Origin of the sequence: Pseudomonas sp. FP453 (assembly GCF_030687495.1) — a bacterium.
Lineage (GTDB): Bacteria > Pseudomonadota > Gammaproteobacteria > Pseudomonadales > Pseudomonadaceae > Aquipseudomonas.
The window spans coordinates 634,246-691,916 of record NZ_CP117435.1 but is presented as its reverse complement, the minus strand read 5'-3'; the positions used below and the strand labels follow the sequence as shown (position 1 = coordinate 691,916).

Sequence of the window (57,671 nt, the reverse complement as noted above, 5' to 3'; positions counted from 1 at the left end):
TGGAGATCTGCCAGGGGCAAGCCGAAGTTGTCGGTCAGGTTGACGCCCGCCATCAAGCGGTCGTGCGCACCTTCCAGTGCGCCTGGGGGAATCGACTCCAGCTGATTGCTGCCCAGTTCCAGCGCGCGCAACGCACCGGCCTGCAAAGCGCCCTGCGGCCACTCGGTCAACTCGTTGTTGCTCAGGTTCAGGGTGTGCAACTGGCTGAATTGGTCAACGCGGAAGTTGTCCAGGTCGCAGTAGCTCAAGTCCAGCCACTGCAATCGCTCAAGGTGCACCAATGTGGCGTACAGCAGTTCCGGATCGTTGACCCCCACGGCCGACAACTCCAGGCGGCGCAGTTCGGCCATGGCGACCACGGCATCCGGAAAAGTGTGCAGCGGGTTGCTGCTCAACACCAGGGTATTGAGCCGGGGAAACGCCCTGAGGAAAGCATTGGAACCCTGCCCCGAGAGTTGCACGCCGTTCAGGTTCAAGCTGTCGATATGGTCCAGCGTGAGCGCCAGGTCCGGCAAGTCGCCGAGGATCATGCCGTGGAAACTCAGCGCTCGGTTTGCCAGCACACCCGACACGCCGTCGAGCCAGCGGGCCAGGATATCCTCAGCGGCCAACTGACGGGTGTTGGAGGTCACCAGCATGTCGTGGCCCAGGTTGAAGCGGCGGGTGAATATCCAGTCATTCAAGCGCCGTGTCAGCGCCCCATGGGCCTGTTCCCAGGTCCCGATGCGTTCCCGCACTTGCAGGTCACTCAGCCCTTCGCCGCGCAGGCGTTCAAGCCATTGCCCAGCCCTTTCAGCGCCCAGTGCCGGGCGCAGGCGTTGCAGCTGCTGCTCCAGCGAGAGCGTGTCGTGGCCGGTATCTGTCGCCATTATCGGCAACAACTGCTGAGTCAGGCTGCTGGCACTTTCCTCGGGCGGAAATACATCATCGACGGGGCGCTGTTCGAACAGGCTCAACGTGCCGTCGGAAAGCCCCCACCGTTGCTCGATGCGCTGGCGCGCTGTCGCCAGCCGCGATTGCGCCTCGGCGGTCAAGGGTGCGCCAGACAGGTTGCTGTTGAGCAAGATGCGGTCGTGGGCCAGGACGCTGTCCGGCAGATCGGCAAGCTGCGTACTGCGCAAGTCCAGCCACTCAAGCGCAGGCAATAGCTGCGCCCCCGTCGGCCACGCAGCCAATGCGCTGCCGTGCAGGTTCAAGGCCTGGAGTTGACGCAAACCGCTGACGTCCAGGGTGGCCAAAGGGTTGTTGCTCAGGTCCAGATGCCTGAGGAACGGCCAGTCCCCCGGCGCCATTGTCAACTCGGTCAAGCCACAGCCGCTTGCATCCAGCGAATGCAGGGCGGTAAAGCCACGCATGAAGGCGCTCAATGCGGCGCTGGGTACTTGGGCGTTCGACACGCGCAAGTCGGTCACATGGGTAAAGCTATCGGCGGCGAGTCGAGGCAGTTCGCTGACCACCATGCCGGGCAAGCTCAGTGCCGGCGCCTGGCTGACGTCGTAGCGGACATGCAAGCCCTGGTACCACTGGCTGCGCAAGGCGTAGTCAATCGTCGCACGGTGGCTGCGCTCGACCGGGTCCGCACTCTGAAGCACCCAGCCTTCAAGGCCTTCGGTCAGGCCGGCGTACTCGGTACTCAGCGCTTCTATCGCGACGAACCGCTCCTGAGTGGTGGGCCAACGTGCAAAAAACTCGGACCGCAGTGCCGCATCATTGGCCGGGTTGCTGAGGGCGGGCCGACCAAGGTGCCCATAGAATTGGCCGACGCAATAATCCCTGACCATTTCATCCTGGTCCATCAGGTGCTCCGGGTGGCTTTCGATATAGGCATAGGCCGCCTTGAACCGCTCGCGCATGAACCGCGACCACTTCAAGGACAGGCCCGGCCACAGCCGCTCATGCCCCGGCTCAAACAGTTGGGGGGGAAGTTCATCGATGTCCGAGCCCTTGAAGTCCAGGGTGCGCAGCTCTGGAAGATCGAACACCCCCAACGGAAATACGTGTTGCACGCTGCCTGACAGTTTCAGGGTATGCAGCTGGCTCATTCGGCTGACATCCAGCGGCCGCAACAAGCGATGGGTTGAGTTCAGGGTCAACTGTTGCAGGCGGGTCAGCCCTTCCAGCCGGGTTTGCTCTTGCGCGCCCAGGCTTTCCACGCCCTCGATGTGCAGGCGGGTCAGCGCGAGCAAGCGCTCCATGGCGCCCAGCACATTGCCCATCGCCGTGTTGGTCCCCACCAGGCTCAATGCCTGCAGGCGGGGAAAATGATCAAGCAGCTGTTCGCTGTTCTCGAGCAGCCGACGCCCGCGCATCGTCAACGTCCGCACATGGGAAAAATCTGCGCTTAGCGGTGGCAGCGCCTCGTCGCCGTTAAGGACCAGATCGGCATGCCCGGGCAACTCCGGCAAGGGGCCGCGTTGCCAACAGCGCTTGAGCGCACTGGCCATGCGCAAGCGCGGGTCCATCGCCGGATGGCTGCGCAAAAACAGATCATCCGAAACCGTGGCCGCCCAGGTGTCCAGCGTGGTGTTCAGTAGATTCCACTCGTTACGGCGATTCTCCAGCAGGGTAAAAATCTGCGTGTGGCTGCTGCCTTCGCGGACCCTGCCCAGCACAAACGCCTCGGCCTGCTCTGCGGTCATGTCCGGGTAGAGCGCCTGGGCCCGCAGGGCCAGCGAAGACACTGCGCCCTCCCCACGGCCACTGGCTGGATACCCCAGCTTGTTCGGCGCAATACGCTGCGGCGGCTTGAACCAGGATTGCCTGGCGACGGCGCCCTCGACGATCTGCGCCGACGCCACCGGATGCGCCACCGCGTGGTCAATGATCGCGCGGCGCAGGTCCTGGCTCTGCCCGACATGGGGCATGCCCAGGGCCTGGCGCGCATCATCAGGCAAGGCATGCATCAGGGATGCGTAAAAGTTATCGCCATGGCGCGGCAGGCTGTTGAGGGCCTCGCCACGCTCGTCGAACGCCTGATAGATCGGGCCTCGCTTGACCAGGAACTTGCGCTGGGGCGCGTCCAGGCGGCCGATGCCGTCCAGCAAGGCGCCTTTGACATTGCCGTCGCGCACTTCCAGGCGTACCTGGTCCGACCAGCCTGGCAGTGTGCTCAAGGTATGCAGTGCCAGGCGCTTGCTGCTGGCGGCGGTCAGGTTTTCCATGTGCAGGCCGGCATAGGCATGCCCCAGGCGGCCCTGGCGCTGATGCCAGCGAATCTGTTCCTGCATGGCCAACGGCACACGTCCGGTGCTGTGCAGGTGGTGCAGTTGCGCCACGTCGCTTTCGGCCAGCACGCTGTGCGCGGCAGGTTCGCTCAGGCCGGGGTACAGGCGTTGCAGCTTGGCGACGCTGGGGTCGGGCGCATCGGTGCCCCTGTACAGGCTGTCGAACAGCGCCGGCTGCCGGGTACGCGCGTAGTCGGCGAGTTGCTGGCGAAACTCCATGGGCCGGTTGTCACGCACCCGCGCCGCTTCGCCGCCAAGCAGGCCGACGACCTCGGTTTCATCCAGCGCGGCGAGGATCTGCGCCGGCAGTTTGCTGCTCACCACATCGGCGCGGCTGATGCGAATCGCGGGTTTCAACCTGGCCCCATGGAACAGCCGCTCCACGCCATACCGTTGCGAGTTGCCGGTCAGACCCGGCCCATCGAACACTTCCAGCACCCGGCCCACCGGCCAGCGCGGCATTGCCGTGACCAGCGGCAGGGTGAACAGGTAGCGACCGTCCACGGCCTGGCCGCTGCTGACCTGCTCGATCACCTGCGCCACATCCTGGTCGACCCTGAACAAGCGCAGGGCATCGGCCAACTCGGGCGGCGGGGGCGCGTTATCCACATGCATTTTGCGCAGGGCGTCATCACGGGTGCCGCTGATGTCGGCGATGTTCAGCAGTTGCTCATCGGTGAAGCCATCCGCCATCGAGCCCAGGCGGCGCAGCAGCGTGATGCGGTCCCACTCCAGTGGTCGCTCCAACGCCAGCCGCCAGGCGCCCGCGCCATTGTGACTGAGCAGTGGTTGATAGGCCTGGGGGTCAGTGGGGTGCTGCAGGCGCCAGCGGTTGAGGGTGCTGTCGAAGGTTTTCTCGTAGAGCCTGCCCGACTGGCGTATGTAGCTTTTACCGTTGAGCGCGTACTCACCCAAGGCGTTGGGCGCCCTGCCGGGCGGCAAGTCGACTGGGCTTTCATAGCCGGTGAAGTCCGGTTTCCACAAACTCGCCTTGCCATCGGCCAGGGCCACCGGATCGAGCTTTTCAATCAACGGCTCGGGCTTGACCGCGATCACCTTGGCTAGCACTTTCCCACCCACCGCCATCACCGCGATAAAGGCCAGGTTTTCAGCCACATCCACCAGGTGCGCCTTGGCCGCGCGACGGTCGCCTTCACTCCACTCCAGGGTGCCGGCGAAGGTTTCGTAGAGCATTTGCCCGGCCATCACCGCCATCATCACTTCGCCCAACACCGGCACGAACATCGAGACCGTATTCAGCGCCAACAGGCCGATATTGAGCAGCTTGGCGAGTTTTTGCGAACGCACGCGGGCATCGACATCGGCAGTGGGCACGGCATGGCTGCGGGCATCGGCGAGGGTCTTGGCGCGATATTGCTCAAACAGGTAGCCCCACAGCTCGATGTTGTCGGCCCACACGCCATGGCCTTTGCGCGACAGGGTGATTGGGTTGAGAAACGGCTGCGGGTTGGGCCGCTTGGCCGACGGCGGTGCGGGGGGCCATTCTCGAACGGAAGTAAACGTCGCGAACGGGTTGATGCCCTTGGACAACTCGTTGAGCAGCGACACATAGGGCAGCAGTTTTTCCCCGACCGTGAGCGCCTCGACGTCTTCGGTCAGCGCGTCGAAGTACGCAGGCAGGTCGCCATAGGCCACAAACTGGCTGAAGAACCGCTGGTACGCCGTGGGGCTGCCGTCGCCCGGGTCAGGGGTATCGCGTGCGGCAAAGCGCTGCGTGAACATCGCCACCATCTCGGCCCGGTTGTAGCGTTTCAACGGATGGTACGGGTCGTGGGGGATGTAGAGGATCACGTCATCGGCATAGCGGTACTTCTCGCAAATGACGAACGCCACGCAGCCGGTCATGCGTTTTTTCATCAGGCCGAGGTCGTTGAACCACACCTGCTTATTGCCCATTTTGGGATGGAGCTCACCGTCGATCACCGAGGTGATCATCTGGTAATCCGCCGGCGTAATGTCTTTTTTCAACAACGCCGTTTCCGCGGCCGCCGCCAGGTCGGCCTTGCGCGCGGTACTGAACTTGAGCCGCAGCGCCTGTTCCGCCACGCCATCCTTGGGGTACAGGAAATCGTCGAGGTGGCGCTGGTACTGCGCGCCGATGTCCAGCGAGCGGCACAACCCAGTGAACTGCACCACCGTCAACGCGGTGCTGAGCGGCTCGGTGTCGCCGGCTGTCGTTTGCTGGAGAAAGCCCGACGACGCATGAAACGCCCCCACCTCGCACTCCCTGGCTTCGAAGTTGTGCAACGCGGCCTGCAACAGCGGCAGGCGCAGCACTTCAAAACTGCCGATGGTGGTGCCAAGCACTCCGAACTCGATGGGCTTGCGCAGGTGCAGCAATGTCTTATGCACATCCAGTTGCACGCCGAATTGCTCTTGCAACGCCTTGACCAGCAGCGGCTCGGCGAAGGCGTCGATGTCTTGCAGCGGCGCCATGGCCTTGTCGAGCACAGTCTGGGCCGTGAAGCTGGCAGTGAATTGCTGGTACAGCGCCTGGCGCTGGCTGGGTGAGGCACGCTCAAACCAATCCGGCAGCACTGCCGGTGTGCCTTTGAATTGGGCACGGCGGGACGGCGTGGCATTGATCAGCCAGGCCGGGCTGGCCTGTTCAAGGTAGTTGCGGTGGATGCTTTGGGTCGCCGCCGGCGGGCTGGCGGAAGACAGATCGGCCATGATGTTGCTCCAGTAAAAAGGAGCCTCAGCACATCATGGCCGACGAAGGGAGCCGCGCTAGATAGTTAGCGCGGAGGCTATTTCAGAAGTTTTCCCGTGGGTTGAACGCGGCCTTTTTCGCCAGTTCCTGCCACAGGGCGATGGTCTCGTCATCCGCCTGCTTGGGCATTACTGCCTTGAGCTGGATGTACAGGAAACCTCGCTCCCCAGCCTTGTTCAGCAAGCCATGGCCCTTGGCGCGCATGCGCTGGCCGTTCTGGCTGCCGGCCGGCACCTTGAGGTTGATCTTGCCGGTCAGGGTCGGCACGGCCACTTCGGCGCCCAGCGCCAGTTCCCACGGTGCCAGTGGCAAGGTGATCACCAGGTTGTCGCCTTCGACTTCGAACTTCGAATGCGGCGCAAACTTGATGATCAGGTACAGGTCGCCATTGGCCCCGCCGCCAATCCCCGGTGCGCCCTGGCCTTTGAGGCGGATGCGCTCGCCGTCGGCCACGCCGGCGGGGATCTTCACGTTCAGGCTCTTGGTGGTGTTGCTGACGTGACGGCCCGAGGCGTCGTACTGCGGCACCTGGAAGCTGATCTGCTTGGACTCGGTGGACAGCGTCTCTTCCAGGGACACGGTCAGCTGCATCTCCACGTCCTGGCCCTTGCGCCCGGCCGGACGGCGCTGGCCGCCACCAAAGGCATCGCCACGGGAGCCGAAGATCGAGCTGAAGAAGTCCGAGAAGTCGCCCTGGTCCTGGCCGCCGCCAAAGCCGCCACGGCTCTGCCAGCCCGGTGGCCCCTGGAACGGCTGGCCATGCTGGCCGTATTTGCGCAGCTCGTCGTATTCGGCGCGCTTGTCCGCGCTCTTGAGCGCCTCGTAGGCTTCGGACGCGTCCTTGAACTTGGCTTCGGCGTCTTTTTCCTTGCTCACGTCCGGGTGATATTTGCGCGCGAGCTTGCGGTACGCGGCCTTGATTTCCTTGTCGTCCGCGCTCGGCTCGACACCCAGAATCTTGTAGTAGTCTTTGAAATCCATCGGCGGTTCACCATCCTTAATCGAGATCGCACAGCCCGGGGCACAACGTGCGGTGGTTTGCACCTGTTGAGTCTTGTGGCCTGGGGGTGCGTCAAAGTGTTATCGGCGCTTGCCGTATGCAGCAGATGTGGGGGCGAATCGCCAGGTTTCAAGCAAGATTTAACAGATGGTCGGCCTACGCATCCGCCCTCGACTGGCATACACTGCGCGGCCGTTTTTCAACCGGAACCTGATTGTCATGGAAAACTCATCCCCAGCCCGTGCCTGCGGCATCGACTTCGGCACGTCCAACTCCACCGTCGGCTGGATCCGCCCCGGCGAGGAGACGCTTATTGCGCTGGAGGACGACAAGATCACCCTGCCGTCGGTGGTGTTCTTCAACTTCGAGGAACGCCGCCCGGTGTACGGCCGCCTGGCGCTGCACGAGTACCTGGAAAACTACGAAGGCCGGCTGATGCGCTCGCTCAAGAGCCTGCTGGGTTCCAAGCTGATCAAGCACGACACCAGCGTACTCGGCACGGCGATGCCGTTCACCGACCTGCTGGCGCTGTTTATCGGCCAGCTCAAGACCCGCGCCGAAGCCAACGCCGGCCGTGAGTTCGAAGAAGTGGTGCTGGGCCGCCCGGTGTTTTTCGTCGATGACGACCCGATGGCCGACCAGGAAGCCGAGAACACCCTGGTGGATGTGGCGCGCAAGATCGGCTTCAAGGACATTTCGTTCCAGTACGAGCCGATTGCGGCCGCGTTCGACTACGAGTCCACCATCCAGAAAGAAGAGCTGGTACTGATCGTCGACATCGGCGGTGGTACGTCCGACTTCTCCCTGGTGCGCCTGTCGCCGGATCGCCGTCACAACGACAACCGCCAGAGCGACATCCTCGCCACCGGCGGCGTGCACATCGGCGGTACCGACTTCGACAAGCAGCTCTCGCTGAACGGCATGATGCCGCTGTTCGGCTACGGCAGCCGCATGAAGAGCGGCGCCTACATGCCCACCAGCCACCACATGAACCTGGCGACCTGGCACACGATCAACTCGGTGTACTCGCAAAAATCCCAGCTGGCATTGGGCAGCATGCGCTACGACATCGAAGACACCGGCGGCATCGACCGCCTGTTCAAGCTGATCGAACAGCGTGCCGGGCACTGGTTGGCCATGGAAGTGGAAGAAACCAAGATCCAGCTGACCCACGAAGACAGCCGCCACGTCGCGCTGGACCGCATCGAAGCGGGCCTGAGCGTGGACCTGAGCCGTGCGCTGTTCGAGTCGTCCATCGACGCCTTGCTGGAGCGCGTGCGCGGTAGCGTGACGCAGCTGCTCAACGACGCTTCGGTGAGCGTGGCGCAGGTGGACACGGTGTTCTTTACCGGCGGTTCCAGCGGGATTCCGGCATTGCGCCACAGCATCTCGGCGATGCTGCCGAATGCGCGGCATGTGGAAGGGAATATCTTTGGCAGCATCGGCAGTGGGTTGGCGATTGAGGCCAGCAAGCGGTACGGCTACTGAGTTTCACCTGAAAGACCGTGGCGCCCCTATCGCGGGCAAGCCCGGCTCCCACATTTGACTGTGTTCACAAATCTAAATGTGGGAGCGGGCTTGCCCGCGATGACGTCAGCCCAGGCAACACAAGCCTTAAACCATCCCCCCAAGCTTCAGCTCACTCTTGAGATACGCATAATAAATCGGCCCCGCCACCACTCCCGGCAGGGCCAAACGCCGCCTCAAACACCAGCATCGCCAGCAACAACTCCCACGACTTGGCACTGATCTGCCCGCCGACGATCCGCGCGTTGAGGAAGTACTCGATCTTGTGGATCACGATCAAGTAGCCCAACGCCGCCACCGCCACCCAGATCGACAGCGACAGCGCGACGATGGTGATCAGCGTGTTGGACATCAGGTTGCCGATCACCGGCAGCAGGCCCAGCAGGAAGGTCAGCACGATCAGGGTTTTGGTCAGCGGCAGGTGAATCCCGCACAACGGCAACACCACGGCGAGGAACACGGCGGTGAAGGCGGTGTTGAGCGCGGCGATCTTGATCTGGGCGAAGACGATATTGCGAAAGGCCTGGACCAGCAGGTGCAGGCGGTCGAACAGCGCGGCGGCCAGGGGTTTGCGCTTGGTCAGGTCGGGCACGCGTTGCAGGGCGATGATCGCGCCGAGCACCATGCCGATCAGCAGGGTGACGAACATGTGGGCGGCGTCTTTGCCGACCAGCTGCAGTTCGCTCAGGTGTTTGCTCATCCAGTCGCCGATGGCCACGCGGAACTCGGCGGCGCTGGCGGGCAGGTAGGCGTCGATAAACGGCGGCAACTGGCCGCGTGCGCGGTCGACCACGCCCATGAATTTGTCGAGGGAAGCCCCGGGATTTTCCGCTTCGTGGAGCAGGAAGCTGATGGCGCCGGCAAAGATCAGGGTCAGCACGCTGACGATCAAGGTGCCCAGCAGGGCCACCGCCAGCCAGCGTGCGCGCCGGCCTTCGATCAGCCGTTGCAGTTGCGGGGTGAGCATATTGACCAGCTCGAACACCAACAGACCCGCCAGCAGGCTGGGCAGTAATTTGAGCGGAAGTACCAGCAGCAGTCCGCCGAAAATGATGATGTAGCTGGCCAGCAACAACACATGACGCTGAGAAAACGTTGGCATACAGCCTCAAAACAAACGGCGTTAAAGGATGGGCAGTCTGCCAGCCTTGAGGGAATCAAGCGAGTGGGTAGGTTGTGAATGCGATCAAGTGTGGGAGCTGGCTCCCACATTTGATCTTCATTGGCTGTGAGATCGTGATCAGCCTTTGAGGCAAGTGCTCATGAAGGTCTTGCGCGCATCGCCGGCCAGCGCCTTGGTCTTCGCCGTCGCATTGCAGTCTTTCATCTTCTGCTGCTGCGGCGTCAGGGTCTTGGCGTCATTGGCCGCCGGGGCCGACAGGCAGGTTTTCATGAACGCCTTGCGATCGTCGCCCTTGAGCGTCTTGGTAGTGGCTTCGGCATTGCAGGTGGTCATCTTGTTTTGCTGGGCAGTGGCGGCAAAGCCCTGGGAACACAGCAGCAGGCCCATCATCAACAACGGAATTCGCAGCATCTTCATGGAGTTTTCTCCCTGTTACCGTGCCGAGGGGCACAGCCTATGCAGCAGTGTAGTCAAAGCCTGTTACATCTTCACCGACTTCGGATATTCGACCGCCGGTACTGCTCAGGCGTGCAACCAGCGTGGCGCTGGAACATCGCAATAAAGGCCGAGGCGGTGCTGTAGCCGAGGTCGAACGCCACATGTTGCACGCTGTGTTCACTATCGAGGGCTTCGATGGCCGCCAGGTAGCGCAGGCGCTGGCGCCATTCACCAAAGCTCATGCCCAGCTCGCGCACAAACTGGCGCGCCAGGGTGCGTTCGCTTACGTGGACTTGCGCCGCCCAGTGGGCCAGCGGGCGATTGTCGCCGGGATCGGCCTGCATGCCTTCCAGCACACCGAGCAGGCCGGGGTGACGGGCGTAGGGCAGGAAGCACTCGTGGATCGGCGCCTGCCTGAGCTGGTCCACCAGCACCTGGGCCAGACGGATATCGGCTTCGCTCTCGGGGACACTCACGTCGCGTTGGGCGAAGTCGCTGAGGATCGCCTTGAGGATGGCGCTGATCGCCAGGGTGCACGGCTGCTGCGGCAGTTGCGCACACAGCTGCGGGGCCAGGCCCACCGAGTGGTAGACGATGGCCTCGGCGTTGTAGGAGCTGTGCTCGGTGTGCGGCGGCACCCACACCGCGTACTGCGGCGGCGACATAAAGCGGTTGCCGGCCACTTCCATGCGCATCACGCCGCTGGCGGAGTAATCCAGCGAACCCCAGCCGTGCTGGTGCGGGGTGCACTCGGTGTCGGGGGCAAAATCGGAGTAGCGGAAGTAGACCGGGCTGGGCAGGCTGGCAAAATCCGCGAGGCGTACGGTGTGTCTGGCCATATTGTCCGGATACAAAGGTCGTTTGTCTGGATCGCAGTATAGGCTTCGATCCAGACAAGGGATAATCCCGGCTCATCAACACACCTGGTTTCTTTCGATGCAATACGCGTATCCCCTGCTGGCCATCTTCATCTGGGCCGGCAACACCGTGGTCAACAAACTGGCCGTAGGCACGATCTTCCCGGCGGAGATCGGCTTTTACCGCTGGCTGCTGGCGGCGCTGCTGTTTACGCCGTTCATGCTCAAGCCGGTGCTCGCCAACTGGGCGCTGATCCGCCCGAACCTGGGCAAGATCGTCATTCTTGGCGTGCTGGGCATGGCGGTGTACCAGAGCCTGGCGTACTACGCCGCGTCGCTGACCACGGCGACCAACATGGGCATCATCCTGTCGCTGATGCCGTTGATGGCGCTGACGGCGGCGATCATCAGCCTCGGCCAGCGCCTGACCTACGGCGCCCTCACCGGTGCCGTGCTGTCATTCGCCGGCGTGGTGGTGGTGGTGTCGTCCGGCAGCCTGGGCGCGTTGCTGCAACATGGGGTCAACCTGGGCGACGCGATGATGCTGGTGGCCACCCTGGCTTATGCGGTCTACAGCACCCTGCTGAAAAAATGGCAGCTGCGCCTGCCGCCGTTGGTGTTGCTGTATTTGCAGGTGCTGGTGGCGGTGGCGGTGTTGTTTCCGCTGTTTCTGTTCTCGCAGAAAGCCGGCCTTGGCTGGGCGAATATTCCGCTGGTGATGTATGCGTGCGTGCTGGCTTCGATGCTCGCGCCGTTGGCGTGGATGCATTCGGTGAAGACCCTGGGGCCGAGCCGGACCACGCTGTTTTTCAACCTGCTGCCGTTGATTACGGCGCTGATTGCGGCGGTGGTGTTGAAGGAAGAGTTGGCGCTGTATCACCTGGTGGGTGGCTTGCTGACGTTGGGCGGAGTGATTTTGTCGGAGCGTTGGACCACGCCGGTGCGGGCAGCCTGAGCCGACGCTATCGCAGGCAAGCCAGCTCCCACAGTTGAAATGCATTCCCCTGTGGGAGCTGGCTTGCCTGCGATGAACGATAACGCGGTCTACCTGCTACACCCCTGCGGCCTTCAGCCTCTGCGCATGCTCGACAAACAACCGGATCGGCTCCGCCCCCTTCCCCACCAGCCCCATGGACTGGTTGACGATATCAAAGTGATCCAGGGGAAAGTCATCCCCAATCACCACCCCCAGGTGTGAGCTGTAACGCCCGACCATGCCATCACACTGGCCCTTCTCGCGCACAAAGCTGCGGGCGAACAGGCGACAGCTGCGGTTTGTGCCGTCGAACAGGTTGCGACCCCGGTCGGTGATGCCCGGCTGCAAGGTGCCGGACCACGAGTAGTAACGCACGCCATTGACCTCTGCGGCCCCCTGCCCGCCCCAGGTGTCGGGCAAGCCTTGGGGATACTGGCGATTGAACAGCGCCACCCCGACACTGGTCAGCGAATGGTGGGACGCCTGCAAGTCCGCCTTGAAACGCGGTCCGCGATAGCCGGTTTCCAGCACGCCCATCACCCACGCGACCAGATGGAACAGCGCACTCATGAGCCGCCCCTTCACGCCGTCGATGGGGTAATGGAGGTGGATATGGTCCGCCAGTTCCGAACCATGATTGGGTCCGGCCACCGACGTCACCGACGCCACCCACTCCGGGCGCTTGGCCGCTGCATAACGTGCGGTCAGCGAACCCTGGCTGTGGCCGATCAGGTTGACCTTGTCGGCGCCGGTCTCCTCACGAATCTGCTGGATCTGCGCCAGCAACTGCTCGCCGCGCACCTCGCTGGCATCCAGCGGCGCGACCTGCACGGCAAACACCTGCGCCCCGCCCGCGCGCAACGCCGGGACGATGCCGTACCAGTACGGGAACCACACCAAACGCACAAACCCGAGCATGCCGGGCACCAACACCAGGGGGTAACGCGTGGCTAACGACTGCGGCATGGGGCGAACGTCCTTGATCAGGAAAGGATGACGAGAGGTTAGCCGAGCCCCACGACGAGGTTGTGACATAAATCCAATAAAACTTTTTACGGAGGCCAACACTCACAACGTTGAGCGATCACGCCAGCAGAGCGTGGCGCAAAACCGGATTAGCCCCAGGAGATCGAGATGACTGAAGCTCAACTGACCGACGTTGCCACCCTGCGCAGCCGCGCCCGCAAGAACGTCGAAAACGGCGCGGTGACCGAAGGCTATGACGCCGACCGCACAGAAATCATCCGCTTGCTCAACGAGTCGCTGGCCACTGAACTGGTGTGCGTGCTGCGCTACAAGCGTCACTACTTCATGGCCAGCGGCCTCAAGGCATCCGTCGCGGCTGACGAGTTCCTGGAGCATGCCACCCAAGAGGCCGAGCACGCCGACAAACTCGCCGAGCGCATCGTGCAGCTGGGCGGCGAGCCGGAGTTCAACCCCGACCTGCTGTCGAAGAACTCCCACGCGCAGTACGTGGCCGGCAAGAACTTGAAGGAAATGGTCTACGAAGACCTGGTGGCGGAGCGGATCGCGGTGGACAGCTATCGCGAGATCATCCAGTACATCGGCGACAAAGACCCGACCACACGCCGGATCTTCGAAGACATCCTGGCCCAGGAAGAAGAACACGCCGACGACATGGCGGACATTCTGCAAGGCCTCTAAGCAACAACGCATAGCAATGTGGGAGCTGGCTTGCCCGCGATAGCGGTGTTTCAGTCGACATCTTCAGTGACTGACTCACCGCTATCGCGGGCAAGCCAGCTCCCACATTTTTGATCGTTCCCACCTGTTAGTGTTGACAGTAGATTCCCCATCGCAAAGGGGGTAATCAGTGATCCCAGCATTCGCCAACAATACCGTTGGCCGAACGAATGTGGGGTAACCGCTCATGAAGAGTATCCGGTTCGTTGCAACGGCCTTGGCCACGCTGCTGATAAGCCACGGTGCCCAGGCCCTGGATGCCAACGAAGAAATCACCCCTAGCAGCGAGGGGTTCAAATACTGGGTCTACGCGGTGACCTGGCAGCCAAGTTTCTGCAAGTTGAAACCCGAAACGACAGGCTGCGATAAACCGCCACAAAAGTTTCTCACACACGGCATATGGCCCTACAACGACAGCATGGGGCAGAAAACCAACCGTCACCCCGCCTCTTGCAACACCGCCCCCAGCTGCCAATCAACCACTGCCTGCGATATCAGCGACGACAAGCTAGAACAGATTGCCAACACCCCCGCCATCGCTCAGCTAGTCACTGTAGCCCCGCAAGGGATGTTCAGATATGAATGGAAAAAACACGGAACCTGCTCAGGCCAAACAGAAAGTGACTATTTCAATGAAATCGTCAGACTCCGCAAATCCGTGATGTACCTCGAGCCCATGTTCAATAAGTGGATCGGCAGCAGCGTGGCGTTCGCCCAGTTGAGGAACGCATTTCCCACCCATGCCTCCTTCCGTTGTTTCGTCCTGAACGGCAAGCAGTACCTGCATGAAGTCTTCTACTCAATCAATCAGGACGGCACCCCCTATAAAGGTAATCCTGCCCTTCAGATTGGTATCCCCTGCGCAAATCAGGAGACGTTCATTCCTGCTGGAGTCTAACCCTTCACCGTTTTCGGGGCTTTGCCTTCTTTCATCTGCTGCAACAACGGCGCGCACTGGTTCGGCACGTCGCCGCTCGGCGCGATCAACGCCAGCAAGCCCGCTGCCGGGCCGACGATCACCCCCAGCGCGACCATGCCCGCACCACGCAGCATCAGCGGTACCGCTTTCACGCCGGCGTTGGGCTTGATGAACGGGCCATTGACGTACAACGGTGAACGCAGGGAGAACAGGCGAAAGCCTTTCGATTCCGGGGTGATGGTCAGGTCCAGTTGCTCGGTGGCCATGTTCGCGGTGCCGTCGATGTAGATGATGGCGTTCTCGGTATCGAACACAAACAGGCGGGTCGTGGCCAGGCCGGTCTTGATGCCGAAGTCGGCGGCCGCGCAGTTGATCTTCACTTCCTTGTCGCCAAACAGGCGACCCACCACGTAGTTGCCGACGTTGAGCCCGGCGATTTCCATCAGGCCACGGCTGATGGCGCCGTCGTTGATCAGCATCTTCAGGTCACCATTGGAGCTGCCCAGCAGCGCCGCCACGGAATTACCGCGCCCGGCAATGTCGGCGTCGCCATTGAGTTCGCCGAAGCTGGTTTTCATCGGTTCGAAGGTCGGGAACAGCTGCTTGAGCTTGAAGTTGCGCGCGGTGAGTTTGGCGCGGCCTTCCATGGGCGTGATGCGGCCGTTCAGACGGATCTGCGCGTCGAGCTTGCCGCCCGCCACGCCGAAGCGCAGGGGTTCGAGGCTCAATTGGCCGTCGTTGAGCACCAGGTGGGTGTAGAGGTCGGTGAAGGGCAGTTCGGCGCTGTGCACGATGCGTTTGCCGGTGAATTCCACGTCGGCGTCCATGTCGCGCCAGCGTTCGGTGCGGAACTCTTCCACCGGCAGCACCTTGGTCGCCGGTTGTTTGCTTTCACCGCCACGGGCCTTTTGCTTGGCGTTGGAGTCGGCGCCGATCAAGGGCGCGAGGTCGGTCATCAGCAGTTGGTTGGACACCAGCGCGCCGCTGAGCTTGGGCCGTGGCTGGCTGGCGACATAGGCGAGGTTGCCATGGATATCGCTGTTGCCGATCTTGCCGTTGAAGTTTTCATAGGTGAATGACGCGCCGCTGGCTTCGTGCAGCTTGGCGATCAGGTGGCCGTCGGTGGCATAGGCCGGCGAGTCCGGCAGGGTCACGCCGGTCAGTGGGTACAGGTTGCCGAGGCTTGAGCCGGCGAGTTTCAGGCGCAGGTCGAGGGCGCCGAGGTTGAGCGGGTCGGTCAGGGTGCCGGCGAGAGCGATACTGGTATCGGCGATCTTGACCTGGGCTTGCAGCGGGAACGGCCTGGCCGCGTCCTGCAGGGCGAGCAGGCCGCCGATCTTGCCGCTGCCGTCGAGTTTCTGTCCGTGGTACTGGCCTTTGACCTTGAGGGCGAAGGCATAGTCTTGCGGCGCCGCGCCTTTTTCCAGGGCTTTCTTGGCATCCGCGTCGCCGACGATTTCGCCGAACGGGATCGGTTTGCCCAGGGGGTCGATGATCACATCGAGCTGGGTCTTGAGGGTTTGGTCGTCGAGGGTCACATGGCCTTTGTCGAAGCCGATGGCACCGATGTCGACCACCCAGTTGGACGGTTCGGCGTTCGGGTCCTTGGGGTCGAACTTGAAGGTCCAGTTGGCGCGGCCGTCGGCGAGGCGCTGCAATTCGGCGCTCGGTTCCGTCAAGTCGATACGCGGGATCACCACGCGCTGTACCAGCAAGGCCAGGGGCGAGATGCGCAGCTCGACCTTTTTCAGGGTGACCATCTGCGGTTTTTTCGACCAGTCGGGGTTGCCCAGGCTCAGGTCCTCGGCAATCACATGGGGCCATGGCACCCAGGCACGCCAACCGCCTTCATCGGGTTCACGCGCCCACACCACCGCCAGGTTGCCGTTGATGGCAAACGGGCGATGCAACTCTTCGGAGACCTTGGCATTGATCTGCGGCTTGATGCGATTCCAGTCGAAGAACGCCAACACCAACACCACCACGGCGATTAATAGAACGAAGCTGGCACAGCTCCAAGCGACGATTTTGCGCGTGCGCGTCATTGCACAGGACTCCTGAATACGACCGGCTGAGTGACAGCCTTTTAAGACAGCTTATAGGACTACGACTGGCAATCCGCGCGGGGGTTTAACCCAATCGCGCATTTGCCGGGAAAAACCCGTTTTTCTGACCACCTCGACAGATTCCCCCTACGACGACGCACCATTGTTACCCGCGCGCGTGTCGAAAATACCCACCCCGGTGCAAAACCGCGGGCTTGAGAGGTGCGAGTTAGAGCCTCCGCCGAGAACAATCAATTCTGTTGATTATTACCATTGTGTTTATGAACTTTTATATCGACTTATCGAGAGTAGCATTAGCCCTGTACCCACTTTATCGCCCTCCCAAGGAGCAACCCATCATGAAACGCCAAGTACTCGCTACCGTCCTGCTGTCCGTCCTGGCTTCCAGCGCTTTTGCCCTGCCAGCCGCCGAACAAGCGACCCCACAGAACAAGGCTCAAGCCGTGCAGTCCAGCCAGACCCTGGCCCGCAGCGGTTCGCAAGAAGAAGAAAACCGCGACTACGCCAAAGGCGCTGTCGCTGAAAACGGCCGCAACCGCCTGGAAGAGAAAGGCCTGGTTGAAGGTGGCGCCGAGCAAGCCAACAAACGCGCTTACACCGAAGGTGTTGCTGAAGGTGGCCGTGATCGCCTGGAACAGAAAGGCCTGGTCGAAGGTGGCGCTGAACAAGCCAACAAACGCGCGTACACCGAAGGTGTTGCTGAAGGCGGCGCTGATCGCCTGAAAGAACTGCACGAAGCCCAGAGCTAAGCCTGTGGTGGCCCATAAAAAAGCCCGATCCGTCGATCGGGCTTTTGCTTTGCTGTAGACCGCGTCACGCCCCACCCCGCGCAAGTTCGACGCCGATGAAGCGGTTTTGCTAGAGTGCGTCGCTGAACTTGCCGACAAAGCCCGCCCACCATGCTGCCCCGCGCCGAACAGAAGCAACAGACCCGCCTCGCCCTGATGGACGCAGCCCGCCATCTGATGGAGTGTGGCCGTGGGTTTGGCAGCCTGAGCCTGCGCGAAGTGGCCAAGACGGCCGGCATCGTGCCCACCGGTTTCTATCGCCACTTTGCCGACATGGATCAGCTTGGGCTGGTGCTGGTCAGCGAGGTCGGCCAGACCTTCCGCGCCACCATTCGCCTGGTGCGCCACAACGAATTCGTGATGGGCGGCATTATCGACGCGTCCGTGCGCATCTTTCTCGATGTGGTGTCGGCCAACCGTTCGCAGTTCCTGTTCCTCGCCCGTGAGCAATACGGCGGCTGCCTGGCCGTACGCCAGGCCATCGGCGCCTTGCGCGAAGACATCACCCGTGACCTCGCGGCCGACCTCACACTGATGCCCAAGCTGCAACACTTGGACGGCGAAGGTTTGCATGTGATGGCCGACCTGATCGTCAAAAGTGTGTTCGCCACCCTGCCCGACATCATCGACCCGCCCGCCCAGGCCCTGCCTGCGCACCTCACGCCTCAGGCGAAAATCACCCAGCAACTGCGCTTTATCTTTATCGGCCTCAAGCATTGGCAGGGGCTGGGCAGCACTGAGTAAGCCGGTCAGCCCGCCGAGTGAAAGCGCTTGGCCGTGGTGTAGTGCTTGTTCCAGTAGCTGTTGCTCAGCGAATCGATACGGATGCTTTTGCCGGTGCGCGGCGAATGGATGAATTTGCCTTCGCCGATGTACAGCCCCACATGACTGACCTGCCCCCGCCCATTGCCCTTGAAGAACACGGCGTCACCCGGCTTCAGCGCATTGCGCGCGATGGTGGCGGCACTTGAACGGTGCATCGCCGCCGTGGTGCGTGGAATCTGGATATTCGCCTCGGTCTTGAACAGGTAGACCAGAAAGCTGCTGCAATCGAACCCTTGCTGCACCGAGGTGCCCCCGAATTTGTAAGGCGTGCCCAGCAGTTCATGGGCGCGGTCTACCACTCCGTTGATGGCCGTCGGGGCGAAGGTGGGATGGGGCTGCAAATTGGCCGAAGCCGAGGAGATGGAGAAAGACAGCCCGATGATGACTAGACAAAAAAATGACTTGAGCATGATAAGCGTCGCGGCAAATTAAACACGGCGCGAATCCTAAATTCTCATCACGAAGCGCCATGAACGGCGAATCTCCAAGCCGCGTAGGATAAATCCTAAAAACGCCCCAACCATGTGCACACAACCCCGTCGAGCACCATTCTGAAGCGGCAAGAAATTTTTCCTACGCCCCATTTGGTGGCGTCATAGCGCCTACCTACGGGCTATTCCTACTCTGCGCAGAGATTGGCAAGGCCCTTGCTCTAGCACCTGCATCGCTCATTGCTGGAAACCTTCTGATGCTGGTGATCCACCGCCGAATCGCCCCCCAAGCCCTCTGGGCTGCCGAGCTGCTGCTGAATTTCGAAGCCCGCAGCAAAAGCCGCCTGCGCTGTTTCAGTGCCGACGGTGAAGATGTCGGCCTGTTCCTGGAACGTGGCCAGCCACCGCTGCACGATGGCGAATTCCTACAGGCCGAAGACGGACGCGTCGTACGCGTCTGCGCACGCCCTGAACAACTGCTGCACGTCACCTGCCCTAGCGCCTTTGAATTGACCCGTGCCGCCTATCACCTGGGCAATCGCCACGTCGCCCTGCAAGTAGGGGATGGCTGGCTGCGCCTGCTCGATGACTACGTGCTCAAGGCCATGCTCGATCAACTGGGCGCCACCACCGAAACCCTCGAAGCGCCGTTCCAGCCGGAACACGGCGCCTATGGCGGTGGCCATCACCATTCGCGCCATGGCGACGAAGACTTCAATTACCCGCCCAAGCTGCACCAGTTCGGCGTGCGTCTATGAACCCAGCCTGGGCGCTGTTGCGTCTGGCCAGTCCGCAATTGCCGATTGGCGGCTACAGCTATTCCCAGGGCCTGGAAATGGCCGTGGAGAACGGCCGCGTCAGTGATGCCACCAGTGCCCGCCGCTGGATCAGCGATCAGTTGTTGCTCAACCTCGCGCGCTTTGAAGCACCGCTGCTGCTCGCCCATTGCCGCGCCGCCGCTGAACAGGATTGGCCGCAGCTGGCCAAGCTGTGTGAAGAGCACCGCGCCAGCCGTGAGACCCGCGAGCTGTACCAAGAGAGCCGGCAGATGGGCTACTCCCTGCAACAGTTGCTCAATGGTTTGCCTGAACTGGACGACGCTGCGCGCAGCTTTCTTGAACAACGCGGCGAACCTCACCTTGCCCTGGGCTGGGCCCTGGCCGCCCGTGCCTGGACCATCAACCCCGCCGACGCCCTTGCCGCCTGGCTGTGGAGCTGGCTGGAAAACCAGTTGGCCGTGCTGATGAAAACCCTGCCCCTGGGCCAGCAAGCCGCCCAGCGCCTGACCAGCGAGCTGCTGCCGTTGCTGCAACAAGCCCAGCAGGACGCCGCGCGGATCGACCCCAACCATTTCGGCAGCGCCGCGTTCGGCCTGTCCCTGGCGTGCATGGCCCATGAGCGCCAGTACAGCCGCCTGTTCCGTTCCTAGGAGAACCACCCCATGAATACACAACCTTTGCGCGTCGGCATCGGCGGCCCAGTGGGCTCCGGCAAGACCGCCCTGACCCTGGCCCTGTGCCTCGCCCTGCGCGACCGCTACAACCTGGCCGTGGTCACCAACGATATCTACACCCGCGAAGACGCCGACTTCCTGGTGCGCAACCAGGCGCTGGCGCCCGAACGCATCATCGGCGTGGAAACCGGCGGCTGCCCGCACACGGCGATCCGCGAAGACGCGTCGATCAACCTTGAAGCGGTGGACCAGCTCAACCGTCGCTTCCCCGGCCTGGACCTGATCCTGGTGGAGTCCGGTGGCGACAACCTCTCGGCGACGTTCAGCCCGGAGCTGTCGGACCTGACCATCTATGTGATCGATGTGTCCGCCGGCGACAAGCTGCCACGCAAGGGCGGGCCGGGCATCTGCAAATCCGACTTGCTGGTGATCAACAAGATCGACCTGGCGCCGCTGGTCGGCGCTTCGCTGGAATTGATGAACAGCGACACCACGCGCATGCGCAACGGCAAGCCCTTTGTGTTCAGCAACCAGAAAACCGGGGTAGGCCTGGAAGAAATCGTCGCCTTTATCGAACGCCAAGGCCTGCTGAACGCCGCCTGATCAACCCATAAGGAACCTGTCCATGAGCCTCAAGAAACTCTTCACCGCCGCCGCGTTGCTGCTGGCCCCGGCCCTCGCGTTTGCCCACCCGGGCCATGGCGATAACGGCTTGATCGCCGGGATCAGCCACCCGCTGGGCGGTATCGACCATTTGCTGGCGATGCTGGCGGTCGGCCTGTGGGCCGCACAACAGAAAGGCGCGGCGCGCTGGGCGTTGCCGTGTACGTTTGTCGGCACCATGTTGATCGGTGGCGTGCTGGGCTTTGAAGGGATGCAATTGCCCGCGATGGAAAGCGGGATTGCCGCGTCAGTGCTGGCGCTGGGCCTGGCGGTGGCGCTGGCGGTGCGGCCGCCGTTGTTCGTGGCGGTCGGTGCGACGGCGTTGTTCGCGTTGTTCCACGGTGTGGCCCATGGGCTGGAGCTGCCGGACATGTCCAGTCCGTGGGCGTATGCGGCCGGTTTTGTCGGCGCGACGGCGGTGTTGCACGCGGCCGGTTATGCGGTGGTGCGTTTCCTGCCAGCGGCGGCGGCGCCGTTGGTGCGGATTGCCGGGGCAGCTTCGGCGGCGACTGGGGTTTGGTTGCTCGCGGGCTGAGCTTTGTTGCATGTGTGCGGGCCTCATCGCAGGCAAGCCAGCTCCCACATTTTGATCTGCGAACCCAATCAAATGTGGGAGCTGGCTTGCCTGCGATAGCGGTCCCACAGACACCACAGAACCCAAGCCTGCTACCATGCGCGCCTACACCCCTGCCGTGACGACGCCAGCCAATGCCCACCGCTCCAAGCTCCACCCTGAACGCCGTGCTCACGCACTTCCACACCCTGATCGTGCCGCTCTGGCAGGGCCCTGGCTGGAATGCCGAGCTGGCGTTGCCCTATGAGGCGCTGGACGCCAATCACCACCCGCTGCCCCCGCAACGCTACCGCGCCATGGCCTGTGCCCGACAGTTGTACCTGTTCGCCAGCCTGATCGGCGAACCCGGCGCGGCGTTTGCCGAAGAGCGCGCAGCGGCGTTGTTCCGTTCCCTGCAACGGCACTTCCACGATGCCGAGCACGGCGGCTGGTTCTACAGCATCGACCCGGCCGGCCAGGCGCTGGACAAGCGCAAGGATCTCTACACCCACGCCTTCATCATTTTCGCCTGCGCCCACTACTGGGCCAAGGTGCGCGAGCCGTTGGTGGAGTCGGTACTCAACGCCGCCCTGGCAGTGGTCGCCGAGCGTTTTGCCACAGGCGACGGCCTGTATGAAGCCGTGCTGGAACGCAACTGGTCGCCCCTCAAGTCCGGCCCGCTGCAAAACCCGCTGATGCACCTGGCCGAAGGCTTCCTGGCCACCCTCGCCGTGCGTGAAGACGCCGACGTACAAACGGCACTGCTGGGCTTGGCGACGGCCATGCAGCAGCGCTTCATCGACCGCCAGCACGGCGTGATGATGGAAAAACCGCTGGGCGCTGTGGATAACTGGTTTGAGCCGGGGCACCAGTTCGAATGGTTCTTTTTGCTGGAATCTTCCGACGTCCTACGCGGCACGCCGTTGCACGCTTCGTTGACGCGGGCCTTTGCCTACGCCGAGCAAAAGGGTGTGGATAAGTCGAGCGGTGCGGTCAGCGGCATGTTGGCGCTGGATGGCAGCGTGCGCGATGGCACCCAGCGCATCTGGGCCCAGGCGGAATACCTGCGGGCGCTGACCTTGCGGCCGGGCAGCGAGGCGGTGTTGCAGCGTCAGTTGCTGGCGCTGCAACAGCATTTTTTGCATGGCAAAGGCTGGAATGAATGCCTGGATGCCCAGGGTGTGGTGAGTCGGTGGGATATGCCGTCGACTACGCCTTATCACTTGGCGACTTGCTATCAGGGGCTGATCCAGCATTTGGGCTGACGTTCAGGGCCCTATCGCAGGCAAGCCAGCTCCCACAGTTTGATTTGTGAATACATTCAAATGTGGGAGCTGGCTTGCCTGCGATAGCCTCACCTCGGCTTAACAGACCTCACGCAATCCACTTGCGATCCCCTGTAAAACTGATGGTCAACCACCGCGCCGCATCCGCTTTGCCCAGCCCTGTGGATATCTCTTCGCGCAGCCCGTCGAGGGTCGCGACGTTATCCACCGGGTAATCCGCCGGCAACACCACATGAATCTCGATAAACCGCGCCCGCCCGTGTTTTTGCACGTAGGACACGTAGTCGTCGAAACCATGTTTGGCCTGGGCCGCGTCCATCACTTCGCGCACCTTGTCGTCCAACTGGTCCGGGGCAATCCCCAGCACCTCGCGCAACGCCGGGCGCAGGATCTTGAACGCCGGCGCCAGCATGCTCAGGGCCAGCAGGATCAGGATCAACGGGTCGACGTACACCGCCCACTCGCCATAGCCCTGGGACTTGAGCAACAGCGCGGAGAGAAAGCTGATCAGCAAGCCGACCGAGAGCATGGCGTCCACCAGCCAGCTGATGTTGTCGAACTGGATCAGCGAGGACTTGAGCGTGCGATTGCGATAACGCACGTAGAAGAAGTAGGCAAATTCGACGACGGTAAACACCGCCGCATAAATGATCACCAGCCCCAACTCGATCTCGCGCCCACCATTGATAATGCCGAACACGCCGTTGAGGAACGCATAGATGGCGATCAGCAACAGGAAGCTGCCTTCGATCAACAGCACCATGGGCTCCAAGTGCCAGTAGCCGAACTGGAAGCGTTCGTTGCTTTTCTTGGCGATCAGCTTGGCCGTGATCAGCATCAACACCTTGATGGCGGTGGCGATCAGCGAGAAAAAGCCGTCGAACAGAATGGATTGGGCGCCGGATATCACACCCGTGACAATCCCGGCGATCGCGACTGCGAACATCAGGATGGTCGATTGTTTGAGCAGTGCCTGCTCACCTCGGTTACTCACATTTCCTCCCGTCAAAACCTTGAAACCGCTGGGTGCGGTGGGGTTCTCAGGAGGGGAGTGTACCTTATGGCCTGTTTTGACCGATTTGCCGCCATCGCGGGCAAGCCCGCTCCCACATTTTGACCGCCTACATCCTTGGTGTGGGAGCTGGCTTGCCTGCGATCGGCGCGGCGCGGTCTGAAGCCTTACTTGGCCCCGCGCTCAATGGCAAACCCAGCCCAGGTCTGACTCACCGGCATCAGTTCCAGGCGGTTGATGTTCACATGCGCCGGGGTGTTCATGACCCAGAAGATCGTATCGGCAATGTCCTGCGGCTGGATCGGCTCGGCGCCGGCATAGGTGGCGTCATAACGCGCCTGGTCGCCGCCAAAGCGCACCAGCGAGAACTCGCTCTCACACAGGCCCGGCTCGATGTTGGTCACCCGTACGCCGGTGCCTTGCAGGTCGCAGCGCAGGTTCAGCGAGAACTGCTTCACGAACGCCTTGGAACCGCCATACACATGACTGCCCGGGTACGGATAGTTACCGGCGATGGAGCCCAGGTTGATGATCCCGGCGCCACGACCGTGGGCGATCAGGCGCGGCAGCAGCAGGCTGGTGGTGGTCAGCAGGCCCTTGATATTGGTATCGACCATGGTTTCCCAATCGTCGAGGCTGCACTTGGGTGCTGGGTCGGTACCGACGGCCAGGCCCGCGTTGTTGATCAGCCCGCGCAGCTTCGCGAACGATGGCGGCAGGTTGGCGATTGCCTCTTCCATGCCCTTGCGGTCACGCACGTCCACCACCAGGCCGTGCACTTCGGTCTGCTTGGAAAGCTCTTCGACCAGCGCATTCAAGCGCTCGGCACGACGACCGGTGAGCACCAGTTTCCAGCCGGCTTCGGCAAAACGACGGGCGCAGGCTTCGCCGAAACCTGAGGTTGCGCCAGTAATAAACAGCGTGTTGGACATGGTGTTCTCCTTGCGGGCATCGGAAAAAAATCAGCCAGCAGAATGCCCGTACGACGCGGTTGCGGCAACCGCTATGCACAGAACTTCATGTACAACTGATCAGTTTTTAACCATACGTCACAAAGCCTTACAGAACGTGGCCTGCAGCCATGTGCGCGCAGGTTATCCACAACTGCGCCCACAGTCTTTGGGGGCAAGTGCAAAATACCCCAGCCCGCTGTATGCGGGGCTTGCAGGCGATTTTAGAAAGTTTTTTGCTTGACCTTGGCGGGGCCGTATGTAGGCCCATCGCCTGGAAGAAAATCACAACGATGGCTCCAGGCCAGTCATTCCGGCCTCTGCGGAGGTCTTTCCAGAGTTTAGTCACAGACTTATCCACAGGCTGAGTGGACATAAATCGGTCATATACCTGTGTCTTTAAACAGGTTGACAAACCCCTTGGCCGGTCGCCAAAAAACCACTGATCAAAAAACGATCAGCCCGCTACAAGCCACGGTTTTAAAGGCCTCCAGCAGAGTACTACCACGTTACCCACAGCCGGTTCCACAGTGGATGGGGACAAGTCAAAACTGTGACAAAACAGGGATTTGCGGCGGCTATATGTCGCGCTTTGGAGGGTGGCTGGATTTGTTTTCCACAATTTGGTATCGGCCTTATGAACACCGCAAAACAAATGTGGGAGCTGCTCTTTGTGGGAGCTGGCTTGCCTGCGATAGCATCGCCTCGGTTTGTCAGATAGACCGAGGTGTCTGCATCGCAGGCAAGCCAGCTCCCACACAAAGCCAGCTCCCACAGGGGGGATTGCGTCAAGCTTTAGGTCAGTGCCCGCCGAGGTAGGCGTTGCGCACTTCCTCGTTCACCAGCAGCTCTTTACCGGTGCCGGTGAGGCGGATCTCGCCGTTGACCATCACATACGCCCTATCCGACAAGCGCAGCGCATGGTTGGCGTTCTGCTCCACCAGGAAGATGGTCATCCCCGTAGACGCCAGCTCCCGCAACGTCGAGAAGATCTGCTTCACCACAATCGGCGCCAGCCCCAGGCTCGGTTCGTCCAGCAGCAACAGCTTGGGCCGGCTCATCAGCGCGCGAGCGATGGCGAGCATTTGCTGCTCGCCACCGGACATGGTCATGGCCCGCTGGTTACGCCGCTCCTTGAGCCGAGGGAACAGCTCGAACATGCGCTGCATGTCTTCGCTGGCGAACTTGTCACCGATGGGGATGGTGCCCATCAGCAGGTTTTCCTCGACGGTCATGTCGGGGAACACCCGCCGCCCTTCCGGCGACTGCGCGATGCCGTTGGAGGCGATGTAGTGGGACGACTTGTGGGTAATGTCGACGCCGTTGTACAGAATCTGCCCCGACTCGGCCCGTGGCTGGCCGAAGATCGACATCAGCAGTGTGGATTTGCCCGCACCGTTGGAGCCGATCAGGCTGACGGTTTCGCCTTCGTTGATGTGCAGCGAGACTTTTTTCAGGGCCTGGATCGGGCCGTAGAACACGTCCAGGTCCTTCATTTCGAGGATAGGTGCACTCATACCAGCTCCTCTTCGTCGGCGCCGAGGTAGGCGGCAATCACTTTCGGGTCGTTGCGGATCGCCTCCGGGCCGCCTTCGGCGATCACGTTGCCGTGGTCGAGCACCACGATGTGGTCGGAAATACTCATTACCATGCCCATGTCATGTTCAATCAGCACCACCGTCAGGTCGTGTTCGTCGCGCAGCAGGCGAATCATCGCACTGAGGGCTTCGGTTTCCTGGGGGTTGAGGCCCGCCGCCGGTTCGTCCAGGCAGATGATCTGCGGCCGCGTGCACATGGCCCGGGCGATTTCCAGGCGGCGCTGCTGGCCGTAGGAGAGTTCGCCAGCGAGGCGGTTGGCGCAGTCCACCAGGTCCACCACTTCCAGCCAGTAGAAGGCGTGGTCGAGGGCGTCGCTTTCGGCCTTGCGGTAGCCCTTGGTGTTGAGGATGCCCGCGAGCATGTTGCGGTTGACCCACATGTGCTGGGCCACCAGCAGGTTTTCCACCACCGACATTTCCTTGAACAGGCGAATGTTCTGGAAGGTCCGGGCCAAACCGGCGCGGTTCACCAAATGGGTACCGCCGAACATCTTGTAGTACACCCGGCTGAGGAAGCTTTTCGGCGAGACAAAGTCGGTGGGCTGGAAGCGCTCGCCGAGCAGTTGGATCACGTCGGTCTGCTTGCCGCGCACGTTGAGGTTGATCTTGCCGCCGCTGGCTTTGTAGAAGCCGGTGAGGCAGTTGAACACCGTGGTCTTGCCGGCGCCGTTGGGGCCGATCAGGGCGAAGATCGAGTTGCGTTCGACCTTGAGGCTCACATCGCTCAAGGCCTTGATGCCACCGAAGTGCATCATCAGGTGTTCCACGGAAAGGACGACTTCCTTGCTCATGGCGCTACCCCCTTGCGTGGTGTCACACCGGTACGGCTGATGCGGATCAAGCCGCGTGGTCGCCAGATCATCATTACCACCATCAGCACGCCAAACAGCAGCACACGGTATTCGGAGAAGCTGCGCAGCAGTTCCGGCGCGACGGTCAACACGAACGCCGCGATCACCACGCCCACCGTCGAGCCCATGCCGCCCAGCACCACGATGGCGAGGATCAGCGCCGACTCGAAGAAGGTGAACGACGACGGGTTGACGAAACCCTGGTAACTGGCAAAAAACACCCCGGCCAGGCCGGCGGTTGAAGCGCCGATGGTGAACGCCGAGAGCTTGACCAGCACGTGGTTCAGGCCCATGGAACGGCAGGCGATCTCATCTTCGCGCAAGGCTTCCCAGGCGCGGCCGACCGGCATGCGGGTCAGGCGGTGCTTGATGTACAGCACGGCCAGCACCACCAGGAACAGCACGATGTAGATGAACATGAACTTGATGTTGGGGTTGTAATCGATGCCGAAGAACTCGTGGAACGGGATCCCGCCCTCCTTCGCCTTGCGCCCGAATTCCAGGCCGAGGAAGGTGGGTGATGGCACCGGCATGCCGTTCGGCCCGCCGGTAAACGACAGCCAGTTGTTCAGCACCAGGCGGATGATTTCACCGAAGCCCAGGGTCACGATGGCCAGGTAGTCACCGTGCATGCGCAACACCGGGAAGCCGAGTATGCATCCCGCCAACGCCGCCGCGATGGCCGCCAAGGGCAGCACCGTCCAGAAACCGAGGCCGAGGTATTGATAACCCAGGGCCAGGCCGTAGGCACCGATGGCGTAGAACGCCACGTAGCCCAGGTCGAGCAGGCCGGCGAGGCCGACCACGATGTTCAGGCCCAGGCCCAGCAGCACGTAGATCAAGCCGAGGATGACCACGGTGAGCAGGTACTTGTTGGCGAAGATCGGGAACACGATGGCGATCACGATCAGCGCCGGGATGATCCAGCGCAGCCGCGACTTGTAGTCCGGCGCCAGCACATGCACACCGGAGCCGCTGCTTTCGAAGCCCTGCAGGATCTTCAGGCCCTTGGGGGTTTGCAGGAACAGGCTCAGGGCAAAGCGGCCGACCATGACGATGGCGACCAGCGTGGCCACGCGGGCCGGTTCCAGGTTGAAGCTGTAGCCGTCGAGGACGACGCCGACGATCGGACCGAACACGACCAGGGAAATAAGCCCGGCGAGAATCGTATCGACCATACTTTTCTTGATATCGATGGGTTTGGCAGCAGACATGTTTACACCTTAGCCACGAGTGGGCGACCCAGCAGGCCCTGGGGACGGAAAATCAGAATCACCACCAGCAGGGAGAAACTGAACACGTCTTTGTAGTCAGAGTTGATCAACCCTGCGAACAGCGACTCGGAGATGCCGAGGATGATCCCGCCGAGCATCGCCCCAGGCAGGGAGCCGATGCCGCCGAGGACCGCCGCGGTAAACGCCTTGATACCGATGATGAAGCCGGCGTAGAAGTCGAAGGTGCCGTAGTTGAGGGTGATGAGCACACCGGCGAGGGCGGCCATGGCGGCACCGATGACAAACACGTAGGAGATCACGCGGTCGGTGTTGATGCCGAGGATGGAGGCCATCTTGCGGTCTTGCTGGGTGGCGCGGCACATGCGGCCGAGCTTGGTGTATTTGATCACGTAGGTCAGCAGGGCCATGCCCGCAAAGGCAGCGACCAGGATGAACACCTTGGTGTACGTCAGTTGCACGAAGCCGGTGCCGATATCGACACGCCAGGCCCCGGCCAGCAGGGTGGGAATGCCTTGTTGCTTGGCGCCCTGGGCGATCTGGGCGTAGTTCTGCAGGATCAGCGAGATGCCGATGGCGCTGATCAGCGGCGCGAGTCGGGTGGAGTTGCGCAGGGGTTTGTAGGCGACACGCTCGATGACCCAACCGTACACGCCGGTGACGACCACGGTGAAGATCAAGGTGCCGAGAATGAGCAGCGGGAAGGATTCAATGCCGAAGTAGGCAAGCAGGGCCAGGGTGATCGCCGCGAGGTAAGCGGAAATCATATAAACCTCGCCGTGGGCGAAGTTGATCATGCCGATGATGCCATAGACCATTGTGTAGCCGATGGCGATCAGGCCGTAGACCGACCCGAGGGTTAGGCCGTTGACCAGTTGCTGCAGGAAAATACCATCCATAACGCAATCTCACGCGGTGAGCACCTGCACACCTGTGGGTGTGCGGCGCTTCTGGAGGAAAAGACAGATTTGTTGCTGGACGCGATTGCACTGGCAACCCCGGTCCCCTGTGGGAGCTGGCTTGCCGGCGATAGCGGTTGCACATTCAACACAGTGTTGACTGCCAGTCCGTCATCGCGGGCAAGCCCGGCTCCCACAGGGGATTTGTGGTGCCCTACTGATCGTGTTTACGCTTATTTCTGCTTGTCCAGCTGATGGTATTTACCGTCTTTGTCCCATTGGTAAACCACGTAGTCGGAGATTTTCAGGTCGCCCTTGCCGTCCCATTCCTTCTTGCCCATTACGGTCTGGACAGGGTTGGCTTTCAGCCACTTGGCCGCATCTTCGCCCTTGTTGGACTTGGCGCCGTTGAAACCGGCAGCCAGGGCCTGGACCGACGCGTAGGCGTACAGGGTGTAGCCTTCTGGCTCGGTGCCGTTTTTGCGGAACTCTTCCACCACGGCCTTGCTGTCTGGCAGCAGGCGCGGGTCGGCGCCGAAGGTCATGTACACGCCGTCGACGTATTGCGCGCCGCCAGCGGTGGCCACCAGTTCGTCGGTCACGACGCCATCGTCGGACATGAACTTGACGTCTTTCAGACCGGCTTCACGGATCTGGCGAACCAGCGGACCGGCTTCCGGGTGCAGGCCGCCGAAGTACACGACGTCGGCGCCCAGGGAACGGATTTTGGTGACGAGCGCACTGAAGTCTTTCTCACCACGGGTCAGGCCTTCTTGCAGCACCGGCGTGACGCCGCGCTTGGTCAACTGGGCAGCGGTGGCGTCAGCCAGGCCTTTGCCGTAGGTGTCCTTGTCGTTGATGACCGCGACTTTCTTGCCCTTGAGCACGTCGACGATGTAGTCGCCGGCGACGATGCCTTGCTGGTCGTCACGCCCGCACATACGGAACATGGCGCCCAGGCCGCGCTCGGTGACCTGTGGGTTGGTGGAACCTGGGGTAATTGCGATGATGCCCGCTTCGTCATAGACCTCGGACGCCGGGATGGTGTTGGACGAGCAGAAGTGCCCGACGACGCCGATGACTTTGTCCTGGTCCGCCAGGCGGTTGGCCACGGCCACGGCCTGTTTGGGCTCGCAGGCGTCGTCGCCGGCCACCAGGACGATTTTCTCGCCGTTGATACCGCCGGCCTTGTTGATGGTATCGGCTGCCGCTTGGGCACCCTTCATGTACTGCTCACCGAAAGCTGCGTTGGCACCCGTCATCGGGCCCGCCACGCCAATTTTCACATCAGCTTGAACAAACGTAGAAACACCCAGCGCCGCTGCAACGGCGAGGGCCAGAAAACCTTTCTTGTAAAACGTCTGGGACATGAGTGGTGCTCCGATATTTTTGATTTTTGGCACTACAACTTGCGTTCAAACTTTTCACTGAAAGCCCAGAGCAAAGCGCGTGCCAGTAGGTTTTTATTCTTCAAAAAGACACGGTGTCATTGTTATTGCGCGTGTTTCAGCGCCGTTCGTCAGGACGTGCAACCCTCTAGCATCGAGAGGTGCAACCTGCGCGTCGAAAAAGTACAACCCTGGCAGGTCACACCTGCAACCAAGCCTGGAAACGACAGCTCCTACAGCTGTAACAACCCGCGTAACGGAACTGCACATTTACAGTGCGTGACTGCTACGACTTGCACCAATACAGATTAGTAGCCTGCTAAGAAAATGCCGGCTTCTGAGCGGTATTTCGCTGATCAGATCACGATCCGCAGACATTGCCCGGCGTGATACAGCGAGAATCCCGCCTCATACAGGCAACTGCGCAGGCCCACCCCGGCCAGCGGCTGCATCGGTGCGAACGGAATCGGCAACGCCTGGGGATTCTGGTGACACAGGTAGTCGGCAAACGCCTTGCCGACCACGCTGCCGGTGGTCACGCCGCGGCCGTTGTAGCCCGTCACGGCCACCAGGCCCGGCGCCGGTTCGAACAGGCGCATCAGGTGGTCGGGGGTGAAGGCAATGCAGCCGGTCCAGGTGAACTCCCACTGCACCGATTTGAGGTACGGGAAGTAGTGCTGCTGCACCCGATCGGCCCACGCCTTGAGGAACCACGCCGGTTTCTGGTTGCCATTGCCCAGGCTGCCGAGCAACAGGCGGCCATCGGCATCACGGCGGATGCTGCTCAACACCTGGCGCGTGTCCCACGAACCCTGGCCGCCTGGCAGGATCTGCGCGGCGGCGGCGTCCGTCAGCGGGGCTGACGCGACCTGATAGTAGTAGCCGGGGAAAAAGTTGCGGCGCAGCTCGGTCCACTCGCCTTCGGTGTAGGCGTTGGAAGCGATCACCACCTGGGCGGCCTGCACCGAGCCTTGGGCGGTTTGCACCGACCACTGCGCGCCTTGGCGCTCCAGCTGGGTGACTGGGGAATGGTCGAACAACTGCCCGCCAAGGCCAACGGCAGCATTCGCCAGACCACTGGTGTAGGCCATCGGGTTCAAGGTGCCGGCGCGGCGATCGAGCAACGCGGCGGCGATTTTCTGCGTGCCGGTGGCCTGTTCACAGGCCTGGCCGGTGAGCAGTTCCACCGGCGCGCCACGGCGCTTCCATTGTTCTTCACGGCTGCGCAAATCCGCCTCGCCCCGGGCGTTGTGCGCCATGTGCAAGGTGCCCTCGCGGCGCAATTGGCAATCGATGTGGTATTTATCGATCAGGCTGAACACCAGGGACGGCGCCGCACCCAGCATGCGGTTGAGCTGGCTGCCCACCGCTTCGCCGAAACCGGCCTCGATGTCATCCGGCGGGATCCACAGGCCGGCATTGACCAGCCCGACGTTGCGCCCCGAACCGCCGTGGCCGGTGCGATGAGCCTCCAGCACGGCGACGCTTTTGCCTTGTTCCAGCAAGTGAATGGCCGCCGACAAACCGGTGATGCCGGCGCCGATCACGCACACATCCACCTTGACCTCGCCCTTGAGCGCGGCGCGATCCGGCCGGCTGGGGGTGAGGTGTTCCCATAAACATGTTTCGCGTAATGCCATTGCCAGACTCCGATGAGACCCAACACACCACTTTTCCGAACTGCAAACCCAATCAACTGTGGGAGCTGGCTTGCCTGCGATAGCGGTATCGACTGCACCACCGCTATCGCAGGCAAGCCAGCTCCCACATTGATCGCACTCCGACTTCAGGGGTCAGTCGAAGGTGATGCCCTGGGCCAGCGGCAATTCCAGCGAATAGTTCACGGTATTGGTCTGGCGACGCATGTACCCGCGCCACGCATCCGAACCCGACTCACGCCCGCCGCCCGTCTCTTTCTCACCGCCAAACGCACCACCGATTTCCGCCCCGCTCGGGCCGATATTGACGTTGGCGATCCCGCAGTCACTGCCGACCGCCGACATGAACTGCTCGGCCTCGCGCACATCGGTGGTGAAGATGCACGACGACAGGCCTTGCGGCACGGCGTTGTTCAGGCGCAGGGCTTCGGCGAAGTCGGTGTAGCCGACCACGTAGAGAATCGGTGCGAACGTTTCGGTGCAGACCACGTCGCTTTGCTCAGGCATTTCCACGATGGCCGGCGACACGTAGTAGGCGTTGGGGAATTTGTCTTCCAGCTGGCGCTTGCCACCGAACACCCGACCGCCTTCGCTCAAGGCTTGCTCCAGGGCGTCCTGCATGTTGTCGAAGCCGTGCTTGTCGATCAGCGGGCCGATCAGGTTGCCTTCCAGCGGGTGGCCGATGCGCACCTTGGAATAGGCGGCCTTGAGGCGGGTGACGATTTCTTCCTTGACCGACTCGTGGGCGATCAGGCGGCGCAAGGTGGTGCAACGCTGGCCGGCGGTGCCGACGGCGCTGAACAGGATGGCGCGCACGGCCATGTCCAGGTCGGCGCTGGGGCCGAGGATCATTGCGTTGTTGCCGCCCAGCTCAAGGATGCTGCGGGCAAAACGCGCGGCGACTTTCGGCGCCACTTCGCGGCCCATGCGCGTGCTGCCGGTGGCGCTGATCAGGGCGACGCGCGGGTCGTCCACCAGCGCGGCACCGGCGTCGCGACCGCCGATGATCACTTGGCTGAGGTACGGCGGTGCATCGCTGAAATTCTTCACCACGCGCTCGAACAGCGCCTGGCAGGCCAGGGCGGTGAGCGGGGTCTTTTCCGAGGGTTTCCAGATCACCGCGTTGCCGCACACCAGGGCCAGGGCGGTGTTCCACGCCCAAACAGCGACCGGGAAGTTGAAGGCGCTGATCACGCCGACCACGCCCAGCGGGTGCCAGGTTTCACGCATATGGTGGCCGGGGCGCTCGGAGGCGATGGTCAAGCCGTACAACTGGCGCGAGAGGCCGACGGCGAAGTCGCAGATGTCGATCATTTCCTGCACTTCGCCCAGGCCTTCCTGGGTGATCTTGCCCGCTTCCCACGACACCAGTTCGCCGAGGTCGGCCTTGTATTCGCGCAGCACATCGCCAAATTGGCGCACCAGCTCACCGCGGCGCGGCGCTGGCACTTTGCGCCAGGCGTCGAATGCATGCTCGGCGCGACTGACCTGCTGCTCCACCTCGGCGGCACCTTCCCAATGCACGCTGCCGATACGGCTGCCATCAATCGGCGAATGCACAGGCTGTTTGCCCGACTGGTACAGCGCCGGGTTTACCCCGAGACGATCAAGCAATGCGGCAACCATGGGTCACTCCTTCAATCTGCAAACGAAAATTCGCGCCGCTGCACGCACGGCGATCCAGAGCTTATTTGTAGCTGGCCCAAGACTTGCCAACAAACGACGATTAGGCGAGATATCATTCCGTTTATTCATGCAAAGCATAAAAAGAGGCACACCGTGCTGAACAAAAGACATTTGCCCTCGATCACCGCCCTGCAATGTTTCGAAGCCGCCACCCGCCACCTGAGCTTTACCCGCGCCGCCGAGGAACTGAACCTCACCCAGAGCGCGGTGAGCAAACAAGTGGCGCAGCTGGAAGAATTGCTGCAACACCTGTTGTTTCGCCGCGTACGCCGACGTTTGCAGATGACCCCGGCCGGGGATTTGTACCTGGTGGAAGTGAGAAAAATCCTCACGCAAGTGGAGATGTCCACCCACTACCTGCGCTCCTACGGCGGCGAGACCGAAGTGCTGCGCGTCTCCACGCCCTACACCTTCGGCGCCCGCTGGCTGGTGCCGCGCCTCAAGGGCTGGCGCTTGCGTCACCCACACATCCACCTGGACCTGTGCAACGAGCAGGAGCCGGATGAGTTGCTGCAAGGCAAGGCCGACATGGCCTTCTACTTCGGCCAGGGTTCACGGCCCGGCACCGAGAGCCTGAAGCTGTTCAGCGAAGAGCTGGTGCCCGTCTGCGCCCCCGACAGCCTGCCCGCGCGGCCGTTTACCGACCCGACGCAACTGAGCGAACTGGTGCTGCTGCAAAATGCCTCGCGCCCGCAAGGCTGGCACGACTGGTTCGCCAGCCAGGGTTACCAGACCGAGCACAGCTACCACGGGCCGCGGTTCGATACGTTCTATATGTGCATCCGTGCGGCGCAGGTGGGTTGTGGTGTGGCGTTGCTGCCGCGCTTTTTGGTGGAAGAGGAATTGGCCGACGGCAAGTTGGTGATTCCTTGGCAGCATGCGATGCCGAGTCAGGATGCGTATTACCTGGCTTATCCCGAGCATTCGGCGGAGGTGCCGAAGGTAAGGGAGTTTGTGAAGTGGATGATGGAGCAGGTTATTTAGAGTCTGGAATACCGCCATCGCAGGCAAGCCAGCTCCCACAGATTGGAATGCATTTCAACTGTGGGAGCTGGCTTGCCTGCGATGGGGCCAGTGGCCATTCCAAAAAAATCACTGGCAAAACCCCACAGGTCTATGCGCCACTAGCCCCCTTCCTTAATTGTGCGTAAAGGCCGGCGCCCATCGCCGACCCGTCTGGAGATTCCCGTTATGAGCGAGAGTGTGTTTGCCGATCGCATCGTGCAGAACCTGCTCGACACCGACTTCTACAAGCTGACCATGATGCAGGCGGTGCTGCACAACTACCCGAACGTGGAAGTTGAATGGGAGTTTCGTTGCCGTAACAGTGAAGACCTGCGCCCGTACCTGGCGGAAATCCGCTACCAGATCGAACGCCTCGCCGAGCTGAGCCTAAGCCCGGACCAACTGGGGTTCCTGGAGCGCATCAGCTTTATGAAACCGGATTTTCTGCGCTTCCTCGGCCTGTTCCGCTTCAACCTGCGGTATGTGCAGACCGGTATCGAGAACGGCGAATTGTTCATCCGCCTGCGCGGGCCGTGGCTGCATGTGATCCTGTTTGAAGTGCCGATGCTGGCCATCGTCAGCGAAGTGCGTAACCGCTACCGCTACCAGACCGTGATCCTGGAGCAGGCCCGCGAGCAGCTGTACCGCAAGTTCGATTGGCTCACGGCCAACGCCAGCAGCGAGGAATTGTCCGAGCTGCAAGTGGCGGACTTCGGCACCCGCCGACGCTTTTCGTACCGGGTGCAGGAAGAAGTGGTCAGCGTCCTCAAGCACGACTTCCCGGGCCGTTTTGTCGGCACCAGCAACGTGCACCTGGCCCGTGAGTTGGACATGAAACCCCTGGGCACCATGGCCCACGAGTGGATCATGGCCCACCAGCAACTCGGCCCGCGCCTGATCGACAGCCAGATCGCCGCCCTTGATTGCTGGGTCCGCGAATACCGTGGCCTGCTGGGCATCGCCCTGACCGATTGCATCACCACCGATGCGTTCCTCGGCGATTTCGACCTGTACTTCGCCAAGCTGTTCGACGGCCTGCGCCACGACTCCGGCGACCCGGTGCAGTGGGCCGAAAAAGCCATCGCCCACTACCACAAGCTCGGCATCGAGCCGATGAGCAAGACCCTGGTGTTCTCCGACAGCCTGTCGCTGCCCAAGGCCCTGGAAATCTTCCGTGCGCTGCGCGGGCGGATCAATGTGAGCTTTGGCATCGGCACCAACCTGACCTGCGATATTCCAGGTGTGGAACCGATGAGCATCGTGCTTAAAATGACCGCCTGCAATGGCCAGCCCGTGGCGAAGATCTCCGATGAAGCGGGCAAGACCCACTGCACCGATCCGAATTTCGTCGCCTATTTGCGTCATGTGTTCAAAGTACCTGCCATCTCTAGCAAGGAGTGAATCATGCAAGCCGTACAGCGTGAGATAGCTGAACAACTCAAGGTCCAAGCGCCGTTCAACGACCAGGCCGCCCTTGAGGCCGAGGTTGCCCGCCGCGTGGCGTTTATCCAGGATTGCCTGCGCAATTCCGGGCTCAAGACATTGGTGCTGGGCATCAGCGGCGGTGTCGATTCCCTGACTGCGGGCCTGCTGGCCCAGCGCGCGGTAAAAGAGCTGCGGGAAAACAGCGGTGATGCGGCCTACCGCTTTATCGCGGTGCGCCTGCCCTACGAAACCCAGTTCGACGAAATCGATGCCACGGCCTCGGTGGACTTTATCGAGCCCGACGAGCGCCACACCGTGAACATCGGCCCCGCGGTGAAAGCCCTGGCCCATGAAGTGGCGGCGTTTGAAGGCAAGGCGGCGGTGTCCCGTGATTTCGTGCTGGGCAACACCAAGGCGCGCATGCGCATGGTGGCGCAGTACACCATCGCCGGCGCGGCCGGTGGTTTGGTGATCGGAACGGACCATGCGGCGGAAGCGGTGATGGGCTTTTTCACCAAGTTCGGCGACGGCGCGTGTGATCTGGCGCCGTTGAGCGGGCTGGTGAAAAACCAGGTGCGGGCGATTGCACGGCACTTCGGCGCGCCGGAATCGTTGGTGGAGAAAGTGCCGACGGCGGACTTGGAAGACTTGTCGCCGGGCAAGCCGGACGAAGCGTCACATGGCGTGACCTATGCCGAGATCGATGCGTTCCTGCACGGTGAAGCGGTGCGTGAGGAAGCGTTTCGGATTATCTGTGAGACCTACCGCAAGACTGAGCATAAGCGGGTCATGCCGTTCGCGCCGTGAGGTAGATCGCTATCGCGGGCAAGCCCGCTCCCACAGTTGACCGTGTTCCAGCATGGGAATGCGGTCGAATGTGGGAGCTGGCTTGCCTGCGATGAACGATAACGCGGTCTTACTTGACGACCACGGTGCCTTTCATCATCGACACATGGCCCGGGAACGAGCAGAAGAACATGTAGTCGGTGCCGGCAGCCAGTTTCGCCACATCAAAGGTCACCGAATCCTTCTCGCCAGCACCAATGATCTTGGTGTGGGCGATGATGCGGGCGTCGCCTTCTTTCAGGTAGTTCTTGTCGATACCGGCAGCCATGCCGTCAGTGGCAACCGGCTGCATGTCAGCGGCGCTGGTCAGCACCCAGTTGTGACCCATGACGTTTTTCGGCAGGTTGCCGGAGTGCGTCAGCTCGACGGTGAAGGTCTTGCAACTTTTGTCGATTTCAATGGCTTTGGTGTTGAAGGACATTTGGTCAGTGGAGTCGACAGTGACCTTGCACTCTGCAGCAAGCAACTGGCCGCTAGCCAGAGTCAGCAGGGAAACAGCAACGAGTTTGGCGAACATGTGAATCTCCAAGGCAGGGTTTAGAAAACGCGGATTGCGGCAAGGGTGCCTCAAGCAGGCAAGAATTCTTATGATCTGAATCAACAGATTGTATACAACTTTAGGCTATCAGACTTATCAACACAATCTAACAGCCAAAGTCGTACGACCTTTCTATGATCGGCCCATCCCCCACTGGAGTCCGCGCCATGCACCTCGACCAACTGATCAACGGACTGCTGGCCGCTTACGCCTGCGGTAAGTGAGGGCCAAGCGCGCTGCTAAGCTGCTACCATAGCCACCCAAGGCAGCTGCGCGCCGCCCACTCTTACCTTCGACCCTAGAGGATCGCCCATGGCCAAACCTAATTACTCCTTCGCCAAACGTCAGAGAGACTTGGCCAAGGAGCAGAAGAAAGAGGAAAAACTGCAACGCAAGAAAGCCGCTGCGGATGAAGAAGCGGGTGCACTGAACCCGGAAGCAGAAGGCGACGTGGCAGCTGACGAGACTGAAACACCGAAAGATCCGGCTGAATAATTTTCTTTGTGGTGAGCCGCCCCCGGCTCACCACAATCCACCGTTACTCCAGCGGCATCACCGTCACCCGTACTTCCGGGTCATGGCTCCCTCCCCCCAGAATCACCCCTCGCAACGGCGACACATCGGAGAAATCCCGGCCCCAGGCCAGGGTGATGTGCTCCAGTGCCGGCTGCACATTGTTGGTCGGATCAAAATCCACCCAGCCCGACACCGGGCAATACACCGACACCCACGCATGGGACGCATCGGCGCCGATCAGCCGTGGCTGGCCGGGCGGTGGCTGGGTCAGCAGGTAACCGCTGATGTAACGCGCCGCCAGGCCGCGCGAGCGCAGGCAGGCGAGCATCAGGTGGGCGAAGTCCTGGCACACGCCACGGCGGCGCTCCAGCACTTCCACCAGCGGCGTGGCGACCTGGGTGGCTTCGGCATCGAAGGTGAACTCGCTGAAAATCTTCTGCATCAGCGCCTGCACGCCTAGCAATAAAGGGCGCGCCGGCGGGAAGCAGCTTTCGGAGAACTCGACGAAGTTTTTCTTCAGGTGCACGTAGGGCGATTCGAAGCGATAACGGATCGCCTCGATCAGCTCCACGGACAGCGGTTGGCTGCTATAGGTCAGGCTGTCACGGGTCTGGTCCCAGGCCGGCGACTGCTGGAAATCCAGCACCGGCCGCGCCAGCACTTCCACGGTCAGCCCGGCGTTCACCAACAGCTCATCGTGGGGCCGTTCAAACGCCAGCCGCGTGATCGGGTTGCCAAATACATCCAGCTCATCGCGCCGCGACGTCGGCTCGGGACTGATATCCAACTGCTGCGCGCTACAGCGCTGCCAGGCACACGGCCGTGGCCACAGGTGCGCCAACTGCTGGGCCAGGGACACCGGGCTGTCGTAGTGGTAATGAGTATCGTGGAAAATCTGGTAGCGCGCACTCATCACAACGACACCGTCTGCTGGCTGACATCATCCACATGGGCAAAATGGCGCAACGCGAGGCGATCCGACACTTGCCCGCTCTCATCGGCCACCGCTTGCAGCAAGTCGGCCAGGCCGTCCAAGGCGGCACGCACGCTGGACTCGCCAAACAACGGGTTCTCCAGGCAGCCCAGGTCGAAGTGCGCAAGGCGCTCCACCAGCGGGCCAAGGCCGGTTTCCCGCGGCACGCCAAAATCATCGTTCAAGCGACGCAGGGTGCGGCTCACCAGCTTCAACTGGAACAGCACCGCGTGGGGGTTCTGCTCGTCCAGCAGCAGCAGGTCGAGCACCGGGATCAGCTGTGGCACCGCCAGGTAACGCGAGCGGTAAGTGATGCTGCTGTTGCCCAGTTCGAGCAACCACTCCAGCCCGGCCTGATCGAACACCGCCACGCCGCGCAGGAATGCGGCGAGGCTGCTGCTGAGAAATTGCAGACGCTCGATGCGCCGGCCCATCATCAAAAAGCGCCAGCCTTCGTCGCGGGTCATGTCGTCCAGGGCAAACCCGGACAGCGCCGCGAGCGACATCACCAGACGGTTGAGAAAATCCAGCAACTCGCCAAAGTCCGGCGCGTCGCTTTCCAGTTCCATGGCTTCACGTTGCAGCTCCACCAGCGCCTGCCAGTTTTCCCGGGACAGCTTGCCGCGCACTTGCGACGCCGCCCACTGCAAGCGCTGCAGGTTGGCGCGCAGGCTTGACGGCCAATCGTCGCCGAGCATGGCCCCCAGCAGGCGTTCGGGTAACTCGCCCTCCTCCGGCAACAAGCGCAGGCTTTCACCCAGCTCGACTGCCGCTTGCAGGGCCTGGGGATCGTCGCCGTCCACATAACGCGCCAGCACGATGCGCAGCCCAGCGCGCGCTGTCATCGCAGCGCTCGCAGTAGCGGCCAAACCAGAACAGGTTTTCCACCACGCGGGACGGTAGATACGGGTCGCGGCGCACCAGGTCATGGGCGCCGATGGTGCGTTGCGCGCGCCACTGTTCGCCGCCGGGCGCGCGTTCGCCGAGCACCCAGGTGTCCTTGCTCGCGCCGCCGCGTTGCATCGACACCACTTCGGCGTCGGCTTCGGCGGCCACACGGGTCAGGCCGCCGGGCAGCACGCGGTAGCCGTCGTCGCTGGCCACGGCGTACACGCGCATGCCGATGGCGCGGTGTTGCAGGTGGTCATCCACGGTGTGCCACACCGGTGCCTGGGACAGCTGCGCCAGCTCCTGGGCGACATAGGCGTAAGGCCGCGCGCGCATGCGTGCGGCCAGGGCCTCGCGCTGTTTTTCGTCGAGGTCGCGGCCGAACACCGGGGTAAAACTCTGCAACGGGAACGCCGGCTTGATCAGCAACTCAGGCAATTTCTCCAGGGCTTCGGCGAGCACTGGCGCTTCACCGCACCACCAGGTGGCGATGGACGGCAGGATCAGCTCTTCGCCAAACAGGAACTCGTTGATCTTCGGCAAGAAGCCGAGCAAACCCGGCGACTCCAGCACGCCGCTGCCCAAGGCATTGGCCACCAGTACATTACCCTGGCGCACGGCATCGAGCAGGCCGGGCACGCCGAGGGCCGAGTCGGTGCGCAGCTCCAGCGGGTCGCAGAAGTCATCGTCGAGGAGGCGCCGCATGATCGCGTGCACCCGGCGCAGGCCGCTGAGGGTCTTGAGGAATACCGTGCTGTCACGCACGGTGAGGTCGCCGCCTTCCACCAGCGGGTAGCCAAGCTGGCGCGCGAGGTAGAGGTGTTCGAAATAGCTTTCGTTGAAACGCCCCGGTGTGAGCAGCACGATCAGCGGCGGCTGGTCATCGCCCGGTGCCTGGCGCGCGAGGGTTTCCTGCAAGGTGCGGAAGAAACCGGTGAGGTGCTGCACCTGCAAGTCGCGGTACAAGGTCCGGGAAGGCACGGGACACGATGGTGCGGTTTTCCAGGGCATAACCCGCGCCCGAGGGTGCCTGGGTACGGTCGGCGGTGACCCACCAGCGGCCGTCCGGCGTGCGTGCCAGGTCCACGGCGTATAGGTGCAAAAAAGCACCGTCCGGCGGCTGGATGCCTTGGCATGGCCACAGGAAGTTGTTGTGCCCGAACACCAGCTCGGCCGGCAGCAGACCTTCCTTGATCAAGCGTTGCGGGCCGTACAAGTCGGCCAGCACCGCATTGAGCAGGCGCGCGCGCTGGGCGATCCCGGCCGACAGCTGCTGCCACTCTTCGGCGGCCAGCACGTGGGGCAGCAGGTCCAACTCCCACGGGCGGTCGGCGCCCTTGGGGTCGGCGTAGACGTTGTAGGTCACGCCGTTTTCCTGGATCTGCCGGGTCAGCAGCGCCTGGCGCTGGGCCAGTTGCGCAGGAGTGCTGCGTTGCAGGTGGTCGAGCAGGCGCTGCCAATGGGCACGCACCGCGCCACTGTCGTCCAGCAGTTCGTGATAAGTGCCCGCGGTCAGCGGGTAACGGTCGAGCAAGTCGGACATGGAACGCTCGGCGAAGGCAAGGAGGGGTGTCAAAGTCACCACAGTCTAATGTGGGAGCTGGCTTGCCTGCGATAGCAGTGGGTCAGTCACCAGAAATATCGACTGGTACACCGCTATCGCAGGCAAGCCAGCTCCCACATTTTGAACTGTGTTTAGTCATTTTTATGGGGAAAACGCCGTAGATCCAGGGTCATTGGCAACTCATCATTGATCACCAGGGACGGCACCGGAAGCTTCCCTGGGCTATGCCCAAGGCGGAAAAACCGCGCCATCCGCCGACTCTCCGCCTCATTGGCATTCACCGGCAAGCTGTCGTAATTGCGCCCGCCCGGGTGCGCGACATGGTACTGGCAGCCACCCAACGAACGCTGCATCCAGGTATCCAGCAAATCAAACACCAGCGGCGCATGCACCGGGATGGTCGGTTGCAGGCAGTTGGCCGGTTGCCAGGCGCGGTAACGCACCCCGGCGACAAATTCGCCGACGCGGCCGGTGGCTTGCAGCGGCACAGGTATGCCGTTGCAGGTCAGCAGGTAGCGTTGCGGCGGCAGGCCGGTCAATTTGACTTGCAGGCGCTCCAGGGACGAATCCACATAACGCACCGTGCCGCCCACCGCGCCCTCCTCGCCCAGCACGTGCCAGGGTTCGAGGGCCTGGCGCAGTTCCAGTTCGATGCCGCTGACGGCGTAGTCGCCGACCTTGGGAAAGCGAAACTCCAGGTGCGCGGCAAACCATTCGGCGCGCAGTGGGTAGCCGGCGGCGTTGAGTTCGACGATCACGTCGGCAAAGTCCTGCTCGATAAAGTGCGGCAGCAGGAAACGGTCGTGCAGCTCGGTGCCCCAGCGCGCCAGTTTCGGCGGCGCATAGGGTTCACGCCAAAAACGTGCGACCAGGGCACGCAGCAGCAGTTGTTGGGTCAGGCTCATGCGCGCATGGGGCGGCATCTCAAACGCGCGCAGCTCCAGCAGGCCGAGGCGACCGGTGGCGCCGTCCGGCGAGTAGAGCTTGTCGATGCAGAATTCGGCGCGGTGGGTGTTGCCCGTGACGTCGATCAACAGGTTGCGCAGCAGGCGGTCCACCAACCAAGGCGGGCATTCTTCGCCCGGCTCGGGCATGTGCGCGAAGGCGATTTCCAGCTCGTACAAGGCGTCGTTGCGCGCTTCATCCACGCGCGGGGCCTGGGATGTCGGGCCAATAAACAGCCCGGAAAACAGGTAGGACAAGGACGGATGGTTATGCCAGTAGCTGATCAGGCTACGCAGCAGGTCCGGACGGCGCAGGAACGGTGAGTCCTTTGGCGTCGCACCGCCGAGGACAAAGTGGTTACCGCCGCCGGTGCCGGTGTGGCGCCCGTCGATCATGAATTTTTCCGTGGTCAGGCGGGTTTGCCGCGCCTCTTCGTAGAGGAATTCGGTGCGCTCCACTAACTCGTCCCAACTGGCGGACGGCTGCACATTGACCTCGATCACACCCGGGTCCGGCGTCACGCGGAAATTGCTCAGACGGGTGTCGGCCGGCGGCTCGTAGCCCTCCAGCAACACCGGGCAATGCAACTCTTCGGCGGTGGCCTCGATGGCGGCGACGAGTTCCAGGTAGTCCTCGACGCGCTCCAGCGGCGGCATGAACAGGTACAGCCGCCCTTCCCGCGCTTCGGCGCACAGCGCGGTGCGGGTCAGCCAGTCGGCGGATTCGTCCACCTCAGGCGTACGCTCATCACTCGGCGCGGGTTCGCCGTGGCTGCTCAACTGAGCGGTGGTGGGCAGCGCCGGCTGATCCTGGTTCGGGTCCGTGGGGTGCACAAACGGATACTCCGCCGCCGTCACCCAAGGTTGCGACGCCAGCGGCAGGCGATAGCCGAGGGGCGAATCCCCCGGCACCAGGCGGCAGTGGTTATCGCGCAGGTACCAGCGCCCGCTTTGCCAGCGGTCGTTGGCGGCCGTGCGCGCCAGCGGCAGCACTTGGCCGATGACTTTCTCCAGGCCCTGGCTGAACACTTTGCGCAGGCGTTCGCGCTCCAGGTCGTCACTCAGGCGCGGGTCCTGGGCCGTGACGTTTTGCGGCAGCGCGCCTTCGCGCCACAGGTAGTAGAAGTTGTCTTCAAAGGCCGGGAAGACAAAGCGGGCCGGCAGTTTCAGGCGTTCGGCGACACTCGCCAGGAAACGCCCGGCCATGGTGCCGTCGGCGCCGTAATCCTCTTGTTCGTCGGCAATCAGCGCGCTGTTGTGCCAGATCGGCACGCCGTCGCGGCGCCAGTAGCAGTTGAGCGACCAACGCGGCAGTTGCTCGCCGGGGTACCACTTGCCCTGGCCGAAGTGCACCAGGCCCTTGGGCGCGTAGTGCTTGCGCATGCGCTGGAACAACTCGGCAGACAGGCGACGCTTGTCCGGGCCGAGCGCGGCGGTGTTCCACTCGGCGCCGTCGGGGTCGTCGATGGAGACGAAGGTCGGCTCGCCGCCCATGGTCAGGCGTACATCGTCCTTGAGCAGGTCGCCATCGATCTGCCGGCCAAGGGCCTGGATCGCCAGCCATTGCTCTTCGGTGTAGGGCTTGGTAACGCGCGGTGCCTCCCAAATCCGCTCAACGGACATTTCGTGGGTGAATTCGCACTCGCACGGTTCCACCAGCCCACTGATCGGCGCCGCAGACGATGGATCGGGACTACAGGCCAACGGGATATGGCCTTCACCGGCAAACAGACCGGAGGTGGCATCCAGACCGATCCAGCCGGCGCCGGGCAGATACACCTCGCACCAGGCATGCAGGTCGGTGAAGTCCACTTCGGTGCCGGAAGGACCGTCGAGGGCTTTGACGTCGGCGGTGAGCTGGATCAGGTAACCGGAGACAAACCGCGCCGCCAACCCCAGGTTGCGTAGGATCTGCACCAGCAACCACGCCGAATCGCGGCACGAGCCGGAGGCGTTTTCCAGGGTGAACTCCGGGGTTTGCACACCCGGTTCCATGCGGATCAGGTAGCCGATGTCGGCGGCCAGGCGCTGGTTGAGGCCCACCAGGAAGTCCACCGCGGGCAATGGCGTGCGGTCGATACCGGCCAGGTAAGCGGCGAACCTCGGCGTCAGCGGCAAGGTTTCCAGGTACGGCGCCAGCTCGCGCTGCTCATCGGCGGCGTAGCTGAAAGGGATTTTTTCGGCGTAGGGTTCGAGGAAAAAGTCGAACGGATTGAACACCGCCATCTCGGCGACCAGATCGACTTCGATACGCAGCTCGTCAGTCTTTTCCGGGAACACCAAGCGCGCCAGGTAATTGCCCTGGGGGTCTTGCTGCCAATTGATGAAATGCTGCTCGGGCAGCACTTTCAGCGCGTAGGACAAAATCCGCGTGCGGCTATGGGCCGCCGGGCGCAAACGCACGATCTGCGGGCCGAGTTCGACAGCGCGGTCGTAGCGGTAATGCGTAACGTGGTGCAACGCGACATGAATCGACACGGCGGCCTCCTGCGAGCCAGGGCATGGGTTGACGCGCGCAAGACTTATGCCAGCGCGGCAGTCATTGCGCTTTGTCGTAGGACCCGGTGCAGTACAGCACCAAAACGGCGCCAACGTAGGTGCAATGGTGCAACAGTTGCACATATTTGTGGCGGGCGTAGGGGATTAGCGCGGTTTCTTTATTCTGATGATGGCGCGTTCGTGTTTGCGCCGTTTCTTGATGGCGTCCATTGCCTTGCCGCGCAGGCGGCGAAGTTCTACGCAGTTGGCACGCATTTCCCCGTGGCGTTTACTGCTGAGCAGTATTAAGCCGAGCAGCGGCCACACGACGCTTTCTACGTAAATGAATGGATGCGGTGAAAACCGAAAAGCCGGTAAAGCGAACATTAGGCAGGCGATGAAAAGACCATACATGCCCCAGACCCATTTTGGTCGCCCGTAGGCGATCATGAAATTGCAGAGGGTGATAAAGAGAGCCAACACGACACAGGCTTTCTCAGCAGCCGACGCCGATAAAGCCCATGGGGCTGTGCGCGGGTAGTAGTGTTCCAGCAGCGCCACGACAGCTGTCCCGCCTAAAATGCCCATAAAGATCGCACCTATAAAGACGGGAAAAAAACGCAAAAGAAAGGGGCGCATCGGTATAAGAAATCTCGCTCTGGAAAATTTCATTCCGAGATTTCCTCATGTAGCCCAACCGCGATAATCCGGATGTTCCCAGACCTCACACTGCCAGCAATACTCGATACAGCGCCAAGGGCATCAAGCATCTGAATCATGGTCCCACGCCTTACTTCAGAAGAAGTGAAACGTTTGGGCATCTCGCCAGTCATCTGCTTGAGCTTAAGCATTTTTCGGGATATTTCAGGATGGTTGATACCTATCAACTCCTTGGTGAGCTTCAATCGCTCCTGCCGATTCAACCCTTTAAGCACTTGGTGTGTACTTCTCCCCGTTGCCTTTTTGAGCGAATTGACCATTCGAATCGTAGACATTGCTGTGTTGCCAGCACCTAGTAATGAGGCGGCGTCTAGCCCAAGCGTGACGGCTTGATACCATTCGTTGCGGTCGAGTTCGTCATTAAGTGCTGGGTCTACAAGTTCATTTCGCGTTCGTCGCACACCAATAGCGCATTGGAGAGTGCTTGCCGAAGCGCCTACGACGCTAATCGCAGCAACTACACCTGTGGCTCCAAAAGTAAACGGGGTGAGCGCTGCGCCCCCCAGTATCACGAACCAGCTGATCACCGCAGAAGCACACGCAAACCCCGCATTCACTGCCTCAAACGTCACATCCGCCTCACGCGGCTCATTCGCCAACCGCCGCGCAAACTCCACCCGCCCGACATAACTCGGCGCCTCCCGCAAAATCACCTTCTTCGGCATAACGCTGCAAATCGGCTGAAACTCGCGCAACACAATCACCCGCAACTGCGCATCGAGATACACCACGCCAGCACCGACAATCGCCGGATCCGCATCGATGGCGGCAAACAACTTACGCAGATCGATACTGCTTTCCACCCACTGCCGCGTAGTCAAATGCGCACTGGGGAACCCGTCTTTCAACACACTGGAAGTCATCCCTTTACTCCGGCTTTTCACAAGAGCGCAGAGGGTAAAGACTGGGTATCGCTTAAAAATGTCAGAAGCTTCGCTTTATCCCGACAGGCACTTCCTGATCACGGTGTAGCGCCTTGTAGGCCATGCCCCGAGTGCCCCCCGCGCCACTACCGGCGGACACCAAAACAGGGAGCCGACAATGGGGGTGAATCACCTCGATTTCTTTATTCGGATTATTGCGCGCTCGTGTTTGCGCCGCTTCTCGATGGCCACCGTGACTTTGCGGCGCATATGGCGAAGCTCTACGGCCTTGGCGCGCATTTCTCGATGGCGTTTGCTATGGAGCAGTAGAAGGCCAAAGACCGGCCAAAACAAACTATTGGCGTAAACAAATGGATGTGGCGAAAACTGAAAAGCGGGCAAGGCAATCAGTAAACAGACAACGAACAGACCGTACATGCCCCAGGCCCACTTGGGTCGCCCATAGGCAATCATGAAATTGCAGTGCGTGATATAGCAGGCCAGCACCACAGCAGCAGCTTCAGCAGCCGAACTCGATAGGGAGGGTAAGTAATAGTTTTCAACCAGCACGACAGCGGCAGCACCACCGAAGAGACCCGAAAAAATCACCCCGATAAACACGGGGAAATTACGAACCAGAAAAGGGCGAAGTGGCACGAGAAATCTCATTGTGATGCCTCCTCGTAGAGTCCTACCGCAATAGTCCGCATGTTTCCGGAGCGCACACTGCCAGCGATGCTTGATATAGCGCCAAGGGCATCAACCACCTGCACGATGGTTCCACGCTTTATTTCGGCCACGGTGTAGCGCTTGGGTAGCTCTCCGGCCGCTTGTCTCAGCCTGATCATTTTCCGGCTGATTTCTGGATGGTTGATACTCAGCAACTCCCTGGTGAGCTTTGAGCGTTCCTGTCGGTTCAGCCCTTTGAGTACCTGATGCGTGTTTCTCCCCGTCGTCTTTTTGAGCATGCTGACAAATCGAACCGTCGACATCGCCGTGTTACCAGCACCTAATAACGAAACGGTATCCAATCCGGCCGTTACGGCCTGATACCACTGCTCACTATCCAGAGCATCATTCCGAGCAGGGTCAGTCATTTCGTTGTAAGTCCGACGAGCACCGATCACGCATTGAACTGAACTGGCTATCGCTGACGAATAACCAATTGCAGCAACCACACCCGTCGCCCCAAAGGTGAAAGGACTCAGCGCTGCGCCCCCCATTATCACGAACCAACTAATCACCGCCGAACCACACGCAAACCCCGCATTCACCGCCTCGAACGTCACATCCGCCTCTCGCGGCTCATTCACCAACCGCCGCGCAAACTCCACCCGCCCGACATAACTCGGCGCCTCCCGCAAAATCACCTTCTTCGGTACAACGCTGCAAATCGGCTGAAACTCCCGCAACACAATCACCCGCAACTGCGCATCGAGATACACCACGCCTGCGCCGACAATCGCCGGATCACCATCAATGGCGGCAAACAACTTACGCAGATCAATACTGCTTTCCACCCACTGCCGCGTCGTCAGATGCGCACTGGGGAACCCGTCTTTCAACACACTGGAAGTCATCCCTTTACTCCGGTTTTCACAAGAGCGCAGAGGGTAAAGACTGGGCATCGCCTAAAAATGTCAGAAGCTTCGCTTTATCCCGACAGGCACTTCCCGATCACGGTGTAGCACCTTGTAGGCCATGTCCCGAATAAGAAAAAGTACGCCCCGCGCCACTCCCGGCGGACACCAGTACAGGGAACGACAATGGCAACTGATATGTTTTTGAAGTTGGGCGACATCAAGGGCGAATCCAGGGATCAGGCCCATCGCGATGAAATCGAGATCAGCCGCTGGGGCTGGGGCATGTCGCAGACGGGCTCGATGCATAGCGGCAGCGGTGGTGGTGCGGGCAAGGTCACTATCGACAACCTGTCCATCTCGAAAGTGATGGATAAGTCCTCACCCAACCTGATGATGGCTTGCTCCACCGGCAAGCATTACCCGGAAGCGCGACTGGTGGTGCGCAAGGCCGGGGGCAGCAGCGCGGTGGAGTATCTGGTGATCACCTTGAAGGAGGTGATGGTGACGTCCTACCAGTCCGACGCGGTGAAAAACAGCGACGAACTGACAGAGGTCATCGGCTTGAATTTCGCCAGCGTCGAAGTCAGCTACCAGCCGCAGAAAGCGGACGGCGGCAAGGACGGCGGCGCGGTGAAATACGGCTGGAACATTCGTCAGAACGTGAAAATCTGACCACGCGGGCCAAGGCTACAACCCGGCCTTGGCTGCCTCTCGCAGTCGGCGCACGCCCACCAGTTTACCTACCATCGCCCGATAGCCCTTGCTGTTGATCAGCAACAACCCCAGCAACGGCCAGAACAGGCATTCACTGTAGATAAACCAGTGCGGCTCGTATGCCAGCGTCGGCAGCGTCACCAACAGGCACGCCACGAAAAAACCGACCATGCCCCACACCGCCCAGGCGTGCCCGCGCACCACCAGGAAGTTGCTGTTGGTCACGAACAGCGCGGCGACGAGCACCACGAACCAGGACACGGTGGCATTGGTGGCGACGGGCACGTCGGCAAAATACGTACTGGCCGCCAGGGAAATCGCAGCGGAGCCGCCCAGGCAGCCGGCGAGAATCACACCGATGAACGCAGGAAAATGCGCCAGCAAAAACGGTTTCAGGGACGGCACGCCACTCATTATTCGCCCTCCTCGTACAGGCCGATCGCAAAGGTCTTGGCTTGCTTGTAGTTGTCCGAGCGTTTCAGCCCCCAAACGCTGGCGCCCGCACCCATCGCATCGCCCAATTGCACATAGGTGGCGTGTTTGAGCTGCGTCGGGGTGAAGCGCTTGGGCAGCTCGCCGCTCATCTGCAGCAGCTTGCGCATCTTGGTCGACATTTGCGGGTCGGCGACTTTGAGCAGCTCTTTGGTGAGTTTTTCGCGCTCATGCCCGTTCAGGCCCTTGAGCACCTGGCGCAGGCTTTTGCCGGTGGCGGCGCGGGTGACATTGACCAGCTTGACGGTGGTCAGTGCCGAAGCGCCGACGCCCACCAGCGCGGCGCCATCGAGCACCTTGGTCGCGGTTTGGTACCACTCCTCGCTGTCCAGGTAGTCGTTCATCGCCGGGTTGCTGATTTCGTTGCGTGTGCGAAAGCCGCCCACCAGGCAGGACACGGTACTGGCAGATGCCGCGGTGTAGCCGATGGCTGTCACCACGGTGCTGGCGCCAGCGGTGAACGGGATGGCGATGGTGCCACTCAGCACTACCAGCCAGCCGATCACCGCGCCGGTGCAGGCCAGGGTGGTGTTGAAGGCCTCGCTCATCAGCCGCGATTCGCGCGGGTTGTTCAGCACCTGGTCGGCGAACTGGGCCGGGGCGATGTACTTCTGCGCCTCGCGGATAATGATGCGCTTGGGCAGGATGCTGCAGATGGGCTTGAATTCGCGCAGGGTGACGATGTTGAAGTCGGCGTCGATGTAGACCACGCCCGCGCCGACGATGGCGGGGTCGGCGTCGATGGCGGCGAACAGACGGGGCACGTTGATTTCGCTTTCGATGCGCTGGCGGGCCATGAACTGGGAGCGGTTGGAGTCCATGCCGATGTTGGCCAGGGGGTTGCCCATGGGGGTGTTCTTCCTTGAATCAGAGAGTGACTGGACTGGCGCTATCGCAGGCAAGCCAGCTCCCACAGTTGACTGTATTCACAATTCAAAATGTGGGAGCTGGCTTGCCTGCGATGGCGATCGAATGGCCGCCACCTTAACAAACAGGCTCGCCAGAAAATAGAAAGCAAAACGCCAGCACGAGGCTGGCGTTTGGCATATTCAGGCGTCGATCAACGCGGCACCACCGGCTTGCGCGCAGGCTTGCCGCCCTTGCCCTTGGCCGCATCGCTGCGTTCCTTGGCTGCCTGCTTGTTGCGCGCCTGGGCCGCGGCCTTGGCTTGCTCACGCTTGTCCCATGGGTTGCTGCCGTCGCTGCCGCGCGGCGGCAAACCGGTGTGCTGGGTGAGGATCCTGGTGGTGGTTTCCTTGGCGACCTTGTGGCTGCCAGCCGGCGTCGAGTTCTTGCGACGGGCGCTCTGGTAGCTGTCGGTGCTCGGCTGGTGCAGCGGGATGAGTTGGTCCTTGCCCGGCCCGATCAGGTCGGCGCGGCCCATGCGAGTCAAGGCTTCACGCAGGATCGGCCAGCCTTTCGGGTCGTGGTAGCGCAGGAACGCCTTGTGCAGACGGCGCTGGTCTTCGCTCTTGACGATGGTCACCGCGTCACTCTTGTAGGTGACCTTGCGCAGCGGGTTCTTGCCCGAGTGGTACATCGCGGTGGCGGTGGCCATCGGCGACGGGTAGAACGCCTGCACCTGGTCGGCGCGGAAGCCGTTGCCCTTGAGCCACAGGGCCAGGTTCATCATGTCTTCATCGGTGGTGCCCGGGTGGGCGGCGATGAAGTAAGGAATCAGGTACTGCTCCTTACCCGCTTCCTTGGTGTACTTCTCGAACATGCGCTTGAACTTGTCATAGCTGCCAATGCCCGGCTTCATCATCTGGTTGAGCGGACCTTCCTCGGTGTGTTCCGGGGCGATCTTGAGGTAGCCACCGACGTGGTGGGTGACCAGCTCCTTGACGTATTCCGGCGACTCGACGGCGAGGTCGTAGCGCAGGCCGGACGCGATCAGGATCTTCTTCACCCCCGGCAACGCACGGGCGCTGCGGTACAGCTGGATCAAGGAGGAGTGGTCGGTGTTCAGGTTCGGGCAGATGCCCGGGAACACGCACGACGGCTTGCGGCACGCGGATTCGATTTCCGGGCTCTTGCAGGCGATGCGGTACATGTTCGCGGTCGGGCCGCCGAGGTCGGAGATCACGCCGGTAAAGCCCGGGACCTTGTCGCGGATCTCTTCGATCTCGCGAATGATCGACTCTTCGGAACGGTTCTGGATGATGCGGCCTTCGTGCTCGGTGATGGAGCAGAAGGTGCAGCCACCAAAGCAGCCACGCATGATGTTCACCGAGAAACGGATCATGTCGTAGGCCGGGATCTTTTCCTTGCCGTACACCGGGTGCGGGATACGTGCGTAAGGCATGCCGAACACGTAGTCCATCTCTTCGGTGGTCATCGGGATCGGTGGCGGGTTGAACCACACGTCCACTTCACCGTGCTTCTGCACCAGGGGCGCGGGCGTTGCCTGGGTTGGTTTCCAGGTGCAACACGCGGTTGGCGTGGGCATAGAGCACGGCGTCGCCGCGGACCTTTTCCACCGATGGCAGGCGGATCACAGTCTTGTCGCGGGTCATGCGCGGGCTGGCCAGGATCTGTACGACCTTGGCTTCCTCAGGGTCATCCACCGGGCCTTTCTCTTGCTCGATGGCGCAGGCCTGGGTGTCCTGGGTGTTGACGTACGGGTTGATGATCTTGTCGACCTTGCCCGGACGGTCGATACGGGTTGGAGTCCACTTCGTACCAGCCTTCAGGCGTGTCACGGCGAATGAACGCGGTGCCGCGCACGTCGGTGATGTCTTCGATCTTGTGGCCCCACGACAGGCGCTGGGCCACTTCGACAATCGCGCGCTCGGCGTTGCCGTACAACAGGATGTCGGCGGCGGCGTCGATCAGGATCGAGTTGCGCACGCGGTCCTGCCAGTAGTCGTAGTGGGCGATGCGGCGCAAGGAGGCTTCGATGCCGCCGAGTACGATCGGCACGTTCTTGTAGGCTTCCTTGCAACGCTGGCTGTACACCAGGCTCGCGCGGTCCGGGCGTTTGCCGGCCATGCCGCCAGGGGTGTAGGCGTCGTCGGAACGGATTTTCTTGTCGGCGGTGTAGCGGTTGATCATCGAGTCCATGTTGCCGGCCGCGACGCCGAAGAACAGGTTCGGCTCGCCGAGCTTCATGAAGTCGTCTTTGGACTGCCAGTTTGGCTGGGCAATGATCCCGACGCGGAAGCCCTGGGACTCCAGCAGCCGGCCGATGATCGCCATGCCGAACGACGGATGGTCAACGTAGGCATCACCGGTGACGATGATGATGTCGCAGGAATCCCAGCCAAGCTGATCCATCTCCTCCCTGCTCATCGGCAGGAATGGCGCAGGACCGAAACATTCGGCCCAGTACTTGGGATAGTCAAATAACGGCTTGGCTGTTTGCATGACGGTGACCGGTGTTGAGATGGAAAATCGCGGGCGCGGAATATAGCACAAATTTTGACCAATTCCGACGGTAATGGTCGGAATTGTGGTGACGCCATCGCAGGCAAGCCAGCTCCCACAGGTGACCGCATTCCTACAGGATAAACGCGATCACCTGTGGGAGCCGGCCTGCCTGCGATGAGGCCCTTACAGGCGCAGGAGCACTACTCGTCGTCGAAGTTGTAACTGCCCGGCGCGAGATTTTCGAAGCGGGTGTATTTGCCGATAAACGCCAGACGTGCGGTACCGATCGGGCCGTTCCGCTGCTTGCCGATGATGATTTCGGCGATGCCTTTATGCTCGGTCTCGGGGTGATACACCTCGTCGCGGTAGACGAACATGATCAGCGTCAGCATCCTGCTCGATCGCTCCGGATTCCCGAAGGTCGGAGTTGATCGGGCGTTTGTTCGGGCGCTGCTCCAGGGAACGGTTGAGCTGGGACAGCGCCACCACCGGGCAGTTGAACTCTTTGGCCAGGGCTTTCAACGAGCGGGAAATCTCGGAAATCTCGTTGGTGCGGTTGTCACCGCCGGAACCGGGGATCTGCATCAATTGCAGGTAGTCGATCATGATCAGGCCGACGTCACCGTGTTCACGCACCAGGCGGCGGGTACGCGCGCGCATTTCCGAGGGGCTGATACCAGCGGTGTCATCGATGAACAACTTGCGATCATTGAGCAGGTTGACCGCCGACGTCAGGCGCGGCCAATCGTCGTCTTCCAGGCGACCGGCACGTACCTTGGTCTGGTCGATACGACCAAGGGACGAGAGCATCCGCATGATCAGCGATTCACCTGGCATCTCGAGGGAGTAGACCAGTACGGCTTTTTCGCTGCGCAGAACGGCGTTTTCCACCAGGTTCATGGCGAAGGTGGTTTTACCCATGGACGGACGGCCGGCGACGATGATCAAGTCGGCCGGTTGCAGGCCGCTGGTCATGCCATCGAGGTCGGTGTAGCCAGTGGACAAGCCGGTGATGGCGTTGTCGGTGTTGAACAATGTATCGATACGATCGATGGCCTTGGTCAACAGCTCGTTGACGCCCACCGGGCCGCCGGTTTTCGGCCGTGCTTCGGCGATCTGGAAGATCTGCCGCTCGGCTTCGTCGAGAATCTCTTCGGCCGTACGGCCTTCGGGGTTGAAGGCGCTGTCGGCGATTTCAGTGGCGATGCCGATCAGTTGGCGCAAGGTCGCCCGCGCGCGGACGATCTGCGCATAGGCCTTGATGTTGGCGACCGACGGGGTGTTTTTTGCCAGCTCACCCAGGTAGCCGAGGCCGCCCACTTGCGAGGTCTGACCTTCCTTGTCCAATTGCTCGGCAAGGGTCACGACGTCGATAGGTGAGTTCAGGTCGGCCAGCTTGGCGATGGCGCGGAAGATCAGGCGGTGGTCATGTCGATAGAAGTCGCCGTCCGAGACTTGATCCAGCACGCGTTCCCAGGCGTTGTTGTCCAGCATCAAGCCACCGAGCACGGCCTGTTCGGCCTCGATGGAATGCGGCGGCACCTTCAGGGCAGCGGTTTGCAGATCGTATTGCTCGGGAGCTGAAATATCGTTCATGGCCACTTGGAATTTGGGGTGTGTAGAAAAACAAAAGGCACGACCTGTAAACAGGATCGTGCCCGATGTTAACTGCCTGGCACGCGAGGTGCCAGTCAGTTAGGTGCTGCTTAAGCTGCTACCACGACAACGCGTACGGTGGCTTCAACTTCGGCGTGCAGGTGCACGGCTACGTCGAATTCGCCTACGTTGCGGATGGTGCCGTTCGGCAGACGAACTTCGCTCTTCTGCACTTCAACGCCGGAGGCGGTCAGTGCATCAGCGATGTCGTGGGTGCCGATCGAACCGAACAGCTTGCCTTCGTCACCGGCGGTGGCAGTGATAGTCACTTCCAGCTCAGCCAGTTGGGCAGCGCGAGTTTCGGCCGAAGCTTTTTTGTCTGCTGCTGCTTTTTCCAGCTCAGCACGACGCTCTTCAAACGCAGCCAGGTTGGCAGCGGTTGCAGCGGTGGCTTTGCCGTATGGCAGCAGGTAGTTACGACCGTAGCCGGCCTTAACGTTCACTTTGTCGCCCAGGTTGCCCAGGTTGGCGACTTTTTCCAGAAGGATCAGTTGCATGTGAAAATCCTCTAACTTTTAACCTTCACCGTTCGCGTTATCGGCGTCTTTCGACGCCAGACGATCGCGAAAATCAATCAGGCCGTCGATAATGGCCAAGACCACGAGTAACGGATAGATCAGCTGCATGAACAGCAACAGCGTGACGTACAACCCCACCAGCCAAAACTTGGCCAGGCGCTTTCGCGCAACCAGCCCATGAATCAAGGCCAGCCCGGCAAACACCAGCGGTACGCTGCAAATCGGCGCCAGCAAGGCCATCTGTGGACCGAAGTTCGGCCCGACAACCATGCACGCCAGCAGCAACATCGCCGGCCCCGCAGGGATTCTGATACTGCGAAATTCGCGACCAAAACCACCCGGGTTGTACAACAACGCCTGCCAATAACGCCCAACAATCAGGCTCAGCACGCTGACGACCTGCAACAATGCCGCAATCAGGCCGGTCAGGACCGGGGCAATCAGTGACGCAAACCGCGCTCGCTCATCTACCGACAATTGCTGGTAGAGATCCCCGAGGGCCATCGGCAGGATCTTGACGATCTCTTGCGACAACCCTTCGATTTGCGGGCGGAAAGCCGCGCCAAGCATCACTGAGTACACCAACCCCAATGCCACGCTGACCAGCAGCGTGCGGACCCAGGACTCACTTGCGCGTAAAACCAACGCAAGGCTCGATGACCCCAGCAGTACCAGAAGTACCCGTGGATCACCCAATTGCAGCCACCAGATCAAGGCCGGCAACAATCCCAGGGCAAGGACGCCAATGGCATCCTTCAAACCGCGCCGCAGCAGCACAAGGCAACCCGCGGCAGCACCCAACCAATAAAGCAACGGCAATGCCGCACATCCAGCCACTACCAGAGTGGCCTGCACACGACCGCGCATGATGAACTCAGCTAAGGCGCGCATGCATTCAATCCCTTACTACTTATCGACTGCCCGGTCTCAGCGGCCGTGGCTGTCGGTGTAGGCCAGCAGGGCCAGGAAGCGGGCGCGCTTGATAGCGGTGGCCAGCTGACGCTGATAACGAGCTTTGGTACCGGTGATACGGCTTGGAACGATTTTGCCGGTCTCGGATACGTAGGCTTTCAGAGTGTTGAGATCTTTGTAATCGATCTCCTTCACTTCTTCAGCGGTGAAGCGGCAGAATTTACGACGACGGAAGAAACGTGCCATTTGATAGGCTCCTTAATAAGGTCCGTGGATTACTCGTCAGCGTTGTCGCTGTTGTCGCTGTCATCACTATCAGCGCTTTCAGCGCCTTCGTGCTCAGGACGGTCGCGACGCTCACGGCGCTCACTGCGGTTTTCTTCAGCCTTGAGCATCTCGGATTGGCCGGTAACGGCTTCTTCGCGACGGATGACCAGGTTACGGATCACTGCATCGTTGTAGCGGAAGTTGTCTTCCAGCTCGGCCAGGGCCTTGCCAGTGCACTCAACGTTCAGCATCACGTAGTGAGCCTTGTGAACATTGTTGATTGCGTAGGCCAGTTGACGACGGCCCCAATCTTCCAGACGGTGGATTTTGCCGCCGTCTTCTTCGATCAGCTTGGTGTAACGCTCAACCATGCCGCCGACTTGCTCGCTTTGATCCGGGTGGACCAAAAAGATGATTTCGTAATGACGCATGAATGCTCCTTACGGGTTGTAGCCTGCCGCTCAAAAACGGTCAGACAAGGAGTGAATGACACTTATGGATCTTGCCGAAGGGGGACACATCGGTGCCCGCCAGGAAGGCAAGGGGCGCAATTGTAGAGAAGGGGGAGGAAGCGTGCAAGGTGATTGGTGATTATTTGAACAATCTTCCCAACACCCAGAAACAACTGTGGGAGCTGGACTTCTGTGGGAGCTGGCTTGCCTGCGATGCAGACACCTCGGTGCATCAGTCATACCGAGGGGATGCGATCGCAGGCAAGCCAGCTCCCACACAAGCCCTGCGCCCACAGGATCTTGCGTGACGCTTGAGCCTTATTTCTTGCTCTTGGCCTTGGCGCCACGCTGGCGCTGCGCTTCGAACAGGCACACGCCGGTGGCAACCGACACGTTCAAGCTGCTGACGCTACCGGCCATCGGCAGGTGCACCAGGTAGTCGCAATGCTCACGGGTCAGGCGACGCATGCCCTTGCCTTCCGCGCCCATGATCAAAATGGTCGGGCCAGTGAGGTCCTGGTCGTAAATGCTGACCTCCGCCTCCCCCGCCGTGCCCACGACCCACAGGCCACGCTGCTGGAGTTTCTCCAGGGTGCGCGCCAGGTTGGTCACGGCCACCAGCGGAATCACTTCCGCCGCGCCGCAGGCAACCTTGCGCACGACTGGCGTCAAGGTGGCCGACTTGTCCTTGGGCACGATCACTGCCAGCGCGCCGGCAGCATCTGCCGAACGCAGGCAGGCGCCGAGGTTGTGCGGGTCGGTCACGCCGTCCAGAACCAGCAGCAACGGTGCGCCCTCGGTGCGATCAAGCAGCTCGTCGAGCATCGCTTCGCCCCAGACCTGGCTCGGGCTTACGTCCGCGACCACGCCTTGGTGAACGCCTTCGACCCAGACGTCCATTTCACGGCGTTCGGCCTGGCCGATGGCGACCTTGTTTTGCGTGGCCAGCTCAACCAGCGCTTGTACACGCGGCTCGCTGCGACCTTCCGCCAGCCAAACCTGCTTGACGCGTTTCGGGTGGTGACGCAGCAGTGCTTCTACGGCGTGGACGCCGTAGATTTTTTCCAGACTCATGACTTGGCCTTAGGTTTGCGCGACCCGCCGCTT

Annotated in this window: 47 protein-coding genes and 4 pseudogenes (2 of these 51 only partly in view); 16 read left to right on the top strand and 35 right to left on the bottom strand. The window is 61.5% G+C overall.

Going from position 1 to position 57,671, the window contains the following annotated elements; translation table 11 throughout:
* Together PSH87_RS02985 and PSH87_RS02980 are read right to left on the bottom strand one after the other, a co-directional pair.
* On the bottom strand, positions 1-5,918 hold the 5' portion of the coding sequence (locus tag PSH87_RS02985) for an NEL-type E3 ubiquitin ligase domain-containing protein (protein ID WP_305432448.1). It extends 1,081 nt beyond the left edge of the window; 5,918 of the gene's 6,999 nt are visible here — the first part of the coding sequence; the start codon lies at positions 5,916-5,918; its stop codon lies beyond the left edge, outside the window.
* 82 nt (positions 5,919-6,000) lie between these two features.
* Entirely contained in the window at positions 6,001-6,939 is a 939-nt protein-coding gene (locus PSH87_RS02980) for a DnaJ C-terminal domain-containing protein (RefSeq protein WP_305432446.1), read from the bottom strand.
* 238 nt (positions 6,940-7,177) lie between these two features.
* Between PSH87_RS02980 and PSH87_RS02975 the strand changes: the two genes are divergently transcribed.
* Positions 7,178-8,446: an Hsp70 family protein gene (locus PSH87_RS02975; RefSeq protein ID WP_305432444.1), complete on the top strand. Its 1,269-nt coding sequence runs from the start codon at positions 7,178-7,180 to the stop codon at positions 8,444-8,446.
* 126 nt (positions 8,447-8,572) lie between these two features.
* Here PSH87_RS02975 and PSH87_RS02970 read toward each other — a convergent pair.
* The 3 genes and pseudogenes from PSH87_RS02970 to PSH87_RS02960 form a co-directional block, all read right to left on the bottom strand.
* Positions 8,573-9,587 (bottom strand): annotated as a pseudogene (locus PSH87_RS02970) (AI-2E family transporter).
* A 138-nt stretch (positions 9,588-9,725) separates the two neighbouring features.
* The gene (locus PSH87_RS02965) at positions 9,726-10,025 is read right to left on the bottom strand and encodes a PsiF family protein (RefSeq protein WP_017737505.1); all 300 of its coding nucleotides are present in this window, start codon (positions 10,023-10,025) and stop codon (positions 9,726-9,728) included.
* Between the two features lie 71 nt (positions 10,026-10,096).
* Complete coding sequence (locus tag PSH87_RS02960) at positions 10,097-10,885, bottom strand: helix-turn-helix transcriptional regulator (protein ID WP_305432441.1); 789 nt, start codon at positions 10,883-10,885, stop codon at positions 10,097-10,099.
* Positions 10,886-10,982: 97 nt separating this feature from the next.
* Between PSH87_RS02960 and PSH87_RS02955 the strand changes: the two genes are divergently transcribed.
* Complete coding sequence (locus PSH87_RS02955) at positions 10,983-11,858, top strand: DMT family transporter (RefSeq protein WP_305432440.1); 876 nt, start codon at positions 10,983-10,985, stop codon at positions 11,856-11,858.
* Between the two features lie 96 nt (positions 11,859-11,954).
* Here the strand turns inward: PSH87_RS02955 and PSH87_RS02950 are convergent, their stop codons facing one another.
* A complete protein-coding gene (locus PSH87_RS02950; RefSeq protein WP_305432438.1) occupies positions 11,955-12,845 on the bottom strand; it encodes a triacylglycerol lipase in 891 nt (296 codons plus the stop codon).
* A 168-nt stretch (positions 12,846-13,013) separates the two neighbouring features.
* Between PSH87_RS02950 and PSH87_RS02945 the strand changes: the two genes are divergently transcribed.
* Positions 13,014-13,544 (top strand): bacterioferritin, encoded by a 531-nt coding sequence (locus tag PSH87_RS02945; RefSeq protein ID WP_305432436.1) that lies wholly within the window; start codon positions 13,014-13,016, stop codon positions 13,542-13,544.
* Positions 13,545-13,770: 226 nt separating this feature from the next.
* On the top strand, positions 13,771-14,481 hold the full coding sequence (locus PSH87_RS02940; protein ID WP_017737500.1) for a hypothetical protein: 711 nt from the start codon (positions 13,771-13,773) through the stop codon (positions 14,479-14,481).
* On the opposite strand, the gene PSH87_RS02935 is transcribed toward PSH87_RS02940, so the two are convergent.
* Positions 14,478-16,547: an AsmA family protein gene (locus tag PSH87_RS02935; RefSeq protein ID WP_305432432.1), complete on the bottom strand. Its 2,070-nt coding sequence runs from the start codon at positions 16,545-16,547 to the stop codon at positions 14,478-14,480. The two genes, PSH87_RS02940 and PSH87_RS02935, sit on opposite strands and share 4 nt — an antisense overlap.
* A gap of 359 nt (positions 16,548-16,906) precedes the next feature.
* Between PSH87_RS02935 and PSH87_RS02930 the strand changes: the two genes are divergently transcribed.
* Positions 16,907-17,317, top strand: coding sequence for a hypothetical protein (locus PSH87_RS02930; RefSeq protein WP_017737498.1), 411 nt, complete (start codon positions 16,907-16,909; stop codon positions 17,315-17,317).
* A 150-nt stretch (positions 17,318-17,467) separates the two neighbouring features.
* Positions 17,468-18,100, top strand: coding sequence for a TetR family transcriptional regulator (locus PSH87_RS02925; protein ID WP_017737497.1), 633 nt, complete (start codon positions 17,468-17,470; stop codon positions 18,098-18,100).
* Between the two features lie 5 nt (positions 18,101-18,105).
* On the opposite strand, the gene PSH87_RS02920 is transcribed toward PSH87_RS02925, so the two are convergent.
* Positions 18,106-18,591, bottom strand: a complete 486-nt coding sequence (locus PSH87_RS02920; protein WP_017737496.1) for a C40 family peptidase — start codon at positions 18,589-18,591, stop codon at positions 18,106-18,108.
* Positions 18,592-18,869: 278 nt separating this feature from the next.
* On the opposite strand from PSH87_RS02920, the gene ureE reads away from it, so the two are divergent.
* From ureE to PSH87_RS02895, 5 genes are all read left to right on the top strand, one after another.
* Positions 18,870-19,370 (top strand): urease accessory protein UreE, encoded by a 501-nt coding sequence (ureE, locus tag PSH87_RS02915; RefSeq protein WP_017737495.1) that lies wholly within the window; start codon positions 18,870-18,872, stop codon positions 19,368-19,370.
* Entirely contained in the window at positions 19,367-20,041 is a 675-nt protein-coding gene (locus PSH87_RS02910) for an urease accessory protein UreF (protein ID WP_305432430.1), read from the top strand. The genes ureE and PSH87_RS02910 overlap by 4 nt, the downstream gene beginning before the upstream one ends.
* 12 nt (positions 20,042-20,053) lie before the next feature.
* Positions 20,054-20,668 carry an urease accessory protein UreG gene (ureG, locus tag PSH87_RS02905; RefSeq protein ID WP_305432428.1) on the top strand — a complete coding sequence of 205 codons (615 nt, stop codon included), beginning with the start codon at positions 20,054-20,056 and terminating at the stop codon, positions 20,666-20,668.
* A 22-nt stretch (positions 20,669-20,690) separates the two neighbouring features.
* Positions 20,691-21,263: a HupE/UreJ family protein gene (locus PSH87_RS02900; RefSeq protein WP_017737492.1), complete on the top strand. Its 573-nt coding sequence runs from the start codon at positions 20,691-20,693 to the stop codon at positions 21,261-21,263.
* Between the two features lie 173 nt (positions 21,264-21,436).
* Positions 21,437-22,546 carry an AGE family epimerase/isomerase gene (locus PSH87_RS02895; RefSeq protein ID WP_017737491.1) on the top strand — a complete coding sequence of 370 codons (1,110 nt, stop codon included), beginning with the start codon at positions 21,437-21,439 and terminating at the stop codon, positions 22,544-22,546.
* 109 nt (positions 22,547-22,655) lie between these two features.
* Here the strand turns inward: PSH87_RS02895 and PSH87_RS02890 are convergent, their stop codons facing one another.
* From PSH87_RS02890 to PSH87_RS02850, 9 genes are all read right to left on the bottom strand, one after another.
* Entirely contained in the window at positions 22,656-23,561 is a 906-nt protein-coding gene (locus PSH87_RS02890; RefSeq protein WP_305432425.1) for a cation diffusion facilitator family transporter, read from the bottom strand.
* Between the two features lie 185 nt (positions 23,562-23,746).
* The gene (locus PSH87_RS02885) at positions 23,747-24,511 is read right to left on the bottom strand and encodes an SDR family oxidoreductase (RefSeq protein ID WP_017737489.1); all 765 of its coding nucleotides are present in this window, start codon (positions 24,509-24,511) and stop codon (positions 23,747-23,749) included.
* Positions 24,512-25,329: 818 nt separating this feature from the next.
* The gene (locus PSH87_RS02880; protein ID WP_005784287.1) at positions 25,330-26,046 is read right to left on the bottom strand and encodes an ABC transporter ATP-binding protein; all 717 of its coding nucleotides are present in this window, start codon (positions 26,044-26,046) and stop codon (positions 25,330-25,332) included.
* Positions 26,043-26,918 (bottom strand): ABC transporter ATP-binding protein, encoded by an 876-nt coding sequence (locus tag PSH87_RS02875; protein ID WP_017737488.1) that lies wholly within the window; start codon positions 26,916-26,918, stop codon positions 26,043-26,045. The genes PSH87_RS02880 and PSH87_RS02875 overlap by 4 nt, the downstream gene beginning before the upstream one ends.
* Positions 26,915-28,192 carry a high-affinity branched-chain amino acid ABC transporter permease LivM gene (gene livM / locus PSH87_RS02870; protein WP_305432422.1) on the bottom strand — a complete coding sequence of 426 codons (1,278 nt, stop codon included), beginning with the start codon at positions 28,190-28,192 and terminating at the stop codon, positions 26,915-26,917. The genes PSH87_RS02875 and livM overlap by 4 nt, the downstream gene beginning before the upstream one ends.
* A gap of 2 nt (positions 28,193-28,194) precedes the next feature.
* Positions 28,195-29,109, bottom strand: coding sequence for a branched-chain amino acid ABC transporter permease (locus tag PSH87_RS02865; protein WP_017737486.1), 915 nt, complete (start codon positions 29,107-29,109; stop codon positions 28,195-28,197).
* 233 nt (positions 29,110-29,342) lie between these two features.
* Positions 29,343-30,479: a branched-chain amino acid ABC transporter substrate-binding protein gene (locus tag PSH87_RS02860; RefSeq protein ID WP_305432420.1), complete on the bottom strand. Its 1,137-nt coding sequence runs from the start codon at positions 30,477-30,479 to the stop codon at positions 29,343-29,345.
* A 374-nt stretch (positions 30,480-30,853) separates the two neighbouring features.
* Positions 30,854-32,137, bottom strand: coding sequence for an FAD-binding oxidoreductase (locus tag PSH87_RS02855; protein WP_305432418.1), 1,284 nt, complete (start codon positions 32,135-32,137; stop codon positions 30,854-30,856).
* A 153-nt stretch (positions 32,138-32,290) separates the two neighbouring features.
* Positions 32,291-33,781 (bottom strand): aldehyde dehydrogenase family protein, encoded by a 1,491-nt coding sequence (locus PSH87_RS02850; protein WP_017734989.1) that lies wholly within the window; start codon positions 33,779-33,781, stop codon positions 32,291-32,293.
* Between the two features lie 153 nt (positions 33,782-33,934).
* Here PSH87_RS02850 and PSH87_RS02845 point away from each other — a divergent pair, with 153 nt between their 5' ends.
* The 3 genes from PSH87_RS02845 (at position 33,935) to nadE (ending at position 37,078) form a co-directional block, all read left to right on the top strand.
* The gene (locus PSH87_RS02845; RefSeq protein ID WP_305432417.1) at positions 33,935-34,825 is read left to right on the top strand and encodes a LysR family transcriptional regulator; all 891 of its coding nucleotides are present in this window, start codon (positions 33,935-33,937) and stop codon (positions 34,823-34,825) included.
* Between the two features lie 207 nt (positions 34,826-35,032).
* Entirely contained in the window at positions 35,033-36,247 is a 1,215-nt protein-coding gene (gene pncB, locus PSH87_RS02840) for a nicotinate phosphoribosyltransferase (RefSeq protein ID WP_017734987.1), read from the top strand.
* 3 nt (positions 36,248-36,250) lie between these two features.
* Entirely contained in the window at positions 36,251-37,078 is an 828-nt protein-coding gene (nadE, locus tag PSH87_RS02835) for an ammonia-dependent NAD(+) synthetase (protein ID WP_305432416.1), read from the top strand.
* Positions 37,079-37,187: 109 nt separating this feature from the next.
* Here nadE and azu read toward each other — a convergent pair whose 3' ends face one another.
* Positions 37,188-37,634, bottom strand: a complete 447-nt coding sequence (gene azu / locus PSH87_RS02830; RefSeq protein ID WP_207046615.1) for an azurin — start codon at positions 37,632-37,634, stop codon at positions 37,188-37,190.
* Positions 37,635-37,967: 333 nt separating this feature from the next.
* Here azu and PSH87_RS02825 point away from each other — a divergent pair, with 333 nt between their 5' ends.
* Positions 37,968-38,150 (top strand): hypothetical protein, encoded by a 183-nt coding sequence (locus PSH87_RS02825; RefSeq protein WP_017734984.1) that lies wholly within the window; start codon positions 37,968-37,970, stop codon positions 38,148-38,150.
* Positions 38,151-38,193: 43 nt separating this feature from the next.
* On the opposite strand, the gene PSH87_RS02820 is transcribed toward PSH87_RS02825, so the two are convergent.
* From PSH87_RS02820 to PSH87_RS02790, 7 genes and pseudogenes are all read right to left on the bottom strand, one after another.
* Positions 38,194-39,084 carry a transglutaminase family protein gene (locus PSH87_RS02820; protein WP_305432415.1) on the bottom strand — a complete coding sequence of 297 codons (891 nt, stop codon included), beginning with the start codon at positions 39,082-39,084 and terminating at the stop codon, positions 38,194-38,196.
* A pseudogene (locus PSH87_RS02815) lies at positions 39,084-41,575 on the bottom strand (circularly permuted type 2 ATP-grasp protein). Before PSH87_RS02815 ends, PSH87_RS02820 begins: the two are co-directional and overlap by 1 nt.
* Positions 41,576-41,727: 152 nt before the next feature.
* On the bottom strand, positions 41,728-45,018 hold the full coding sequence (locus tag PSH87_RS02810) for a DUF2126 domain-containing protein (protein ID WP_305432414.1): 3,291 nt from the start codon (positions 45,016-45,018) through the stop codon (positions 41,728-41,730).
* A gap of 165 nt (positions 45,019-45,183) precedes the next feature.
* Positions 45,184-45,690, bottom strand: coding sequence for a hypothetical protein (locus PSH87_RS02805; RefSeq protein ID WP_305432413.1), 507 nt, complete (start codon positions 45,688-45,690; stop codon positions 45,184-45,186).
* On the bottom strand, positions 45,687-46,601 hold the full coding sequence (locus PSH87_RS02800; protein ID WP_305432411.1) for an NAD synthetase: 915 nt from the start codon (positions 46,599-46,601) through the stop codon (positions 45,687-45,689). Before PSH87_RS02800 ends, PSH87_RS02805 begins: the two co-directional genes overlap by 4 nt.
* A 189-nt stretch (positions 46,602-46,790) precedes the next feature.
* Positions 46,791-47,270 carry a hypothetical protein gene (locus PSH87_RS02795; protein ID WP_305432409.1) on the bottom strand — a complete coding sequence of 160 codons (480 nt, stop codon included), beginning with the start codon at positions 47,268-47,270 and terminating at the stop codon, positions 46,791-46,793.
* Complete coding sequence (locus tag PSH87_RS02790) at positions 47,267-48,181, bottom strand: NAD synthetase (RefSeq protein WP_305432407.1); 915 nt, start codon at positions 48,179-48,181, stop codon at positions 47,267-47,269. The genes PSH87_RS02795 and PSH87_RS02790 overlap by 4 nt, the downstream gene beginning before the upstream one ends.
* 186 nt (positions 48,182-48,367) lie before the next feature.
* Here PSH87_RS02790 and PSH87_RS02785 point away from each other — a divergent pair, with 186 nt between their 5' ends.
* Complete coding sequence (locus PSH87_RS02785) at positions 48,368-48,856, top strand: type VI secretion system tube protein Hcp (protein ID WP_305432406.1); 489 nt, start codon at positions 48,368-48,370, stop codon at positions 48,854-48,856.
* Positions 48,857-48,871: 15 nt separating this feature from the next.
* Here the strand turns inward: PSH87_RS02785 and PSH87_RS02780 are convergent, their stop codons facing one another.
* The 10 genes and pseudogenes from PSH87_RS02780 to rnr form a co-directional block, all read right to left on the bottom strand.
* The gene (locus PSH87_RS02780) at positions 48,872-49,312 is read right to left on the bottom strand and encodes a hypothetical protein (RefSeq protein WP_305432405.1); all 441 of its coding nucleotides are present in this window, start codon (positions 49,310-49,312) and stop codon (positions 48,872-48,874) included.
* A complete protein-coding gene (locus tag PSH87_RS02775; protein WP_305432404.1) occupies positions 49,312-50,238 on the bottom strand; it encodes an NAD synthetase in 927 nt (308 codons plus the stop codon). Before PSH87_RS02775 ends, PSH87_RS02780 begins: the two co-directional genes overlap by 1 nt.
* Positions 50,239-50,450: 212 nt before the next feature.
* A pseudogene (locus tag PSH87_RS02770) lies at positions 50,451-52,756 on the bottom strand (YgiQ family radical SAM protein).
* 203 nt (positions 52,757-52,959) lie between these two features.
* A pseudogene (gene dnaB / locus PSH87_RS02765) lies at positions 52,960-54,355 on the bottom strand (replicative DNA helicase).
* Between the two features lie 110 nt (positions 54,356-54,465).
* Positions 54,466-54,912, bottom strand: a complete 447-nt coding sequence (gene rplI, locus PSH87_RS02760) for a 50S ribosomal protein L9 (RefSeq protein ID WP_003171376.1) — start codon at positions 54,910-54,912, stop codon at positions 54,466-54,468.
* Between the two features lie 18 nt (positions 54,913-54,930).
* On the bottom strand, positions 54,931-55,824 hold the full coding sequence (locus PSH87_RS02755) for a hypothetical protein (RefSeq protein WP_305432403.1): 894 nt from the start codon (positions 55,822-55,824) through the stop codon (positions 54,931-54,933).
* 36 nt (positions 55,825-55,860) lie between these two features.
* Positions 55,861-56,091, bottom strand: coding sequence for a 30S ribosomal protein S18 (gene rpsR, locus PSH87_RS02750; RefSeq protein ID WP_003171373.1), 231 nt, complete (start codon positions 56,089-56,091; stop codon positions 55,861-55,863).
* A gap of 29 nt (positions 56,092-56,120) precedes the next feature.
* On the bottom strand, positions 56,121-56,543 hold the full coding sequence (gene rpsF, locus PSH87_RS02745) for a 30S ribosomal protein S6 (protein WP_003217491.1): 423 nt from the start codon (positions 56,541-56,543) through the stop codon (positions 56,121-56,123).
* Between the two features lie 339 nt (positions 56,544-56,882).
* Positions 56,883-57,638 (bottom strand): 23S rRNA (guanosine(2251)-2'-O)-methyltransferase RlmB, encoded by a 756-nt coding sequence (gene rlmB, locus PSH87_RS02740; protein WP_017734971.1) that lies wholly within the window; start codon positions 57,636-57,638, stop codon positions 56,883-56,885.
* Positions 57,635-57,671: the 3' portion of a ribonuclease R gene (gene rnr / locus PSH87_RS02735; protein ID WP_305432402.1), read on the bottom strand. 2,600 nt of this gene lie beyond the right edge of the window; the window shows 37 of its 2,637 coding nt (coding positions 2,601-2,637); its start codon lies off the right edge, out of view; it ends in the stop codon at positions 57,635-57,637. The genes rlmB and rnr overlap by 4 nt, the downstream gene beginning before the upstream one ends.

Bases quoted from the DNA above. Each gene is read 5' to 3' on its own strand.
- PSH87_RS02910 (WP_305432430.1), top strand. From the start codon at position 19,367: ATGAACCCAGCCTGGGCGCTGTTGCGTCTGGCCAGTCCGCAATTGCCG.
- PSH87_RS02940 (WP_017737500.1), top strand. From the start codon at position 13,771: ATGAAGAGTATCCGGTTCGTTGCAACGGCCTTGGCCACGCTGCTGATA.
- rplI (WP_003171376.1), bottom strand. From the start codon at position 54,912: ATGCAACTGATCCTTCTGGAAAAAGTCGCCAACCTGGGCAACCTGGGC.
- PSH87_RS02925 (WP_017737497.1), top strand. From the start codon at position 17,468: ATGCTGCCCCGCGCCGAACAGAAGCAACAGACCCGCCTCGCCCTGATG.
- livM (WP_305432422.1), bottom strand. From the start codon at position 28,192: ATGTCTGCTGCCAAACCCATCGATATCAAGAAAAGTATGGTCGATACG.
- PSH87_RS02860 (WP_305432420.1), bottom strand. From the start codon at position 30,479: ATGTCCCAGACGTTTTACAAGAAAGGTTTTCTGGCCCTCGCCGTTGCA.
- PSH87_RS02755 (WP_305432403.1), bottom strand. From the start codon at position 55,824: ATGCGCGCCTTAGCTGAGTTCATCATGCGCGGTCGTGTGCAGGCCACT.
- PSH87_RS02790 (WP_305432407.1), bottom strand. From the start codon at position 48,181: ATGACTTCCAGTGTGTTGAAAGACGGGTTCCCCAGTGCGCATCTGACG.
- pncB (WP_017734987.1), top strand. From the start codon at position 35,033: ATGAGCGAGAGTGTGTTTGCCGATCGCATCGTGCAGAACCTGCTCGAC.
- rlmB (WP_017734971.1), bottom strand. From the start codon at position 57,638: ATGAGTCTGGAAAAAATCTACGGCGTCCACGCCGTAGAAGCACTGCTG.
- PSH87_RS02855 (WP_305432418.1), bottom strand. From the start codon at position 32,137: ATGGCATTACGCGAAACATGTTTATGGGAACACCTCACCCCCAGCCGG.
- PSH87_RS02950 (WP_305432438.1), bottom strand. From the start codon at position 12,845: ATGCCGCAGTCGTTAGCCACGCGTTACCCCCTGGTGTTGGTGCCCGGC.
- PSH87_RS02795 (WP_305432409.1), bottom strand. From the start codon at position 47,270: ATGAGATTTCTCGTGCCACTTCGCCCTTTTCTGGTTCGTAATTTCCCC.
- PSH87_RS02920 (WP_017737496.1), bottom strand. From the start codon at position 18,591: ATGCTCAAGTCATTTTTTTGTCTAGTCATCATCGGGCTGTCTTTCTCC.
- PSH87_RS02780 (WP_305432405.1), bottom strand. From the start codon at position 49,312: ATGAGTGGCGTGCCGTCCCTGAAACCGTTTTTGCTGGCGCATTTTCCT.
- PSH87_RS02900 (WP_017737492.1), top strand. From the start codon at position 20,691: ATGAGCCTCAAGAAACTCTTCACCGCCGCCGCGTTGCTGCTGGCCCCG.
- azu (WP_207046615.1), bottom strand. From the start codon at position 37,634: ATGTTCGCCAAACTCGTTGCTGTTTCCCTGCTGACTCTGGCTAGCGGC.
- PSH87_RS02805 (WP_305432413.1), bottom strand. From the start codon at position 45,690: ATGAAATTTTCCAGAGCGAGATTTCTTATACCGATGCGCCCCTTTCTT.
- rpsR (WP_003171373.1), bottom strand. From the start codon at position 56,091: ATGGCACGTTTCTTCCGTCGTCGTAAATTCTGCCGCTTCACCGCTGAA.
- PSH87_RS02785 (WP_305432406.1), top strand. From the start codon at position 48,368: ATGGCAACTGATATGTTTTTGAAGTTGGGCGACATCAAGGGCGAATCC.
- PSH87_RS02825 (WP_017734984.1), top strand. From the start codon at position 37,968: ATGGCCAAACCTAATTACTCCTTCGCCAAACGTCAGAGAGACTTGGCC.
- PSH87_RS02965 (WP_017737505.1), bottom strand. From the start codon at position 10,025: ATGAAGATGCTGCGAATTCCGTTGTTGATGATGGGCCTGCTGCTGTGT.
- PSH87_RS02880 (WP_005784287.1), bottom strand. From the start codon at position 26,046: ATGAGTGCACCTATCCTCGAAATGAAGGACCTGGACGTGTTCTACGGC.
- rpsF (WP_003217491.1), bottom strand. From the start codon at position 56,543: ATGCGTCATTACGAAATCATCTTTTTGGTCCACCCGGATCAAAGCGAG.
- ureE (WP_017737495.1), top strand. From the start codon at position 18,870: ATGCTGGTGATCCACCGCCGAATCGCCCCCCAAGCCCTCTGGGCTGCC.
- PSH87_RS02975 (WP_305432444.1), top strand. From the start codon at position 7,178: ATGGAAAACTCATCCCCAGCCCGTGCCTGCGGCATCGACTTCGGCACG.
- nadE (WP_305432416.1), top strand. From the start codon at position 36,251: ATGCAAGCCGTACAGCGTGAGATAGCTGAACAACTCAAGGTCCAAGCG.
- PSH87_RS02895 (WP_017737491.1), top strand. From the start codon at position 21,437: ATGCCCACCGCTCCAAGCTCCACCCTGAACGCCGTGCTCACGCACTTC.
- PSH87_RS02885 (WP_017737489.1), bottom strand. From the start codon at position 24,511: ATGTCCAACACGCTGTTTATTACTGGCGCAACCTCAGGTTTCGGCGAA.
- PSH87_RS02945 (WP_305432436.1), top strand. From the start codon at position 13,014: ATGACTGAAGCTCAACTGACCGACGTTGCCACCCTGCGCAGCCGCGCC.
- ureG (WP_305432428.1), top strand. From the start codon at position 20,054: ATGAATACACAACCTTTGCGCGTCGGCATCGGCGGCCCAGTGGGCTCC.
- PSH87_RS02850 (WP_017734989.1), bottom strand. From the start codon at position 33,781: ATGGTTGCCGCATTGCTTGATCGTCTCGGGGTAAACCCGGCGCTGTAC.
- PSH87_RS02955 (WP_305432440.1), top strand. From the start codon at position 10,983: ATGCAATACGCGTATCCCCTGCTGGCCATCTTCATCTGGGCCGGCAAC.
- PSH87_RS02960 (WP_305432441.1), bottom strand. From the start codon at position 10,885: ATGGCCAGACACACCGTACGCCTCGCGGATTTTGCCAGCCTGCCCAGC.
- PSH87_RS02820 (WP_305432415.1), bottom strand. From the start codon at position 39,084: ATGAGTGCGCGCTACCAGATTTTCCACGATACTCATTACCACTACGAC.
- PSH87_RS02775 (WP_305432404.1), bottom strand. From the start codon at position 50,238: ATGGGCAACCCCCTGGCCAACATCGGCATGGACTCCAACCGCTCCCAG.
- PSH87_RS02980 (WP_305432446.1), bottom strand. From the start codon at position 6,939: ATGGATTTCAAAGACTACTACAAGATTCTGGGTGTCGAGCCGAGCGCG.
- PSH87_RS02865 (WP_017737486.1), bottom strand. From the start codon at position 29,109: ATGGATGGTATTTTCCTGCAGCAACTGGTCAACGGCCTAACCCTCGGG.
- PSH87_RS02875 (WP_017737488.1), bottom strand. From the start codon at position 26,918: ATGAGCAAGGAAGTCGTCCTTTCCGTGGAACACCTGATGATGCACTTC.
- PSH87_RS02935 (WP_305432432.1), bottom strand. From the start codon at position 16,547: ATGACGCGCACGCGCAAAATCGTCGCTTGGAGCTGTGCCAGCTTCGTT.
- PSH87_RS02930 (WP_017737498.1), top strand. From the start codon at position 16,907: ATGAAACGCCAAGTACTCGCTACCGTCCTGCTGTCCGTCCTGGCTTCC.
- PSH87_RS02800 (WP_305432411.1), bottom strand. From the start codon at position 46,601: ATGACTTCCAGTGTGTTGAAAGACGGGTTCCCCAGTGCGCATTTGACT.